The following is a 56473-nucleotide window of genomic DNA, read 5'->3' as shown; positions in this document are numbered from 1 at the left end:
GACCGCTTCGGCGACACCGAGTTCTTCGGCGCCACCGGGGTGCTCGGCGGCGTGTGGTGGCTGTTCGCGTTCGCGCTCGGCACCGCGGCAGGCGGTGTGCTGCGCAGGACGCTACCCGCGTTCGCGGTGACGATCGCGGTGTTCGTCCTCGCGATGATGGGGCTGTTCGCCGTCCGTCAGGACTACGCCGAGCCCGCGCGGATCGTCGTCGAGGGCGCCGACACTCTGCCCACCTCGTTCATCACCGGCTCGGCATATCTGTCACCGGCCGGGGTCGAGTCGGAGGTGGTGCCGGAATGCGCCGCCGTGGACGGCGAGGCGTACCTGTCGTGCATCCGCGACTCGGACTACCGGACCGTCCTGTTCTACCACCCCACCGACCGGTACTGGCAGTTCCAGTGGACGGAGACCGGGATCCTCGTGGTCGCGTCGTTGCTGCTGGCCGGTCCGGTGGTGTACCGGGTGGCGCGGCGGCCGGTCTGATGCTCCCGTGAGCCGGTCAGCCGCGTTCGAGCGGCGCGCTGTGCCACGTCCATTCGGTCCGTTGTGGACGATCGGGGAGCGTGGCGCGGCCGGTGGCCCACAGCAGGGACTGCCAGGGGTCGCCTGCCGGCCCGACCTCGGGGAACAAGCGGGTCAGCACCCGTGCGCACAGGTGGGCGGGCGGGTGCCACGGCAGCCCGAGACCATCCGCCACGTCGGCGGTGTGGACGAGAACTTCCACCACGCCCATGGCGGCGAAGCCTTCCGCGTCGGCGGTGCCGAACACGTGGTGGCCGCGTGCCTCCGGTGCCGCCGTCCGCACGGCGGCGGTGAGCAGCCCGCCGCACGCGTCGACCATGTCCAGCAACCCGGCGGGCCCGGCCTCGTCGTCAGCGAACATCGCCACCTCGGGCCCGCCCTCGCGGCGTGCGGCCATCCGGAACGGCGTCCACCCGTCGGTCGCGCTCCTGGTCAGCTGGGTCGCGTAGAAGAGAAGGTCGTCGGCGATGTGCTCGGTGGTCTCCCAGCAGGTCCACGTGAGGTCGCCCGCCGGCTTGTCCCACCCGGTCGTCGCCGTGGCGAGCGTGTCCGTGGCGAGGCGGACGGACTGGGCGACGTCATCAGCGGAGACTGGCATGATCGCGACCGTATCAAGCGGGCGTGACCAGGCCGGACTCGTACGCCTTGATCACCAGCTGCGCCCGGTCCCGCGCGTTGAGCTTGCTCAGCAACCGGCCGATGTGCGTCTTCACCGTGGCCAAACCCACGTACAGCTGCGCGGCGATCTCCGTGTTGGACATGCCGCGGGCGATCAGCAGCAGCACCTCCCGTTCCCGCTCGGTGATCCCGTCGAGGTCGGCCGCTTTGGCCGCCGGTTCCGGGCGCCGGGCGAACTCGGCGATCAGCCTGCGGGTCACCGTGGGCGCGAGCAGTGCCTCACCGGCGGCCACCACGCTGATCGCGTTCAGCAGGTCGGCGGGCGGGGTGTCCTTCAACAGGAAGCCGCTCGCACCGGCACGCAACGCCGCGTACACGTAGTCGTCCAGGTCGAACGTGGTCAGGATCAGGACCCGCACACCCGAGGTGGCCGGATCGGCGCAGATCCGCCTCGTGGCCTCGATGCCGTCCATCCTCGGCATCCGCACGTCCATGAGCACCACGTCCGGCCGGAGCCTGCCCGCCAGCTCGACCGCGGCCACGCCGTCCTCGGCCTCGCCGACGGCGCTGAACCCGGGAGCGGTCTCCACCAGCACACGGAAACTGCCGCGCACCAGCGCCTGGTCGTCGGCCACCAGGACACTCGTCATCGCGGCAGCACCGCCACGACGCGCCAGCCGCCGTCCGGCCGTGGCCCCGCCTCGAACGTGCCGCCGTACACCGCCACCCGCTCCCGCATCCCGATCAGCCCGTGCCCGCCCGGCCCCCGCACGACCCGGGGACCGTCGTTGGTCACCTCGACCCGCACAGTCTCCTCCGCCACCGTCACCGTGATCACGCACCGGGTGGGCGCGGCGTGGCGGACCACGTTGGTGAGCGCCTCCTGCACGATCCGGTACGCCGACAGGCCGATGCCCTCGGCCAGGTCGTCGGTGCCGTCCAGATCCAGCGACACGCTGACCCCGGCCGTGCGTGCCCGGTCGACGAGCGCCGGGATGCCACCCGGGCCCGGCGCCGGCGCCAGGCCCGGACTGTCCACTTCGGAGCGCAAGACCCCGAGCAGGTGCCGCATCTCGGTCAGCGAACTCCGGCTCGTCGCCTCGATGACCCGCAGCGCCTCGCGCGCCTCGGCGGGCCGTGCTTCGGCGACGTGGTTGCCGATGCCCGCCTTCACCGCGATGAGGCTCATGCTGTGGGCCACGATGTCGTGGAGTTCGCGCGCGATCCGCAGCCGTTCCTCCGCCACCGCATGCTCGGTGCGGCGGGTCGCCTCGTCCTCCGCGTGCCTGCGCCGCTCGCGGGCGGCGAACCCGAGTGTCCACCCGGTGACGAGCACGAGCCACCCGAACGTGACTCCGAGCAGGCTGTCCGTCCACGGTTCGACGAGCCGGCCGGTCAATCGGTCGTGCAGCATCACCGCGACCGTCGCCGCGAGTCCGGCGCCGAGCGCGGGCACCGACCGCCGCCACGACGCCTCGGCCGCGACCAGGTACAGCACGACGGCGACCGCGGTGATCGGTGCGCCGATGGCGACGGCGGGGACGACTCCGGACACCATCGCGGCCACCACCGCCGCGAGGCTCACCGCGTACGCACGCAGCGGTGCCGCCCGCCGCACGACGACCGGTCCCACGATCAACGCGGTGGCGAGCACCGACACCCAGAGCGGTTCGTCGATCCGGTGCTCGACGTCGGCTTCGACCGCCGCGTAGCCGACGACGGCACCGAGCACTCCGCCCACGACCACGTCGAGGGCGAAGAGGTACCGGGAACGGAGGAATTCGAGCACAACGCGACGGTATCCGGCGGACGCCGCGGGCCGCGTCCCACCACGGGTGGACTTTTCGATCGCGGGTCGGACCTGGGTCCGACCCGCGATTCCGGCCCACGGTCCGATGTGGCCGGCCGCGGATTCGGGGATCGTCGACGCCGTGCAGAAACGACCAGCGGCACGTGCCCGCTCACTCACGAAGGTATACGGCGAAGGGGATTCGCGCGTCGTCGCGCTCGCCGGCGTCGACGTCGACTTCCACAGTGGACGGTTCACGGCGATCATGGGCCCGTCCGGCTCCGGCAAGTCCACGCTCATGCACTGCGTCGCGGGGCTCGACGAGCCGACGAGCGGCGAGGTGTTCCTCGGCGACGCCGCGCTGTCCGGCATGGCGGACAACGAGCTGACCGCGCTGCGCCGGGACCGGGTGGGGTTCGTGTTCCAGGCGTTCAACCTGCTGCCGACGCTGACCGCGTGGGAGAACATCACGCTGCCGCTGGACCTCGCGGGCCGCGCTCCCGACGAGGAGCTGGCGGCGGCCATCGTCGCCGCCGTCGGGCTGCGCGACCGCCTGCACCACCGGCCCGCCCAGCTGTCCGGTGGTCAGCAGCAGCGCGTGGCGTGCGCGCGTGCGCTGATCACGAATCCGGACGTGGTGTTCGCCGACGAGCCGACCGGCGCGCTGGACTCGAAGTCGTCGGCCGACCTGCTCGAGCTGTTGCGCGCCAGCGTCGACGAGTTCGGCCGCACCGTCGTGATGGTCACGCACGAGCCCGCCGCCGCCGCGTACGCGGACCGGGTGCTGTTCCTCGCCGACGGCAGGCTCGTCGACGAGCTCACCGCACCGACCGCGGACGGTGTGCTCGACCGCATGAAGCACCTCGAACGGGCGGGTGTCTGATGCTGCGGGCGATGCTGCGCGACCTGCGCGCACACAAGGGCCGGATCGCGATGACCCTCGTGGCGATCGTCCTCGGGGTGGCGTTCGTGGTCGCCACGTGGGTGATCGCCGACTCGACCGCCGCGTCGTCCACCGCGACCGCCACGCGGTCCGATGTGGACGTGGCGGTCCGCGGCCCGGCGGCTCACCCGGCGCTGACGACCGCGGACGCACGCCGCCTGGCGGAGCTCCCTGGCGTGGACGAGGTCACCGCGGTGCACGCCGCCCCGGCGTCGCTCGTCGGTGAGCACGGCAAGATCATCCCCGGTGGCCACGCCCGCGCCGGCACGGGCTGGGACGACACCGGCCGCTTCACCCTGACCGAGGGCCGGGCGCCCGCCGCGGGCGAGGTGGCGCTGTCAGTGGCGGCGGCGGCCGAGTCCGGTCTTGCCCCGGGGGAGGAGGCGAGGGTCATCCTGGCCGACGGCCGGGAGGCCCGCGCCGAGGTCGCGGGCATCTTCGAATACCGGACCCTGGGGGTGGAGTCCGTCCCGGCGGTGGCCTTCGCGGCGGCCGACGCGACCGCGCTGCTGGGCGACGCCTACGACCGACTGGAACTGCGGACGACGGCGGGGGCGTCCGGCGCGTCGGTCGTCGAGGCGGTGCGCCGCGCGATGACCGCGCCGGACCTGACCGTGCACACCGGCGAGGAACTGGTGGCCGAACACCGCGACGACGCCGACGAGGCGGCGCGGTCGACGCGCGAGTCACTGCTGGCGTTCGCGGCGGTGGCGTTGCTGGTGGGCACGTTCGTCATCGCGAACACGTTCACGATGCTGGTCACGCAACGGGTGCGGCAGTTCGCGCTGCTGCGGGCCGTGGGCGCGAGCCGACGACAGGTCCGCCGCACGGTGCTGCTGGAGGCGGCGACGCTCGGGTTCGTCGGCGCCACGGTGGGGGTGGCGGCGGGTGTGGCACTCGGCCTGCTGGGCATGTGGGCGTTCACGCCGGCGGACGAGTCCGTCACCTACTCGGTCACCCCGCCGGCGATCGCGATCGGCTACCTGGCCGGCATCGGAGTCACGGCGACCGCCGCGTGGGCCTCGGCCCGGCGTGCGGCGGCGGTCGCACCGGTCGCCGCCCTCCGCACCGACTCGGGCGGGCAGGCACGTCCGCACCCGGCCCGTCGCCGGACCGTGGCCGGGACCGCGCTGCTCGTCACCGGTGTGCTCGCGGTGGCGTTCATCTCGGGTGACGGCCTGAGCAACGCCGAACGCGTGCTGTGCCTGACCGCCGGGGTGGTTGCCTGGCTGGGCGTGCTGCTGCTCGCGCCGGTGCTCGCCACCGCGGCGCTGCGGCCGGTGGCGCGGATCGCCGGGCGACGTGGTGGGCCCGTCGTGCGCCTGGCGACCCGCAACGCCGTCCGCGATCCGCGGCGCACGGCCGCGACGTCGTCGGCGCTGCTGGTCGGGCTCGCGCTGGTGTGCGCGTTCGCGACCCTCGGCGAGACGATGGTGTCGATGCTCGGGGCCGCGGTCCGGACCACCGTGCCCGCCAACGCCACCATCCTGCGCTCGGCCTCCGGCGCCGACCCGCTCGGCTCCGACGTGCTCGACCGGGCCCGGGCGGCACCGGGTGTCGAACGCGTGGCCGCCGACCGGTACGCGCTGGTCGGCGTCACCTACGCGGGCGGCACCAGCCGCACCTCGGTGTCGGCGATCGAACCGGCCGGGTTCGGTGCCGTGCTCACCCCGAAGATCGTCGAGGGCAGCGGTGACCTGCGGCGCGGGGTCGTGGTGGGCACCAACCAGGCCGCGATGCTCGGCATCGGCGTCGGCGACGAGGTCGCGCTCGAGTTCCCCGGCGCGCCGCCGGTGCGGCAACGGATCGTCGGGCTGATCGAGACCGTCGAGGGACAACCGCTGTTCTACCTCGACGTCAGCCGGGCACCCGACTGGTTACGGGACCGGGTCACGACCGTGTACGCGATCGGCGAGGCACGCGCAGCGCTCGAGGCGACGTTCGCGGACCGGCCGGACGTGACGGTGACCGACCGGGAGGGCGTGCTGGCCGAGGACGTCGAGGACTTCCAGCTGCTGCTGTCGGTGATGTACGCGATGTTCGGCGCCGCGATCGTGATCGCCGTGTTCGGGGTGATCAACACGCTGGCGCTGTCGGTCATCGAACGGACCCGGGAGATCGGCGTGCTGCGCGCGGTCGGCGCGGCCCGACGCCTGGTGCGCCGAACCGTGCGCTTCGAGAGCCTCGTGATCTGCGCCTACGGAGGTGTGCTGGGCATCGTGGTGGGCCTGCTGTTCGGCGCCGTCATGCAGCACGTGATGCTCGGCAACCCGCTCTTCGACATCGGAGTGCCCTACGTGGTCATCCTGATCTCGCTGGCCGGGATGGTGCTGGTCGGAGTGCTGTCGGCACTGTGGCCCGCGCGCCGAGCCGCACGAACCGACGTGCTCGACGCGATCAAGACGGAATGACCGAGGGCGGCATCCTCATGTCGGAGGCCGTGGTTGGTCGCTCGGCGGCGGGGGTGCCGTGGTTCCGTCAGGCCGCCGGAAGAATGCGGCGGGGTAGGCCGTGCGGGCGCTTCCTGGGCTGCCACTCCCTCGGGTAGCCCAGGGACACCTCCTCGAACGGCACCCCGTCGTACACCGTGCTCCTCGGGATGTGCAGGTGTCCGTACACCATCGCGGCGGTGTTGAACCGGGTGTGCCAGTCGGCGGTCAGCTCGGTGCCGCACCACTGCGCGAACTCCGGGTACCGCAGCACCCGCGTCGGTTCGCGGACCAGCGGGTAGTGGTTGACCATGACCAGCGGCACCGCCGGGTCGCACTCCTTGAGCCGCTGCTCGGTCTCGGCCACCCGGGCGCGGCACCAGTCGTCGCGGGTGGGGTACGGGTCCGGGTGCAGCATGTACTCGTCGGTGCACACGATGCCGGTCTGGTGGGCGTACGCGAGCCCGGCCTCCTTGGTGTGGCAGCCGTCCGGGCGCCACGTGTAGTCGTAGCCGAGGAACAGCGGCGCCACCGTCACCGGGCCGTCCGGGCCGTGCCACGTCGGGTACGGGTCCTCGGGGGTGACCACACCGAGCCCGCGGCACATCTCGACCAGCGCCTCGTACCGCTCGACGCCGCGGATGGTGACCGGGTCGTCGGGCATGGTCCACAGTTCGTGGTTGCCCGGGACCCACACGACCTGCGCGAAGCGTTCCTTGAGCACCGACAGCGCCCACTCGACATCGGTGATGCGTTCTCCCACGTCACCGGCCACGAGCAGCCAGTCCCGCGGCGTCTCGGGCCGCAGCAGGTCGACGACCTCGCGGTTCTCCTTGTAGGACACGTGCAGGTCGGAGGCGGCCACGAGGTTGCTCACGTGATCCACCCTAACGGTCCCGTTATGCGAGCTGCCCTAGCGTGCAGACGTTGGTGCCCGCTTCGCGGGATTCGCGCCGCGATCGGCGATCTTTGCTGAAGAATGGGCACCGACGACCGAACGAGAGGGGAGCTCGGGTGCGTGCACTGCCCGCATCGCTGGCCGGCATCGGGGCCGCGGTGCTGCTGACCACGACGCTCGTCGTGGCGCCTGCCTCCGCGCAGCCGACGACTGTCGCCGGGCTCCTCGCGCACTACTACGACCTCTCCGCGGAGGCCGAGCTCGTCAACGAGGAGCTGCTGGTCGTCCAGGAGGAGCTCGCCGCGCACAAGAAGGCGTCCGCCGCCGCCGCGGACACCGCAGCCGAGGCCAAGGCGGCCGCCGACGCGCTCCGCGACAAGGCCACCGCCGCGCAGGACCTCGACCGGGTCGCCGACGCGCTGTCCGCACGCCGCAACCTCGACGGGCTCACCGCGTTCGTCACCAGCACCAGCCCCGACGACCTCGTCGGCAAGCTCGAGGCGGTGACCATCGCCGCGCACCTCACCGGCGGCCCACGCCAGGGCGACACCGCGCTCCAGGCAGCCGAGGCGGCCGAGGACAAGGCGGTCGCCGCCGAGTCACACGCCCACGGTCTGGAGGCGAAGGTCGCGGGCACCGCCACCAAGGTCCGGCAGCGCCGCTCGGCGCTCGACGCCCAGATCGCCGAGGTCCGGGCCGCGCTCGACAACCTCACCCCCGAACAGCGCTCGCTGCTCGAGGGCATCGAGGACTACGGCGGCGACGTCGTCCTTCCCGGCGGCAACGCGGGCGAGATGCTGCAGTTCGCGCTCTCGCAGATGGGCAAGCCGTACCTGTGGGGCGCGGTCGGCCCCAGCTCCTACGACTGCTCCGGGCTCGTACAGACAGCGTTCCGGACCATCGGCATCGCCATGCCGAGGGTGTCCCGCCAGCAGGCGCTCGTCGGCAAGGCGGTCGCGCGGGCGAATGTGCGGGCCGGCGACCTCATCTTCTACGGCAACCCGGTCCACCACGTGGCCATCGCGGTCGACGGCGTCCGCGCGGTGCACGCGCCGAGCTTCGGCGAGAACGTCAAGATCGGCGGCATCGACGCCATCGGCACCATCGCGGTCATCCGCCGCGTCGTGGAGTGACAGCCACATGACAGCCGCATGACAAGGGGTGCGGCCCCTGAGGAGCCGCACCCCGGTCGGTCACTTGCGGCCGATGCGGAACCCGTGCCGGCGCAACTCGCCGACGTCGGTCGCCCGCAGGGCCTTCAACAGTTCGTTCTCCTTGACGATCAGCGGGTCGGTCCGCAGGTCCTTCCACAACGCCCAGCACAGCCCGACCATCACGAGCGCGAACGGTGCCGCCACGATGATCGTCAGGTGCTGCAGACCCTTCAACGCGTTCCCGGCGCCGTCACCCACGAGCAGCATCACGATCGCGACCGCGCCCATCAGCACGCCCCAGAAGATGACCACGGGTTTCCTCGGGTGCACCGAGCCGCCCTGGGACAGCGTGCCCATCACGACCGACGCCGCGTCCGCACCGGACACGAAGAAGATCGACACCAGCACGATCACGAGCACCGCGGCCAGTGTGGACAGTGGCAGGTGGGTGAGGAACGAGAACGTCATCGCCTCCGACGTCGCCGACGGGTCGTAGACCCACGTGCTCGCGTCGAAGAGGTCCTTGAGCGAGCCGCTAGCCAGGTCCTGTGACGAAAGTCCTTGCGCGGCAAGGGCTTCCCGTTGCTTCTGGATCGCGGCGCCGCCGAAGATGGCGAACCAGAACAGGCTCACCACACTCGGCACGAGGATCACGCCCGCCACGAACTGCCGGATCGACCGCCCGCGGCTGATCCGCGCGATGAACATGCCGACGAACGGCGTCCACGAGATCCACCACGCCCAGTAGAAGATCGTCCAGCTGCCGAGCCAGCCGCGCATCTCGTCGCCGCCGGTCGCGCCGGTTCGGCCGGACATCTGCGCGAACTCCCGCATGTAGTCGCCGATCGCGCCCGGCACGAGGTTCAGGATCAGCACGGTCGGGCCGACGATGAACACGAACGCGGCGAGCACGAACGCGAGCACCATGTTGATGTTCGACAGCCACTGGATGCCCTTGGCCACCCCCGACACGGCCGAGGCCACGAACGCCATCGTCAGCACCGCGATCACCGCGACCAGCAGCGCCGTGCCCGCCTCACCGACCCACCCGACGTAGGACATGCCGGAGCCGACCTGCAGCGCACCGAGCCCGAGCGACGCAGCGGAGCCGAACAGCGTGGCGAAGATAGCCATGATGTCGATCGCCCGCCCGAGCGGGCCCTCGCTGCGGCGCTTGCCGATCAGCGGCGTGAACACCGAGCTGAACAGCTGCGTGCGGCCGCGGCGGAACGTGCTGTACGCGATCGCGAGGCCGACCACCGCGTAGATGGCCCACGGGTGCACGGTCCAGTGGAACAACGTGGTCGCCATCGCCTGGTGCACGGCCTCGTCCGACGCGGGTCCGGCGGTCCCCGGCGGCGGTGACATGAAGTGTGTGAGCGGTTCGACGACCCCGAAGAACATCAGGCCGATGCCCATGCCCGCGCTGAACATCATGGCGATCCACGACACGGTGCGGAACTCCGGCTTCTCCTTGTCCGCGCCCAGCGGGATGCGTCCGAACCGGCTGATCGCGAGTCCGATGGCGAACAGGACGAATCCACTCGCCACGAGCACGAACGCCCAGCCGCCGTAGGGAATGACGCCGTCGTTCAGCACCGTGCTCGCGACCGTGATCATCGAGTCGGTGCCGAACACGCCCCAGCCGAGGAACGCAAGCGTCAACGCCGCGGAGATACCGAAGACCCACTTGTCGGTCCGAGGTGGCCGGTCGGCCGCCACCTCGATTCTTTCTCCATTGTCTGTCAGGACTTCCGTATCTTGCCGCGGACCTGTCTCCGCTAATTCTCGAGCGTCCGTATCCATATCAGCGGATGCTAACCGGTAGGTCAATTTGGACACGCATCACGGGACGTTGGTGAGCAACGGTTCGGTCTCGACTCGGCCGCCTCGGGTGCGCTCCGCCCAGCGTACTGCGGGTCCGAACATGGCGCTCGTCGTGACGAAAACGCCACCGAGGAGCAGCCAGCCCGTGGTGCCCCACCCGAGCACGACCGTGGTCACGAGCAGCGGACCGAGCATCCTCGCCACGGTGAAACCGGACCCGAAGAACCCCTGGCACTGGCCGTGCCTGCCCTCCGGCGCGAGGCTGAAGCCGAGTTCCCACGCGCCGCTCGCCTGCATCATCTCGGCGGCGGCCTGCAGGGCCGCGGCCACGACGAGCACGGCGACCGCGGCCCACGCCGGCGCACCGAGACCGGACAGCGCGAACACGACGCACGCCGCGAGAAGGGTCACACCGGCGAGCCGCATGAACCGTAAGGCGCTCGCAAGGTCGGTGACCTTGCCCGCCACCCGCACCTGGAACAGCACGACGGAAACCGTGTTGAGCACCAGCAGCAGCGATACCGTCCACCCTGGAGCGTTCGTCCGCTCGACGATCCACAGTGGAATGGCGAGCGTGATCATGGGAATGTGCAGTTGCAGGACCATGTTCAGCGCGGCGACGAGCGCGTAGGGACGGTCGCGCAGCACCGAGAGCACCGGTTCGCCGCCGTCGGCGGGCAGGCTCGGCGCGACGGCGGGCAGCCGCCGCAGCACGAGCGCCGAGACCGCGAGGCTGACGGCGTCGAACGCGAACACGGTGAGATAGGCCACCTCGGTGTCGATCTGCAGTGCGAGGCCACCCAGCCCGGCACCCACCGCGATGCCGCCGTTGGTCGCCGTCGCCAGCACGGCACGCGCCCTCGTCCGGCCGGCGGGCGGTACCAGCCCGGCGAGCAGGGCCTGCCGCGCCGCGGTGAGTCCACAGAGGGCACTCGAGTACAGGCACGCGACCATCACGAACGGCACGAAGTCGCGCACGAACAGGAACAGCAGGAGCGCGACGGCGGTGCACAGCGCCAGCAGCATCGCGATCCCGCGTGGCCCGCGCCGGTCCGCCAGGTGTCCGAGCGGCACGCCGGTGAGGAACCCGGCCGCCCAGCCGACCGTGAGACCGAATCCGACCTGCGTGGGCGACAGGCCGACGACGCGGGTGAAGTACAGGGCGGAGCACACGAGGTACCCGCCGAGCCCGATCGAGTCGGCCAGTTGCGCCACGGCGAGCGCGCGAGCCGGGGAGAACCGTGTCATGGTCCCAACGTAGGAAGGCGATTGGCCATCCAGAAGAGCCAATATCGACCAGTTCTGTTGGGCCAATGTAGGCTGGACCGGTGGAGTTCCACGTCAGCCTGGCCGGGCGCGGCGACCTGTCCGCCCGGATCTACCGGCAGCTGCACGAGGCGGTCGTCGACGGCCGTCTGCGCTCCGGCGAGAAGCTGCCCCCGACCAGGGAGCTCGCCCGTCGGCTGGCCGTTTCCCGCAACACCGTGGCGCTGGCCTACGAGCGGCTGACCGCGGAGGGATTCCTCGTCGGCCGGGTCGGCGCGGGCACGTTCGTGTGCGCCAACCCGCCCGCTCCCGCCCCGGCGACGGCGACCGGACCCGGCGCCGTGCCACCCAGGCCGGTGTGGCGGGGACTGGCCACTCCGCGGGCATCCACGCGGCGGCCACCGTACGACTTCGGCGTCGGCGTGCCCGACACGAGCCGGTTCCCGATGGCGGCGTGGCGCAGGCAGGTCGCACGCCAGCTCCGCGACGTCACCGCCGCCGACACGCTGTACGGCGATCCGGCCGGGCACCCCGGGCTGCGTGCCGAGATCGCCCGGCATGTCGGCCTGTCGCGATCCGTGCGGGTGTCCGCCGAGCAGGTGCTGGTCACCAACGGCACCCAGCAGGCGCTCGACCTCGTCGCGCGCGTGCTCCTCGCGCCGGGGGACCGGGTGGCCGTCGAGGAGCCCGGTTACCCACCTGCGCGCGAGCTGTTCGCGTCTCACGGCGCGCGGCTGGCCGGCGTGCCCGTCGACGCCGAAGGTGTTGTGGTGCAAGCACTCCCGGTCGACACGCGCCTGGTGTACACGACGCCGTCGCACCAGTTCCCGCTCGGCCCGCCGATGTCGCTCGACCGGCGGACCGCGCTGCTCGAGTGGGCCCGGGACGCGGGCGCCGTGATCGTCGAGGACGACTACGACAGCGAGTTCCGTTTCGCCGACCGGCCACTCGAACCACTGCACAGCCTCGATCGCGGCGACCGCGTGCTCTACGTCGGGTCGTTCTCCAAGACCATGCTGCCGATGCTGCGGCTCGGGTTCCTGGTCGCGCCGCCGTCGTTGCTCGACGCACTGCGCGCGGCGAAACGGTTGGCGGACCTCCAGTCCGAGACCACGAACCAGGGCGCCATGGCGGGGTTCATGGCCGACGGGCTGTTCGTGCGCCACCTGAGACGCGTGACCCGCGAGTACGCGGCGCGACGGACCATGATCCTGACCGTGCTGCGCCGGGACTTCGCCGATCGGCTCGAGGTGGTGCCGTCGACGGCCGGGCTGCACCTCGCGGCCTGGCCGACAGGTGACGTCGACGTGACGGCGCTCGTAGAGCGGGCCGCCGCGGCCGGCGTCGGCGTGGCCGACCTCGCCGAGTACCACGGGTTCGGTCCGGGCCGGCCCGGGATCGCGCTGGGCTACGGCCGGATCGACCTGGACCGGATCGAAGAAGGTTTGCGACTGCTGGATGAGGTGTGGTGAGAGTGTCGCTGGAAACCGTGCTGACCGGGGTGGCCGCCGCGCGAGCGCCGTTCGCCGCGACGTCGGCGGACCTGCGGGCGACGGCGCTGCGGCGCGTGGCCGACGTGCTGGACGCGGCCGCGGGTGAGCTGGTGGCGCTCGCGCACCGGGAGACGAACCTGCCCGAGAAACCCCGGCTGTACGCCGAGCTGGAACGGACCACCTTCCAGCTGCGGCTCTTCGCGGAGACGGTCGTCGAGGGCGGCTACCTGTCGGTCACCGTCGACTCGCCGGACACCTGCTGGCCTGCGGGCGGGCGTGCCGACCTGCGGCGGATGCTGGTCCCGGTCGGTCCGGTCGCGGTGTTCGCCGCGTCGAACTTCCCGTTCGCGTTCAGCGTCGCGGGCGGGGACACGGCCGCCGCGCTCGCCGTCGGCTGCCCGGTGGTGCTCAAGGCCAACCCCGGGCATCCGCTGTTGAGCGACCGGGTCGGGGAACTGGTGACCGGCGCGCTGTCGGCGGCGGGCCTGCCGGACGGCGTGTTCGGCGTCGTCCACGGGCTTGAGGAGGGGCGCGCGCTCGTGCTCGACGCCCGGATCAGGGCAGGCGCGTTCACGGGGTCGCTGCAGGGCGGCCGCGCCCTGTTCGACCTGGCCTGCTCACGGCCGGAGCCCATCCCGTTCCACGCCGAGATGAGCAGTGTGAACCCGGTGTTCGTGACCGCGTCGGCCGCGCGGGAGCGGGTCGAGGGGATCGCGGAGGGCTACGTCGCCTCCTACACACTCGGCGCGGGCCAGTTCTGCACGAAGCCGGGCCTGGTGTTCGTGCCGGCGTCCGCCGCGGCGGACTTCGAGGCCTACGCGCAGCAGGCACTGTCCGGGCGCGTCGCCGAGCCGCTGCTGAACGACGGCATCGCCGCCAGGTACTCCTCGACCCTCGACACGCTGCGGTCGCACCCAGCCGTGCGGGTCCTGGTGGCGGGGTCGGGCGTCGCGCCGACACTGCTCGGCTGTGACGCGGCGGACTTCCTCGCCGCACGGGACGAACTGCTCGTCGAGTGCTTCGGGCCGACCTCGATGGTGGTGCGGTACTCGTCGGCCGACGAGCTGGTGGCGTGCGCGCGGGCGTTCACCGGTGAGCTGGCCGCCGCCGTGCACGGCTCGCTCGACGACGAGGAGGTCGAGCCGCTGGTCGCGCTGCTGACCGAACGCGTCGGCCGCGTGCTGTGGAACGGCTGGCCGACGGGTGTGTCCGTGACGTACGCGATGCAGCACGGCGGCCCGTACCCGGCGACCACGATGCCGGGGCACACCTCGGTGGGCACCACGTCGCTGCGCCGGTTCCTGCGGCCGGTCGTCTACCAGAACATGCCGCAGGCGCTGCTGCCCGAGGTGCTGCGCGACGGCAACCCGCTCGGTGTGCCGCGCCGCGTCGACGGTGTCGTCAGCCGCTAACGCCCCACCGCGTAGCCCTGCATGCCGCGCGGGTTGGCGGCGGCGCGGAGCAGCCCCGTCTCGGTGTCCCGGGAGATCGCGGACATGCGCCCGAGCGACCAGCTGTCGACGATCTCGACGTGGTGGCCGCGTCGCCGCAACTCGTCGGCCGCGTCGGCGGCACGGGCCTCGAGCAGCAGCTGCGTGCCGGTCTGCCGCGGGTAGAACGACGACGCGAACGACGACGTGTGCCAGGTCGGTGAGTCGATCGCGGCCTGCAGGTCCATGCCGTGCACGGCGTGGTTGAGGAAGAACACCAGCTGCCACTGGTCCTGCTGGTCACCGCCCGGCGTGCCGAACGACAGCTGCACGCCGTCGCGCGTCGCGAACGACGGGGACAGGGTCGTGCGTGGCCGCTTGCCGGGCGCGAGCGTGGCGGACAGGCCGTCCTCCAGCCAGAACATCTGCGCGCGGGTGCCGAGACAGAAGCCCAGCTCGGGGATGGTCGGCGAGCTCTGGAGCCAGCCGCCGGACGGGGTCGCGGAGATGACGTTGCCCCACCGGTCGGCCACGTCGAGGTGGCAGGTGTCGCCGCGGGTCGTGCCCTGCGGGGAGACCGCGAGAGTCGGTTCGCCGATGCCGAGCCCGGCCGCTGCGACGGGTTCGGCGCCGTCGAGGACGTACCGGGGGAGCCGCCCGAGACCGTTGCGCCCGGCGGCCCCGGCTTCGTCGGTGACGAGCCGGGCCCGCTCGGCGAGGTACGCCGGGTCGAGCAGTGCGGTGAGGTCGGCGCCGTCGCCGAAGTGCGCGTCCCGGTCGGCGAAGGCGAGCTTCGCGACCTCGACGACGCGGTGGATCTCGTCGGCGGACGCCGCGCCGGGGTGCTCGCCGAGCGCCTCCAGCATCGCGAGCTGCTGCAACAGGACCGGACCCTGGCTCCAGGCGGCGACCTTGTGGACCTGCCAGCCGAACACGTCCTGGCTCACCGTCGGCTCGTAGCCCGGCCGCCACGCCGCGAGGTCGGCGCCCGTGAGCAGCCCGCTGTTGGGCCGCCCGGACTCGTCGACGACCGCGGTGCGGCAGAACGCGTCGATGGCCTCGGCGACGAACCCCTCGTACCACGCGGTGATGGCGGCGTCGAGCTGCCGTTCCCGGTCGCCTCCCGCGGCCTCGGCCTCGTCGACCAGCCGCCGGTAGGTGGCGGCGAGTGCCGGGTTGCGGATGAGCCCGCCCGCGGCGGGCACCGGCAGCCAGAGGTCGGCGGACGTGGGCCAGTGGGTGCGGAACAGCTGCTCGACGACGGTGATCACGTCGACGACCGCGGGTGCCACCGGGTGCCCGTGCTCGGCGTACCCGATGGCGTAGCCGAGGACGTCCCGCAGCGGCATGCTGCCGTGGTCGCGCAGCAGCGTCAGCCAGGCACCGACCGCACCGGGCACGGTGGCGGCGAGCAGCCCGGTGCCCGGCACGAGGTCCAATCCCAGCTCACGGAACCGCGCCGGGGTGGCCGCCCCCGGCGCGACCCCTTGTCCACAGAGGACTCGCGGGGTGGGGTCGGCCGCGGTGGCGAAGATCGCGGGCACCTCGCCGCCCGGCCCGTTCATGTGCGGTTCGCACACGTGCAACGTGAAGGCCGCGGCCGCGGCCGCGTCGAAGGCGTTGCCGCCACGCTCGAGGACCGCCATGCCCGAGGAGGACGCGAGCCAATGGGTGGAGGCAACCATGCCGAAGGTGCCGGCGAGCTCCGGCCGGGTGGTGAACACGTGGTCACGTTAGCCGGGAGGCATGGGCGAAAGGCAAGGACGTCCGAGCGCGATTCATGCCCCGCGCGGGACTCCGCCCACGTTAGGCTGACGACCGACGCATCGACGCCGGTACCCCCGGCGGGTATGCTGAGTGGTGGGGACCGGGAAACAGCGGGAAAGGGAACGTCGGATGCGGGGCTACACCAGCGACAAGGACGGCTACCTCAAGCGCCTCCGCCGCATCGAGGGCCAGATCCGCGGCCTGCAGCGTATGGTCGAGAACGACGAGTACTGCATCGACGTGCTGACCCAGATCTCGGCCGCCACGAAGGCCTTGCAGGCGGTGTCACTCGGGTTGATGGACGAACACCTCAAGCACTGCGTCGCCCAGGCGCTCGCCGACGGCGGCAAGGACGCTGACGAGAAGGTCCGCGAGGCCAGCGAGGCCATCGCTCGGCTGGTCCGGTCGTAGCGCGCTCCGGTCTCGAAGCCCCGACCGCGTCAGCCGACGCGGAAGGAACCGATCACGTCGAGCCCGCTGAGCACGCCGACCACCGACAGCGCCAGGCAGGCCGCAGCGGCCGACAGGACCCACGCCCGGCGGCGTGACGCGGCGACGAACACGAGGCCGAGCGCTGCCCAGAGCAGGCCTTCGGCCAGGAACCACGGCTCGTTCAGCAGGAGGTCCTGGAGGTCGGAGGCGTGCCGGTCGTAGGACCGCCACACGTCCGAGGGAAGGACCGTGGGGTGCACGCCGGTGAGGCTGAAGACCCGCAGTGTGATGTTGACCAGCGCGTGGGTGCAGCAGCCGACGGCCGCGAGCCAGCCGAGTGCCGGCAGTGCGCGGCGCAGCCGGGTACGCACGGCGACGGGCGGCAGGATCGCGGCGACGAGGATGATCGCCGCGCCGACGGCGTTGATGGCGCGGAACTCCGCATCGGACACCGGCTCGCCGAACATGCCGGCGGTACCGCCGAGCGCGTAGTAGGCCCGGTAGCTCGCGTAGATGAACGCCGACAGCGCGAGCACCCACGCGAGCCGGTGGCCGGTGCTCGTGTCCGCGCGCGGCGGATCCTGGTGACGCGCTGGTACCGGCACCGCGGCAGTCATGATCGTTCCGTTCTCGTGCGGGCACGGGCCAGATGCCCGCGCCGGTCCTCATCGGATGTCCGCCCGTGACGCTCGCACAACGCGACTGAGGGTTCGCTGAGACAAAGATCGCCACAGGTCGGGGTCAGGTGGTCGCTCGGTGGTAGCGGGCGGCCAGTTCTCTCAGGTGTGCCACGAGTTCCGGTGGGTCGGTCACCTCGAAGTCGACACCCAGTAGTCCGATGTGGACGGCCAGCGACGCGATGGTGTCGGCGCCGGTGTCCAGTGCGCACGTGGACTCGTCGATCGCGGTCACCACGCCCACCGCGGGGTTGATCCTCGCCACCACGTCCGGCGCCGGGGCGTGGACGGTCACGTGGGCTCGGTGGCGCCATGCCGCTGCCGACACCCGGCCCGCCACGTAGGCGGCCAGGTCCTCCCGCGGTAGCTCCCTCGGCGTGAACCGCGGACCGGTCGGTTGCCGTGGCGGCTCCATCCGGTCCACGCGGAAGGTGCGCCAGTCCGCCTTCTCCAGGTCGTAGGCGACCAGGTACCAGCGGCGGCCCCAGTTCGCCAGGCGGTAGGGCTCCACCTTCCTGCGGGCCGCGCCGCCACCGTGTGTCTCGTAGTCGAAGCGCAGGGTTTCGTGGTCCCGGCAGGCCAGGGCCAGCGCGGTCAGCGTGTCCGGGGACGCCGTCGGGGTGTTGTCGTAGCGGGGGACCGGCACCGTCTGGCTCTGCAGCGCGTGCACGCGCATGCGCAGCCGCGACGGCAGCACCTGCTCCAGCTTCGCCAACGCTCGTTGCGACGTCTCCGCCACGCCCTCGATCGCGCCGCTCGTGGCCGTGCGCAGGCTCATCGCCACCGCCACGGCTTCCTCGTCGTCGAGCAGCAGCGGCGGAAGCTGCGCGCCCGCGCCCAGGCGGTAGCCGCCCACGTTGCCGCGGGTGGCGTGGACCGGGTAGCCGAGGGTGCGGAGCCGTTCCACGTCGTTGCGGATCGTGCGCGGGCTGACGTCCAGCCGGTCCGCCAGTTCCGCACCCGTCCAGTCGCGGGGAGTCTGCAGCAGCGACAGCAGGCGGAGGAGTCTCGCCGAGGTTTCGAGCATGTCCCGAAGTCTGCCACCACATTAGGAACGAACCCTGCCTAATAGCCTCCTAACGTTCTTGTCATGACCAACAGCACCGAGATCCGCCCCTTCCGCGTCGACGTCCCGCAGGCCGACCTCGACGACCTCCGTGACCGGCTCGCCCGCACCCGCTGGACCGAGGAGCTGCCCGACGCCGGGTCGGACTACGGCGTCGGTGTCGACTACGTGCGGCGGCTCGCCGACCACTGGCTCAACACCTACGACTGGCGTGCCTGGGAGCGGAAGCTCAACGCCCACCCGCAGTTCACGACCGAGATCGACGGGCAGAACGTGCACTTCCTGCACGTCCGCTCGCCGGAGCCGGACGCGTTCCCGCTGGTCCTCACCCACGGCTGGCCGGGTTCGATCGTCGAGTACCTCGACGTCATCGGGCCGCTGACCGACCCGAGGGCCCACGGGCTCGACCCGGCGCTCGCGTTCGACGTCGTGATCCCGTCGGTCCCCGGATTCGGGTTCTCCGGCCCCACCAGGGACAGGGGCTGGAACGTCCAGCGCGTCGCCCGTGCGTGGGCCGAGCTGATGCGGCGGCTCGGCTACTCCCGCTACGGCGCGGTCGGCAACGACGGCGGCTCGATGATCTCCCCCGAGGTCGGCCGGGTGGACCCGACGCACGTGGTCGGCGTACACGTGACCCAGATCTTCTCCTTCCCCAGCGGTGATCCCGCCGAGTTCGAGGGCATGACGGAGGACGAGCAGGCCGCCATGGCGCACCTGCAGTGGTTCCACGAGAACATGGGCGCGTTCGGTCAGCTCCAGGGCCAGCAGCCGCAGACGCTCGCCCACGCGCTCGCTGACTCGCCGACCGGGCTGATCGGATGGAACGGTCAGCTGTTCGGCGACGCGGTCGACGTCGAGTTCGCGCTCACGAACATGGCGATCTACTGGTTCACAGGTACGTCGGCGTCATCGGCGCGGTTCTACTACGAGAACGCGCACGCGGACTCGCCGACCGAACCGACCACCGTGCCGCTCGCGCTCGCCTCCTTCGCGGGCGACTTCAAGTCCATCCGCCGGTTCGTCGACCGTGACCACAAGAACGTGGTGTCGTGGCACGAGTACACCGTCGGTGGGCACTACGCGGCGCACCAGGCGCCCGACGTGCTCGTCGCCGACCTGCGCGGGTTCTACGGTGACCTGCTCGCCGGGAACGAGTGACGGCTCAGCTGAACGTGGTTCCGGTACGCGGCAGTGCGTGCCGGAACCACGCGCGTGCGGTGGGACGCGTCCCACCCGCGCGTCAGCGGACGCCACGTGGCCGGAACTGGATGCTGATCCTCGGCCCCACCGGTTTCGCCGTCTTCGGCACCGCGTGTTCCCACGTGCGCTGGCACGAGCCGCCCATGACGATCAGGTCGCCGAGCCCGAGCGCGTAGCGGAGGGTCCTGCCGCCTCCGCGCGGCCGGAGTAACAGCGCCCGGGGCGCGCCGACGGAGACGATCGCGACCATCGTGTCCTCGGTGTTGCCCCGGCCGATCCGGTCCCCGTGCCAGGCGACGGAATCGCGGCCGTCGCGGTAGTAGCACAGCCCAGCGGTGCGGAACGGCTCGCCGAGCTCGTTCGCGTAGTGCCTGCTCAGCTCGTCCCGGGCCCTGGTCAGCACCGGGTCCGGCAGTGTCGCGTCCTCGTCGTAGAAGCAGAGCAGGCGTGGCACGTCGACGCGCCGGTCGTACATCCGGCGGCGTTCCGCCCGCCACGGCACACCCGCGGCCAGCCGGTCGAACAACGTGCCCGCACCGGTCAACCAGCCCGGCCGCACGTCCACCCACGCGCCGTCGGACAGGTCGGTGCGGCGGATCGGGGACAACGAACGGAGCCCGACCTCGTCGAGGTCGTCGAGCAGAGAGCCTTGCAGTGCGGACATGGCGACCACCGTACACCCATTTCGAACACGTGAGCGAGATGGTTAACCCGAAGGTGGCCGGGTAGCCGCGTGGTCGGGGAAGACTCACGGACGAAAGGGTGAGCGAGCATGCCCGCGATCGACGGCAAGAGGGTCGCCTTCCTGGCCACCGACGGGGTCGAGCAGGTGGAGCTGGACCGGCCATGGCAGGCGGTCACCGAGGCAGGTGGCAGGCCGGAGCTGGTGTCCCTCGCCGCGGGTGACATCCGGGCCTTCGACCACCTCGACAAGGGCGACACCAGGCACGTGGACAAGGTCGTCGACGACGCGAGTCCGGACGCCTACGACGCGCTGGTCCTGCCGGGTGGCGTCGCCAACGGCGACTTCGTGCGCGGTGACGAGCGGGCCGTCCGGTTCGTCCGCCAGTTCGTCGACGCGGGCAAGCCGATCGCGGTGATCTGCCACGGCGGCTGGGTGCTCGCCGAGGCGGACGCGGTGCGCGGCAGGACGATGACGTCGTGGCCGACGCTGAAGACCGACCTGCGCAACGCCGGCGCGACGTGGGTGGGCCAGGAGGTCGTCACGGACAACGGCCTGGTCTCCAGTCGCGGGCCCGACGACCTCGACGCGTTCTGCGCCAAGGCTGTCGAGGAGATCGCCGAAGGCGTGCACGTCTGATGACCCGCTTCGGCTACACCCTCATGACCGAGCAGGCTCCGCCTCGTGCGCTGGTGCGTCACGCGCACGAGGCGGAGCAGGCCGGGTTCGACTTCGAGGTCATGAGCGACCACTACTTCCCGTGGCTGGACGAACAGGGGCACGCCCCGAACGCGTGGGCGACGCTCGGCGCCGTCACCCAGTCGACGGAACGGGTCGAGCTCATGACCTACGTGACGTGTCCGATCATGCGGTACCACCCCGCTGTCGTCGCCCAGCAGGCAGCGACCGTGCAGTTGTTGTCGGAGGGGCGGTTCACGCTCGGGCTCGGAGCGGGGGAGAACCTCAACGAGCACGTCGTCGGCCGCGGCTGGCCGCCGGTGAACATCCGGCACGAGATGCTCACCGAGGCCGTCGAGATCATCTCGGCGCTCTTCGACGGCGGGTACGTCAGCTTCACGGGCGACCACTTCCGGGTGGACTCCGCGAAGCTGTGGGACCTGCCCGAGGTGCGCGTGCCGATCGCGGTCGCGGTCTCCGGCGACCAGTCGGTGCGGCGGTACGCTCCGCTCGCCGACGCGATGATCGCGGTCGAACCCGGTGCCGAGCTGTGCACGGAGTGGGACCGCACCGCCCGCGAGGGCACGCGCAAGATCGCCCAGCTGCCGATCTGCTGGGACGACGACCGCGACGCCGCGATCACCCGGGCCCACGAGCAGTTCCGCTGGTTCGCGGGTGGCTGGAAGGTCAACGCCGAGCTGCCCGGCCCCGCGGGGTTCGCCGCGGCCACCCAGTTCGTGACGAAGGACGACGTCGCGGAGAACATCCCGTGCGGCACCGACCCGGACGCGGTCGTCGCGGCCGTGAAGCCCTTCGTCGACGCCGGGTTCACCGACATCGCGCTGGTGCAGATCGGCGGCGAGCACCAGGACCCGTTCCTCGCCGCGGCGAAGGAACGGGTCCTGCCCGCGCTGCGCGCTTAGCGGGCGCGCGAACAGGGCATGGCGGCGCCACCGACCCTGTTCGCGCGCCCTCTCAAACGGACTCGGCGAACTCGATCCGGTCGGTGGTCCACACGCGGGAGCGCTCGCTCAGCGTGAGGCCGATGCCGGGCTGGTCCGGCACGAGCACCGTGCCGTTCTCGACGATCAGCTTCTCGTTGAACAGCGGCGCGACCCAGTCCACGTGCTCGACCCACGCGGTGCCCGGGTAGGCGGCGGCGAGGTGGACGTGCAGTTCGGTCGTGAAGTGCGGGGCGAGCGTCAGGTGGTACTGGTCGGCCAGCGCGGCGACGCGCAGGAACGGCGTGATGCCGCCGACCGCGGCCACGTCGGGCTGGAGCACGCCCGCCGCGTCGGCCGACATCAGCCGCCAGTGCTCGTCGACGCCGGTGAGCGCGGCACCCGCCGCGATCGGCGTGGCGAGCGCGGCCGCGAGTGCCGCGTGGCCGGTGGTGTCGCGCGGGTCGAGCGGGTCCGCGAGCCAGGTCAGGTCCAGCTCGTCGAGCAGGCGGCCGGTCCGCGCGGCCTGCGCGCGGGTCCAGTGGTGGTCGGCGCTCGCCATGAGCGGCACCTCGCCGTCGACCGCTTCGCGGACCGCGCGGATCTTCTCGAGGTCCTGTGCCCCGGTCGGCGCGCCGACCGCGACCTGGAGGCCGCCCACACCCTGCGCGAGTGCCCGTTTCGCGTTCTCGATGACCTCGTTGACCGACACCGAAAGGGTTCCGCCGGTCGTGGCATAGCACGGCACGGCGTCGCGGTGCGTGCCCAGCAGTTTGGCCAGCGAGAGGTTCGCGCGCTTGGCCTTCAGGTCCCAGAGGCCGACGTCGACGGCCCCGATCGCCTGCGCGGCGAGCCCGGTGCGCCCCACCGAGGCCCCGGCCGCCACGAGTTTCTCCCGCACCCGGCCGACGTCGTTGGGGTCCTCGCCGAGCAGCAGCGGCACGATCTCCTTGGCGTGCGCGTAAAGGCCGGGCCCACCGGCCCGGGTGGCGTAGCTGAAGCCGAGTCCCGCGTGCCCGTCGGTGGTGCCTAACTCCGCGAAGAGGAACGCCACCTCGGTCACCGGCCGGCGGCGGCCGGACGGCGCCTTCTCGTCGCTGATGGGCGACGACAGCGGCAGATACACCAGTGACAGCCGGACTCGATCAATTCGGTCTCCTGTGCGCACCCGGCTAAGCCTATCGTGGTGTACATTCGTACTAGTACAGATGTACATTACTGGGAGTAGCACCGATGCCGTATGTGTTCCTGCTCGCCGCGATCAGCTTCGAGGTCGTCGCGACGAGCCTGCTCAAGTCCACCGAGGGGTTCACGCGGCTCTGGCCGACCGTGGCCTGCCTGACCGGCTATGCGGCCTCGTTCGCGGCGCTGGCCTGGGCGGTCAGGCACGAGCTGCCGGTCGGCGTCGCATACGCCATGTGGTCCGGTCTCGGTACGGCGGCGATCGTCGCGATCGGCGCGGTGTTCCTGAACGAGCCGGTCACCGTGCAGAAGATCGCGGGCGTGCTGCTCGTCATCGGCGGCGTGGTGGTGCTCAACCTGGGAGGTGCGCATTGACCGCGCGACGCGACCCGGAGGCACGACGCCGTGCGATCGTGACCGCCGCCGTGCGGGCGATCGCGGACGTCGGCGTCGGCAACGTGACCCACCGCCGGATCGCCCAGCTGGCCGGGGTGCCGCTCGGGTCGACCACCTACTACTTCCCGACCCTGGACGACCTCGTCGCCGCCGCGCTGCGGGAGGCGATCGAGTACGCGCGGGCCGACCTCGAGGCGTGGGCCGAGGAGCTGACCGTGAGCGCGAACGTGGCGGACACGTTCGTCGACCTGGCCGCGCGCTACCTCCAGGACCGGGAGAGGGTGCTGGTCGAGTACGAGCTGTACCTCGCGGCGGCGCGGTCGCCGGAACTGCGACCGGTGGCCGAGCTGTGGATCGACGGGCTGCGCGGCATCTGCGCCCGTTTCGCGGGCAAGGACCGCGGGTTCGCGCTCGCCGCGCTCATCGACGGCCACCTCATGCAGGCGCTCGTGACCGAGAAACCGCTCGACGCCGACGCGTTGCGCGCCGGCGTCGAGCGGCTCGTCACCGGCTGAGCCGCCACAGGGTCACGGTCTCGTCGCGGGCGTTCCGTTGCCGTGGCGAGGTGTCCATCCGCCCGACGACCCGCAGTCCGGCCCGGTCGAGCAGCTCCGCGCGGGTGCGCAGCCCGAACCGTTCGGCGAGGTCGGACAGGATGAGCCAGCCCTCGCCGCCCGCCGTGAGGTGCGCGCCGAGCCCGTCGACGAAACCGGCGAGCATGCGTCTCCGCACGCTCCGGCGGGAACAGGTCGACATCGCGCGCCGCCAACGACGACGAGGCGAGGTTCTCCCGTGCGCACGCCACCGCCCGCGACGAGACGTCGCAGGCGATCACGTTCGGCACGCCACGGCGGGACAGCACCGCGGCGAGGACACCCGTTCACCCGCCACTCGTGGGCACTGACCATGCCGAGCAGCTCGACGCGACCGGACACGTCGAGCGGCACCAACGGCGCACCCGAGCACGCGTGCCTGGGTGCGCCGTTGGTGCCGGTAGCGGTAGAAGGACCGTGCCGGGTCGGCCGGTCGCCGGTCGAGGCGGCGCGGGCAGAAACACGTGTCGTGGCCTAGCCGCCGAACAGGGGCAGGATCGACTTGATTGTCTGGTACAGCGCGTAGACGATGGGGATCCCCACGACCAGCCAGGAGATCACCAGGCGTGGGGTCTGGGTCTGTGTCTCGGACATCGCGTCGTCCTTTCGCGTGTGGACGGTCACTTGTCGGCTTCCGCGAACGCGTCGGTGTGCTCGGCCTCGTGGAACCTCGCCGCCACCGGGCGCACCAGCAGGTTGGCGACGAAGCCGACCGCGAGCACGCCGATCATCGTGAACAGCGCGGGCCGGTAGTCGCTGTAGACGAGCTCGCCCGGCTTGCCCTGTGCGTCGAGGAAGCCGTTGATGATCAGCGGTCCCGCGATGCCGGCGGCCGACCACGCGGTCAACAGCCTGCCGTGGATGGCGCCGACCTGGTAGGTGCCGAACAGGTCGCGCAGGTAGGCCGGGACGGTGGCGAAACCGCCGCCGTAGAACGAGATGATGACACCGGCGAGCAGCACGAACACGGCGGTGGCGCTGTGCCCGGCCACGGCGAGCAGGAAGTACAGCACCATGCCGACGCCGAGGTACATCACGTACGTCGGCTTGCGACCGATGAAGTCCGATGTGGACGACCACGCGAACCGGCCGGCCATGTTGAAGATGGAGAGCAGGCCGACGAACGCGGTCGCGGCCGTGGTGGCCACCGCCGACGTGCCGCCCTCGCGGAAGAAGTCCTGGATCATCGGGCTCGCCTGCTCCAGGATGCCGATGCCCGCGGTCACGTTGCAGAACAGGACCGTCCACAGGAGCCAGAACTGCGGGGTCTTGATCGCGTTGGCCGCGGACACGTGCGAGGTGGTGACGAGCGGCTTCGACTTGAGCTTCGAGGGGTCGAAGCCCTCCGGCTGCCAGCCCGGGGCCGGGACGCGGACGTTGAAGACGCCGAACATCATCACGACGAAGTAGACGATGCCGAGCGTGAGGAACAGCATGGCGACCGAGCTGCCCGACGCCACCGACTGCGAGTTCGACGGGTCGTAGTCGCTGTCGTACAACGACATCAGCTGCCGCGACAGGGGCGACGCGACGAGCGCACCGCCGCCGAACCCCATGATCGCCATGCCGGTCGCGAGGCCGGGGCGGTCCGGGAACCACTTGATCAGCGTGGACACCGGCGAGATGTAGCCGATGCCGAGACCGATGCCGCCGATGAAGCCGTAACCGAGGTACACGAGCCACAGTTGCGTCGTGGCGATGCCGAGCGAGCCGATGAGGAAACCGGACGCCCAGAAGCACGCGGAGGTGAACATCGCCGCGCGCGGACCCACCCGTTCGACCCACGTGCCCATGACGGCCGCGGACACGCCGAGCATGACGATGGCGATCGAGAAGATGATCCCGATGGCGGTCAGGCTCGTGTCGAAGTGCGCGACGAGGGCGTTCTTGTAGACGCTGGTCGCGTACGCCTGGCCGATGCAGAGGTGGATCGCCAGCGCGGCCGGCGGGATCAGCCATCTGCTGTAGCCCGGCTTCGCAACCGTGTGTTCACGGTCGAGGAACGACAGGACAGCCAAGACGCACCTCCGTGTGCCGCCTGGATGATCGTGGCGAAACCTACTGAGGGAAGTGGTTGAAGGTCAAAGTAATTTGGTTGATGGGCCGATAATCACTGTCTATCGGACGTATCTGGTGAGAAGTTGGTCCAGTTTGTCCTGGAGGTCGACGCGACTGGTGGCGTCGAGCAGCGCACGGGCCAGCATCGGTTCCGGGTCGCGGTCCGCGAGCACGAGCCCGACCTGGGTGGTCATGTGTGGTCGGTCCAAGGGCACCACCTTCAGGCCCTCGGGTACCCCGAACAGGTGGAGCCACGCGTGCGCGATCACGCTCGACCACCGGCCGGTCGCCACGTGCCCGTAGATCGCGGAGACCGAGTCCGCCTCCACCGACGGGGTCACCGTGACCCCCGCCTCCGCGAAGTTGCGGTCGAGGATCCGCCGGTTCTGCATCACCGACGACAGCAGGCACAGCGGGGTGTCGACCAGTTCGCCCCACCCGACCGAGTCCCGCTCGGCGAACGGCCCGCCCGCGGGGGTGAGCAGCAGGTAGCGCTCGCGGTAGAGCGGCACGACCCGGACCGTGCCGAGCGGCTCACCGTCCACATAGGTCAACCCGATGTCGAGGTCGAACTCGGCGAGCCGGTGCACGATCTCCCGCGACGACAACGACTCGATCGACACGCGCACCTGCGGGTGATCGGAGAACATCGGCGTCGTGAGCAGCGACGCGATCGTCTGCGCGGTGGGGATGGCGCCGATGCGCAGCACGCCCGAAAGGCCGCCGCGCATGCTGGCCAGCTCGTGGCGCAGCGCGTCCTGCTCGGCGAGAATGCGGTGCGCCCACAGCAGGACCTGCTTGCCCTCCGGCGTGAACCCCTCGAACCGCTGGCCGCGCTGCACGATCCGGACGTCCAGCTCGGCCTCCAGCTTGCGGATGGCCGCCGACAACGCGGGCTGGGACACGTGGCACGCCTCGGCCGCCCGCCCGAAGTGCCCCTCGCGTGCGAGCGCGCTCAGGTACTCCAGCTGGCGCAGCAACATGGGCAGAGCCTAGCCGGGCCGCCGCGGGCTGTGGACGACTCGGTGACCGGTTTGGCGGTGGACAGGTCGTCGTCACACGGTCGAAGGTGGGGATGACCTTTCGTCTGTTTCGAGGAGGTTCATCCCATGTCGTCGTCCCTGCCGTCTCGTGGGATCCGGGTGGTGGTCACCGCCGTCGCCGCCGGTGTGGCCGTCGGGTTGTTCGGGGGTGCCGCCGGTGCGGCGCCGGCCGCGCCGGCCGCGCCCGCCGGGGGTTCCGTGATCCGGGACGTGGTGCTCGCCGTGCACGGCGGTGCCGGGTCCATCCCGCGCGGGAGCCTGTCCGCCGAGCGGGAAGCCGCCTACCGGGACGGGCTCACGCGGGCCCTGCGTGCCGGGTACGGGTTGCTCCAGGACGGCGCGTCCAGCCTCGACGCCGTCGAGGCCGCCGTCCGGGTGCTCGAGGACGACCCCAACTTCAACGCCGGTAAAGGCGCGGTGTTCAACACCGACGGGGAGCACGAGCTCGACGCGTCGATCATGAACGGGGCCGACCTGCGGTCCGGGGCGGTCGCGGGCGTGCACAACACGAAGAACCCGATCTCGTTGGCGCGCATGGTGATGGAACGGTCCCGGCACGTCATGATGGCGGGCCGCGGGGCGGACGTCTTCGCGCTCCAGAACGGCGTGCCCTACACGACCCAGGACTACTTCTTCACCCAGCGGCGCTGGGACGCGTTGATCGACGCCAAGGAGAACGCGAAGGTCGACAGCGGTGGCACGGTCGGAGCGGTCGCCGTGGACCGCGGGCGCGGGGTCGCCGCCGCCACCTCCACCGGTGGGCTCACCAACAAGCTCGTCGGCCGGGTGGGCGACTCGCCGGTCGTGGGTGCCGGTACCTACGCGAACAACCGGACCGTCGCGGTGTCCTGCACCGGTACCGGTGAGGTGTTCATCCGCGGGGTTGCGGCGCACGACATCTCCGCGATCATGGAGTACACGCGCGCGCCCGTCCAGCGGGCCGCCGCGACCGTGGTCAACGAGAAGATCCCGGCGCTCGGCGCGACCGGTGGCGTGATCGCATTGGACCCCAGGGGAAACCTCGCGACGCCGCACAGCACGGCCGGGCTGATCAACGGTTACGTCACCCGTGACGGACGGATCGTCACCCGGCTGTACAACGACGAAACCCCTATTGGGTGAGTCTGATCGGGTTCACGATGTCGGCGGTGACGGTCAGCAGCAACACCGCGCCGCCGATCAGCACCAGGACCATCGTGATCCCCGACAGTCTCGTGTAGTCGACCGGCGCGGCGGCGGTCTTGCCGCGCCGGTCGCGCAGCCGGTTGCGGACGTGCTCGTACCAGGTCACCGCGATGTGCCCGCCGTCCAGTGGCAGCAGCGGCAGCAGGTTGAACACGCCCATGAAGAAGTTCAGGCCCGCCAGCAGGAGCAGGAACACCTGCCACAGCCCGGCCTCGACCGCCTCACCGCCGATGCGGCTCGCGCCGACCACGCTGACCGGGGTGTCCGGGTCGCGTTCGCCGCCGAAGATCGCGTCCACGACCGCCGGGATGCGTTGCGGGAACTCGATCAGCTTCTGGAAGGTCTGGGCGAACATGTCACCGGCGAACGTGGCGGTGCCGCCGATCGCCGACCACGCGCCGTACTCGAACGACCGGGTCGCCATCACACCGGCGACCCCGACCTGTGCGACGGCGGCCTCACCGTCGGAGTTCGTGACGGGCCGGTCGACGCGGGGGACGTCGACGGTCAGCCGCACCGTCTCGTCGCCGCGTTGCACCACGAACGGCGTCGGGCCGTCCGCGCGCTGGATCTCCTCGACCATCGCCGTCCACGTCGGCGTCGACACACCGCCGACGGACAGCACCTCGTCGCCCGGCCGCAGCCCCGCCGCCTGCGCCGGACCGGCTTCGCCGGGGGCGCACGTCGGGTTCGCCAGCTGCTCGTTGGTCGTCGCGTCGTGCACGCAGGCCGACACCTGTGAGACGACCGGCTTCTCGGCGAGGTTGGGCAGGCCGAACGTGACGGCCATGACGTACAGCACGACGAAGCCGAGCAGGAAGTGGGTGAACGGGCCGGTCGCCATCACGACCGTGCGCTTCCACGTCTTCTGCCGCCACATGGCCCTCGGCTCGTCCTCGGGGTCGACCTCGTCGAGGGCGGTCATCCCGGCGATCTCGCAGAACCCGCCGACGGGGATGGCCTTGAGCCCGTACTCGGTCTCGCCGCGCCGGAACGACCAGACGCGAGGGCCCATCCCGACGAAGTACCGGCGCACCTTCATGCCGAACGCCTTCGCCGTCAGCAGGTGCCCGGCCTCGTGCAGGGCCAGCGAGACTCCGATGCACAACGCGAAGAGCACCACGCCGATGAGGTACGCGAGCACACCAGCCCCTCTCACCTGTCGTCCCGGCGAGCCTACGCAGGACAGGTAAAGGGACTGTTCAGGCCGGTCACGCCGCGTCGGCCCGGGCGCTCGGTCACTCGGCGAGCGTGTCCAGGACCTGCTGGCCGAACTTCGCGAGCTTGTTCTCGCCGACGCCGCTGATCCCGCCCAGCTCCGCGAGCGTGCTGGGGCCTTCGGTGGCGATCTGGCGCAGCGTGGCGTCGTGGAAGATCACGTAGGCGGGGACGCCCTGTTCCTTCGCGGTGGCCGCGCGCCACGCACGGAGCTTCTCGAAGACCGGTTGCGTCTCCGGGGACAGTTCCTGTTGCGGTGCCTTGGCCTTCGCGGTCCTCGCCGGCTTCGCCGCGCGCTTGGGCTCCTGCCGCAGCCGGACCTCGCGCCTGCGGGCCAGCACCTCCCCGCTCGCCTCCGTGAGCACGAGCGTGCCGTGGTCGCCCTCCACGGTCAGCAGGCCCTGGGCCAGCAGCTGGCGGATCACGCCGCGCCACACCGGCTCGGGGAGGTCGGTGCCGACGCCGAACACGGTGAGCGAGTCGTGGCCGAACTGCTGGATCTTCGCCGTCTGCTTGCCGAGCAGGATGTCGACGATGTGGCCGACGCCGAACTTCTGGCGGCGTTCGCGGTCCAGCCGGAAGACGGCGGAGAGCACCTTCTGCGCCGGGATCGTGCCGTCCCACGCCTCCGGCGGGCTCAGGCACGTGTCGCAGTTGCCGCACGCCTGCGCTTCCTGACCGAAGTAGTTCAACAGCTGCACCCGGCGGCACTCGACCGTCTCGCACAGTGCCAGCATCGCGTCGAGGTGGGTGCCGAGGCGGCGGCGGTGCGCGTCGTCGCCCTCCGACGTCTGGATCATCTTGCGTTGCTGCACCACGTCCTGCAGGCCGTACGCGAGCCACGCCGTCGACGGCAGGCCGTCGCGGCCCGCGCGACCGGTCTCCTGGTAGTAGCCCTCGACCGACTTCGGCAGGTCGAGGTGCGCGACGAACCGCACGTCGGGCTTGTCGATGCCCATGCCGAACGCGATGGTCGCGACCACCACGAGACCGTCCTCCCGCAGGAACCGCGCCTGGTTGCGCGCGCGGGTGCCGGCGTCCAGGCCCGCGTGGTAGGGCAGCGCCTCGATCCCGTTGTCGGACAGGAACCCCGCCGTGCGTTCCGTCGAAGCCCGGGACAGGCAGTAGACGATGCCCGCGTCGCCCTTGTGCTCGGTGGTGAGCAGCTCCAGCAGCTGCAGCTCGGGGCGGTTCTTCGCCACGATCCGGTACTGGATGTTGGGGCGGTCGAAGCTCGACACGAAGTGGCGCGCGTCGTCCAGGTTCAGCCGGTGCGCGATCTCCTTGCGGGTCGCGGCCGTCGCGGTCGCGGTCAGCGCGATCCTCGGCACCGCCGGCCACCGCTCGTGCAGCCGCGACAGCTCCAGGTAGTCCGGGCGGAAGTCGTGGCCCCACTGCGCGACACAGTGCGCCTCGTCGATGGCGAACAGGGAGATCTTCCCGCGGTCCAGCAGCCGCAGCGTGGACTCGACCTTCAGCCGTTCCGGCGCCAGGTACAGCAGGTCGAGGTCGCCTGCCAGGAACGCCTCCTCGACCTCGTGCCGCTGGCCGAAGTCCTGCGTCGAGTTGAGGAAACCGGCGCGCACACCGAGCGCCCTGAGCGCGTCGACCTGGTCCTGCATCAGCGCGATCAGCGGGGAGACCACGATGCCGACGCCGGGCCGCACCAGGGCCGGGATCTGGTAGCACAGCGACTTGCCGCCGCCGGTCGGCATCAGCACGAGCGCGTCCCCGCCGCCGACGACGTGTTCGATGATGTCCTGCTGGTTTCCCCGGAACGCGTCGTAGCCGAACACGCGGCGCAGCGTGTCCAGCGCGGGCTGGGTGGCGGTCTCGGGGAGAGTCACGCGGCGATTCTAGGGGCGACGGCCGACAACGCCGGGGAGTTGTCCACAGGCCAGGCGTGTCCACCTACCGTGACCTCGCCGATGTGCGGTTCCGGCGTGGCGCCGAGGATCTTCCCGACCCGCTCGGCCTGCTCGTTGAGTTCCGCGCGCCGGGCCCTGGTCATGCGGATGAACGGCGCCACCGTCAGCGCCACGCGCCTGCCTGACCGCTTCCAGTGCCCAGGACCCCCGGCGGGAAACCCGAGCCGCCCCGACACTCAATTAGGACAGGATCGGTCCCATATGCTCACGGTATGAGCGCCGCCCGTCTCCTCGCGTTGCTGTCCCTCCTGCAGACCCCGAGGGAGTGGCCGGGCAGCGAGCTGGCCCGGCGGCTGGAGGTCAGCCCGCGGACGGTCCGGCGCGACGTGGAGCGGCTCCGCGAACTCGGCTACCCGGTCGAGGCGACCATGGGTGCCGAGGGTGGCTACCGGCTCGTCGCGGGTGCGGCGATGCCGCCGCTCCTGCTCGACGACGAGGAGGCGGTCGCCATGGCCGTGGGTCTGCGTGCCGCCGCCGGTCAGGCCGTCCAGGGCATCGAGGAGGCGGCCGTCCGCGCGCTCACCAAGCTCGAACGGATCCTGCCGTCGCGGCTGCGGTACCGGGTCGGCGCGCTCTCCTCGGCGACCGTCCCGCTCGTCACCGGTGCGCAGGATCCTGTGGATCCAAGTCAACTGACCGGGATCGCGGGCGCGGTGACGAACACGGAGCGGCTGCGGTTCCGCTACCGCGACAACGACGGCGCGGAGACCACGCGGCACGTCGAGCCGTACCGCCTCGTCGCGGCAGGCAGGCGGTGGTACCTCGCCGCGTTCGATCTCGACCGGGACGACTGGCGACTGTTCCGGGTCGACCGTATTGCGAACGCCCGGGGGACCGGTGCCCGGTTCCGGCTCCGGGAGCTGCCGGAAGGCGACCCGGCGTCGTTCACCACCAGCAGGCTCTACTCGCTCGCGCCCACCTACGAGGCCGTGGTCGTCGTCGACCTGCCCGCGGACCGGGTGCCGCCGCACCTCGGGGTGGTCGAGCCGGTCGACGACCACCGCAGCCGCGTGCGCGCCGGTGCCGACACCCTCGGATGGCACGCGTTCCGGTTCGCCGCCGCGGGATGCGAGTTCACCGTCGAGGAACCGCGGGAACTGATCGACTACCTGCGTGCGATGAACGGTCGAGTGGCACGGGCGACCGAATCGGGGTAAGCGTGTCGATCCCGGGGAGGCTCGTCCGACGTGTGGTCAGCGGCTAGGTTTCGGCGAGCCTGGGACGAGACGACGAAACGACGAGGGAAGGACGACAGGCATGCGCTTCATGCTCATACGCAAGGCCGACGAGGAGACCGAGGCCGGTGTCGCGCCGAGTCCCGAGCTCATCGAAGCCATGGGTCGCTACAACGAAGAACTCATCAAGGCGGGCGTCATGGTGTCCGGCGACGGGCTGACGGCCTCCAGCAAGGGGGCCAGGGTGCACTTCTCGGGCACCGGCAGGACGACGGTCGTCGACGGTCCTTTCGCCGAGGCGAAGGAGCTGATCGCGGGGTACACGATGATCGAGGTCGACTCGCTCGACGAAGCCCTCGAATGGGTGAAGAAGTGGCCGGTCGAGGACGGCCACGGCAACGTCGAGATCGAGATCCGCGAGGTCGCCGGGACGGACGACTTCGGCGACGCGATGACCGACGAGAACCGCGAGCACACCGAGCGCCTCCGCGAACTGACCGACAGCACATTCAAGGAGTGACGATGCGTTTCATGGTGATGGTCAAGACCGACGGGGCGTCGGAGCAGGACGCCTCGCCGTCGGCCGACGACATAGCTGAGATGGGCCGCTACAACGACGAGCTGATCAAGGCGGGCGTGCTGCTCGCCGGTGAGGGCCTGCTCCCGTCGGCCAAGGGGGCGCGGGTCAGGTTCACGAACGGCACGCCGACCGTCATCGACGGCCCGTTCACCGAGGCCAAGGAGCTGGTCGCCGGTTTCTGGCTGCTCGACGTCAAGTCGAAGGAGGAGGCGATCGAGTGGGTCAAGCGGGTCCCGTGCACCGAAGGGGTCGAGTCCCACATCGAGATCAGGCAGGTCCTCGAACCCGAGGACCTGATCCCGTCCGCGACGGCGGAGGCGTAGGCGTAGCTGCTTTGATAGGCGCATGCCGACGCTGGAGACCCACCGCGCGATAGACGCCGTATGGCGCATCGAGTCGGCCCGGCTCATCGCCGGGCTGACCAGGATGGTGCACGACGTCGGTCTCGCCGAGGAACTCGCGCAGGACGCGCTCGTCGCCGCGCTGGAACAGTGGCCCGAGTCGGGCGTCCCGGAGAACCCGGGCGCCTGGCTCATGGCCATCGCCAAGCGCCGTGCCATCGACATGTTCCGCCGCCGCGAGACGCTCGACCGCAAGGTCACCGAGATCGGCCGTGACCTGGAGACCCAGGAGCTGCCGACCGCGGAGCCGGACTTCGACGCGATCCACTCCACCATCTCCGACGACCTGCTGCGGCTGGTCTTCATCTCCTGCCACCCCGTCCTGTCCACCGAGGCCAGGGTGGCGCTCACGCTCCGGCTGCTCGGCGGGCTGACCACCGAGGAGATCGCCCGCGCGTTCCTCACGCCCGAGCCCACGATCGCGCAGCGGATCGTGCGGGCCAAGAAGACCCTCGCCCAGAAGAAGATCCCGTTCGAGGTGCCCGCGGCGAGTGAGCTGGGGGAGCGGCTCGCGTCCGTGCTGGAGGTCGTGTACCTGGTCTTCAACGAGGGCTACGCGGCCACCGGCGGCGACGACTGGATGCGCCCCGCGCTGTGCGAGGACGCGATGCGGCTCGGCCGGATCCTCGCCGAGCTGGTGCCGGGCGAGCCGGAGGCACACGGCCTGATCGCGCTGATGGAGATCCAGGCGTCCCGTTCCCGCGCGCGGACCGCGCCGGACGGTACACCTGTATTGCTGTACGACCAGGACCGCGGGAAGTGGGACCAGCTGCTGATCCGGCGCGGTCTCGCGGCGCTGGAGCGTGCGGCCCGCCTCGAGCAGCCGATGGGCCCCTACGTCCTCCAGGCCGAGATCGCCGCCTGTCACGCGCGCGCCCGCACCCCGGAGGACACCGACTGGGTGCGGATCGCGGCGCTGTACGCGCGGCTCGTGCAGCTCGTGCCGTCGCCGGTCGTCGAGCTGAACCGCGGGGTCGCCCTGTCGATGGCGTTCGGCCCCCAGGCCGGGCTCGACGTCGTCGACGAGCTGCTCGACGAGCCGTCACTGAAGAAGTACCACCTGCTCCCGAGCGTGCGCGGGGACCTGCTGGCCAAGCTCGGCCGCACCGAGGAGGCCCGCGCGGAGTTCGAGCGGGCCGCGGAGCTGACCCGCAACGAGCGGGAGCGGTCCCTGCTGCTGAAGCGGGCGGCGGAATGACCGACAGCACCCCCGGGATGAAGGACGTCGCCGCGGTCGCCGGCGTGTCCATCGGCACCGTGTCCAACGTGCTGAACCGTCCGCACCTGGTCAGCGAGGCGACCCGCCTGCGCGTACAGGCCGCGATCGTCGAGCTGGGGTTCGTCCGCAACGAGACCGCCCGCCAGCTGCGTGCCGGGCAGAGCAGGACCATCGCGTACGTGGTCATGGACGCGGCCAACCCGTTCTTCAACGACGTCGCCCGTGGCGTGGAGGAGGCGGCCCGCGCCGAGGGGATGGTCGTCTACCTGTGCAACTCCAACCAGGACGGCGGCCGCGAGCGCGAGTACCTGGAGCGGCTGCGTGAGCAGCGGGTGCAGGGCGTGCTGATCACCCCGATCGATCCGGGTGGCGAGCGGCTCGCGGAGATGCCTGGCCGCGGCATGCCGGTGGTGCTGGTCGACTGCCAGTCGGTCGACGAGCAGCAGTGCTCGGTCGCGGTCGACGACGTGCTCGGCGGTGAGCTGGCGATGACGCACCTGCTCGAGACCGGGCACGAGCGGATCGCGTTCGTCGGCGGCCCGGCGAGCGTGCAGCAGGTGCGCGACCGTTTCGAGGGCGCCCGGCAGGCCACGCTCGCCGCGGACCGGCCGATCGAGCTGGTGCGCATGGCGACCGAGGCGCTCACGGTGGCCGAGGGCAGGCGCGCGGGGGAGCGGCTCGTCGGCCTGCCCGCCTCGCGGCGCCCGACCGCCGCGTTCTGCGCCAACGACCTGCTCGCGCTCGGGTTGCTGCAGGCCATGGTGCGGCAGGGCCTGTCGGTGCCGGGCGATCTCGCGGTGGTCGGCTACGACGACATCGAGTTCGCCGAGGCCGCGGCCGTGCCGCTCACGTCGGTGCGCCAGCCGAGGGAGCTGCTCGGCCGCACGGCCGCGCGGCTGTTGCTGGAGGAGGCGTCGGGCGACGCGTCGCACCAGCACCAGCAGGTCCGGTTCCGGCCGGAGCTGGTCGTGCGGGCCTCGACACGGATCCAGCGCTGAGTCCTTGACACCTTTTCGTCGCTCCACCATGCTGAGGCACGATTGAAACGTTTAACTTCGATGGTTGAGGGCAGCATGACGGACCAGGTCGAGGCGTTGCTGCGACGGAGCAACCGGCTCGGAGCCGACCCCCGCAACACCAACTACGCGGGCGGCAACACGTCCGCCACGACCACCGCCACCGACCCGGTCACCGGCACCGACGTGGATCTCCTGTACGTCAAGGGTTCCGGCGGCGACCTCGGCACGCTGACCAGAGGCGGCCTCGCCGTGCTGCGGCTCGACCGGCTGCGCGCGCTGACCGGCGTCTACCCGGGTGTCGAGCGCGAGGACGAGATGGTCGCCGCGTTCGACTTCTGCCTGCACGGCAAGGGCGGGGCGGCGCCGTCGATCGACACCGCCATGCACGGCCTCGTCGAGCAGGCGCACGTCGACCACCTGCACCCGGACGCGGGCATCGCGTTCGCGACCGCCGTGGACGGGCCGGAGCTGACCCGCCGGTGCTTCGGCGACCGCGTGGTCTGGGTGCCGTGGCGGCGGCCGGGTTTCCAGCTGGGGCTGGACATCGCGGCGGTGCAGCGGGACAACCCACAGGCCATCGGCGTGGTCCTCGGCGGGCACGGCATCACCGCGTGGGGCGCCACGAGCGACGAGTGCGAGGCCAACTCGCTGGAGATCATCGCCACCGCGCAGCGCTACCTCGACGAGCACGGCAGGCCCGACCCGTTCGGCGCGGTAGTGGTCGAGCCGCTCGCACCCGCCGACCGCGCACTGCTCGCCGCCCGGATCGCCCCGGCGGTCCGCGGGCTCGCCTCGACCGACCACCCGCAGGTGGGGCACTTCACCGACTCGGCCGGCGTGCTGGACTTCCTGTCCCGCGAGCGGCTCGGTGAGCTGGCCGCGAAGGGCACCAGCTGCCCCGACCACTTCCTGCGCACGAAGGTCCGTCCGCTCGTGCTCGACGTGCCGCCCACCACGCCACTGGACCAGTTGCTCGCACGCCTGAAGGAACTCCACGAGGCCTACCGCGCCGACTACCGCGCCTACTACGAGCGCCACGCGGACGCGGACAGCCCGGCCATGCGCGGCGCCGACCCGGCGATCGTGCTGGTACCGGGCGTCGGCATGTTCAGCTTCGGCGCCGACAAGCAGACCGCGCGCGTGGCGGGCGAGTTCTACGTCAACGCCATCAACGTCATGCGTGGCGCCGAGTCGGTGTCGGTCTACGAGCCGATCGACGAACGCGAGAAGTTCCGCATCGAGTACTGGGCGCTCGAAGAGGCGAAGCTCAAGCGGCGCCCCAAACCCAAGCCTCTCGCCACCCGCGTCGCGTTCGTGACCGGCGGTGGTTCGGGCATCGGCCGTGCCACCGCGCTGCGGCTCGCCGCCGAGGGCGCGTGCGTGGTCGTCGCCGACCGCGACCCCGACACCGCCAAGCAGGTCGCGAGTGAGATCGGCGAGACGGGCATCGCGGTGACCGTCGACGTGACGGACGAGAACGCGGTCGCGGAGGCTTTCCGTACGGCTGTATTGGCTTTCGGCGGCGTCGACCTCGTGGTCAACAACGCGGGCCTGTCGGTGTCGAAACCGTTGCTGGAGACCACGGAGGCCGACTGGGACCGCCAGCACGACGTGATGGCGAAGGGCTCGTTCCTCGTCAGCCGTGAGGCGGCGCGGATCATGGTCGAGCAGGGCATCGGCGGCGACATCGTCTACATCTCCAGCAAGAACGCGGTGTTCGCCGGTCCCAACAACGTCGCCTACGGGGCGGCGAAGGCCGACCAGGCGCACCAGGTCCGGCTGCTCGCGGCCGAACTGGGAGAGCACGGGATCCGCGTCAACGGCATCAACCCCGACGGCGTGGTCCGCGGCTCCGGCATCTTCGCGGGCGGCTGGGGCGCGCAGCGCGCGGCCGTGTACGGGGTGCCGGAGGAGGAGCTGGGTGCCTTCTACGCCAGGCGCACGCTGCTGAAGCGCGAGGTGCTGCCGGAGCACGTGGCGGCGGCGGTCGTCGCGTTGTGCGCCGGTGACCTGTCGCTCACGACCGGGTCGCACGTCCCGGTGGACGCCGGGGTGGCCGCGGCCTTCCTGCGATGAGGGTCGCGGCCGCGGACCTCGGCGCCGCCAGCGGACGGGTGATCGTCGGCGCGGTCGGCCCGGACACCCTGGAACTGCGGGAGTGCCACCGGTTCCCCAACCGTCCTGTTCGGATCGCCGGGACACTGCACTGGGACATCCTCGCCCTGTACCAAGGAGTTCTCGACGGACTGCGAGCTGCCGGGCCCGTCGACGGGATCGGCATCGACTCCTGGGCGGTCGACTACGGCCTGCTCGACGCGGACGGCGCGCTGCTCGGCAACCCCGTGCACTACCGCGACGAGCGGACCGCGCACGCCCGCGACAACCTGGAACGCCTCGGCGCGGCGGAGTTGTACGCGACCACGGGCCTGCAGTTCCTGCCGTTCAACACGATCCACCAGCTGGCCGCCGAACCCCGGCTGCACCTCGCGCACCGCCTGCTGCTGATCCCGGACCTGCTCGCGTACTGGCTGACCGGAGAGATCGGCGCCGAGGTGACGAACGCGTCGACCACCCAGCTCCTGGACGTGCGCACCCGCACCTGGGCCACCGCGCTGATCGAGAAGGTCGCCGATCCGGCCCTCCTCCCGCCACTGCGTGAACCGGGCACGGTCGTCGGACGGCACGACGGCACGCCGGTCATCGCGGTCGGGTCGCACGACACCGCCTCGGCGGTCGCCGGGGTGCCCGCCGAGGACACGCGGTTCGCCTACATCTCGTGCGGCACGTGGTCGCTCGTCGGCGTGGAACTGGACGCGCCGGTGCTCACGGAAGCCGGCAGGGCAGCCAACTTCACCAACGAGCTGGGCATCGACGGGACGGTGCGCTACCTGCGCAACGTGATGGGGCTGTGGCTGCTGCAGGAGTGCGTGCGCGAGTGGGATGCCAACACAGCTGACTTGCTCGAGGCGGCCGCCCGCAGGCCGCGTCGCGCGGTGATCGACCCCGACGACCCGGTGTTCCTGCCGCCGGGCGACATGCCGGGCCGCATCGTGGCGGCGTGCGAGAGGGCGGGGCAGCCGGTTCCGGAGGACCGGCCCGCGATCGTGCGGTGCGTCGTGGACAGCCTGGCCGACGCGCACCGGCGGGCGGTGCAGGACGCGCAGTCGTTGTCCGGCAAGGAGATCGACGTCGTGCACATCGTCGGCGGCGGCGCGCGGAACGCGCTGCTGTGCCAGCTGACCGCGGACGCGTGCGGGCTGCCGGTGGTGGCGGGCCCGGTCGAGGCGACGGCCATCGGGAACGTGCTCGTGCAGGCGAGGGCGCTCGGCGCGCTGGACGGTGACCTGAACCGGCTGCGTGCGCTGGTCCGCGCCACGCAGCCGGTCACCCGCTATCAGCCGAGCGCGTAGACGCGTGCCCAGTCGACCTCGTAGATCGCGGGCTGCAGGTCGTCGCCGTAGAAGTTGTCCAGCTGGATGGTCTGGTGCATCGACGGCGCGCACTGGATGCAGTCCCGCACGTCGTTGGCGCCACCCGAGAAGCTGAACCACTCCACGCCGTCGACGAAGCCCTTCACGTGGTCGGGCGTCCACTCGATCGCGATGTTGTGCCACCCGGACAGGTCCACGCCGCACAGCTGGGCGTGTTCCTGCTGCACCGGCGCGTCCGCGTCGTGCGGGTAGTGGATGAACGCCTCCGCGCAGTCCTCGCCGGGAGCGCCGTTCTCGAGGTAGTCGTACTCGCCGTCCTCCGGCCACTGGTTCGAGTCCGGCCACAGGATCAGCAGGGGGTGGTACTGGCGTCCGTTGTTCTCGCCGGTGGCCTGCGACCGGACGCGGGCCTCCCACCGCCCGTACCGCTGCCCGACGTGGGACGCGAGCCAGCCGGAGTCGCCGTTCGCCTCACCGGTCTGGCGCAGCACACCGCCGACCACGCGCGTGTTCTCGTCGCAGCGCCGCCCGTTGTCCGAGTGGCCCGGCCAGCACTGGCCGACTCCGCCGCCCGCGAGTGACCACTTCTCCTGGTCCGGCACCGCGGGCTCGGCCTCCGAGCCGTAGTCGAACTCGTCCGACCCCGCCGCGATGGGCTCACCCCAGCCGTACCGCTCGGCCGCCGTGTCCGGTTCGGCGGCCGACGCGGGCAGCGCGAACACCGCCCCCGACAGCGACACCACGGCCCCGAGCGCGACAAGCCAGCGTCTGCGCATGTCCAGATCCTTTCCCCGACGAACAGTTGCGTGCCCAGCCTCGCCGCGGCCGCGGTCCCGGGTGCGCGCCGTGGCCGCTTCCTGCCGGATCTACCGCAGGCGCAGGCACACCCGAGGGAGGCCGAGATCGGCCAGCATCGCCTCGGACTCCGTCTCCGATGCCCGGGCCGCGTCCGCGTCCCCTGCCGCCTCCTGCGCACGGGCGAGGCGGGCCAGCAGCCGGGCCTCCTCCAGCGGGGCACGCAGCTGGTGCCATGTCTCCAGAGCCACCCGCAACGGCCCGAGGGCCGCGGCCGGATCGCCGTTCGCCATCGCCAGCTCCCCGAGCGTGCGGTGCGCCTCCGCGGACCCGTCCGCGTTGCCCAGCGCCGTGAACACCGGCAACGCCCGGTCGAGCCTGCGCCGGGCCGCGGCGAACCGGCCGCGTCGGACGTCCACGTCGGCCATCGTCTGCTCGACGTAGGCCGCGTGCAGCTCGTCGTCGATCGCCTCGGTCAGGCGACGTGCCTCGGCGAGCGCGGCCTCCGCGTCGTCGAGGCGGTCGGCGTCGATCAGCGCGTACGCGTAGATGATCAGGTTCATCGCCTGCAGGCGCCGGTTGCCCTGCGTGCGGCGGATCGCGAGCGCCTCCTCGACCAGCGGCAGCGCGCGGGCGGGCTCGCCGAGGTCGCGGTGCACCTCGGCGCGGTTGATCAGCAGCGACGGCAGCGCGGAGCCGGGCGCCGCCGGGTCGCACTCGCGGATGGCCTCGTCGAGCATCTCGGCGGCCTCACGCAGCCTGCCGAGCCGTCGCGCCGCGACGCCCGCGTGCAGCAGCGCGCGCATCGTCCGGTCGTGGTCGCCGAGCGTGGTGGCGAGTGTCAGCGCCTCTGCCGCCAGCGCGGGCATCTCCGCGCACCGGGCCCGTTGCGCGTACACCGCGAACAGCGCCTGCAGGATCTTCAGCAGCAGGTCGTCGGGGCCGGTCGTGCGCAACGCGTTCGCCGCCACCTCGAGTGCGTGTTCGCGTTCGTCGTCGTAGGCGCGCAACGCGAGGAACCCGGACATGCGCAGCGCGAGCAGGCCCGCCATCTCCGCGTGGCCCTGCGCGCTGGCCTGTTCCATCGCACCCGTCAGGTTCGCGCGCTCGACCTCCAGCCACGCCCGTGGCTGGTCGCGGGTCGCCCGTACCGCGACCTGTGGCGCGGCCACGGCCTCCAGCCCGCTGGAGTAGATCGTGTGGTGGTCGGCCCGCTGGTCGGCCTCGGTGGCGAGCGCGAGCCACGACGACAGGACTTTCCCGACCGCCTCCGCCCGCTCGTCGGCCGGGTCCTCGGCCTCGGCGCGTTCCGCCGCGAAGGCGTGGATCAGGTCGTGCAGCCGGTAGCGGTACTGGCCGACCGCGTCCCGGCCGAGCGGTTCGAGGAGGTGCGTCTCGACGAGCCGCTCCAGCATCCGCTCCACGCGTGCGGTCGACGGCTCCCCGACCAGTTCCTGCGCCACCCACGTCGGCCAGTCGGGGGTGAGGAGCAGCCCGAGTCTGCGCAGCAGCACCCGCAGCGGCTCGTCGAGCGCCTGGTAGCTCAGCTCGATGCTCGCGCGGACGTCGAGGTCGCCGACCGACAGCTCGTCGAGGCGGCCGACCTGGTCCGCGAGCCTGCCGCGGAACTCCTCGAGTGTCCACTCGGGATGGACGGCGAGCCGGGCGGCGGCCACGCACACCGCGAGCGGCAGCCGCCCGCACAGCTCGACGACCGCCTCCGCGGCCTCGGGCGCGCCGCCGACCCGCTGCTCGCCGATCACCGCCGCCAGCAACGCGACCGCGTCGCCGGGCGCGAGCACCGGCACCGACCACCGGGTCGCGCCCAGCAGCGCGTCGAGCCGCCGCCGTGAGGTGACGAGCGCCTGGCTGCCCGGTGTGGCGGGCAGCAGCGGGCGGACCTGCTCCTCGCCCGCCGCGTCGTCCAGCACGACGAGGACGCGCCTGCCCGCGAGGTGGCTGCGGTACAGCGCGATCCGCTCGTCCCGGTCGTCGGGCACCTCCGCGCCGCGCACGCCGAGTGTGCGCAGGAACCGGCCGACGACCGCGTGCGGGTCGGCGGGTGCGTTCTGGGCGCCGCGCAGGTCGGCGTACAGCTGCCCGTCGGGGAACGCGTGGTCGGCGCGACGCGCCGCGGCCAGCGCGAGTGACGTCTTGCCGACACCGCCGGGCCCGACGAGCACGCGGACCTGTCCGGCCGCCTGGTCGGCGCGGGCCAGGTCGGCGGCGATCTCGTCGATCAGCTCGTCGCGGCCGGTGAGGATCGGTGAGCTGGCGGGCAGCTGCCTCGGCACGGTCACCGGCCGGGGCGCGGGGGCGGGTGGCTCACCGCGCAGGATCCGCTGTTCGAGGTCGCGGAGCGCGGGTCCCGGCTCGACGCCGAGGTCGTCGGAGAACAGGCGGTACAGCTTGCGGTAGGCGGCGAGCGCGTCGGCGCGGCGACCGGACGCGGCGAGCGCCGCCATGCGGATCTCGTGCAGCCGTTCCCGGTACGGGTGGTCCGCGAGCACCGGCTCCAGCTCGTGCAGCACGTCGTCGTAACGGCCGAGCGCGACCTGCGCCTCCAGCCGCGCCTCCGCGGCGCTCACCCGTTCCTCGCCGAGCAGTGCCCTGGTGGTGGCGGCGAGGTCGTCGGCGACGTCGGCGAGTGCGGGGCCCCGCCACAGCGCGAGCGCGCCGGCGAACAGTTCGGCCGCGCGCCCGTGGTCGCCGCCGGAACCGGCCTGCCTGCCCTGCGCGACCAGGTCCCGGAACCGGACGAGGTCCAGCCCGTGCGTGCCGAGGTGCAGTTCGTAGCCCGCGGGGCGGGTGACGATCAGCTCGCCGTCGCCACCCGTCGCCGCGCGCAGCCTGCGGCGGATGTTGCTGATGACGTTGTGCAGCTGGGGGCGGGCGGTCGACGGCGGGTCGTCCCACAGCGCGTCGACGAGCCGGTCGGTGCTGGTGAGGCGGCCCGCGTTGAGCAGGAGGGCGGCGAGCACGAACCGCTGCCTGCCGCTGCCGATGGCGATCGGCCGCCCGTCGTCCCAGACCGCCACCGGACCCAGCACGCCGAACTCCACCCCGGGATTCTGGCAGAGTCCGGCGGCCCGGGGTGCGTCAGTGGTTGGCGTCCAACCTGGCGAACTCGTCGGCGGTCAGTTCCAGGTGGACCGCGGCGGCCGAGTCGCGGATGGTCGCGGGCCGCGACGAACCCGGGATGGGGATCACGACCGGCGACTTGGCGAGCAGCCACGCGAGGCACACCTGCTGCGGGCTCACGCCCCGGTCCTTCGCGACCTCGGCGAACACGTGGAAGGACGAGCCCAGCTCACCGGCCCGTGCGATGCCGCCGAGCGGGCTCCACGGCAGGAACGCGATGCCGAGTTCGTCGCACAGGTCCAGTTCCGGCTCGCTGGAGCGGAACCGGGGCGACAGCTCGTTCTGCACGCTCGCGAGACGGCCGCCGAGGATCTCGTTGGCGAGCCTGATCTGGTCGGGGTTCGCGTTGGAGATGCCCGCGTACCGGATCTTGCCCGCGTCGAGCAGGTCGCGGATCGCGCCGACCGAGTCGGCGTAGTCGACGCGCCGGTCCGGCCGGTGGAACTGGTACAGGCCGATGGCCTCGACGCCGAGCCGCTTGAGCGACGCCTCGCACGCCTGCTTGAGGTACTCGGGCCTGCCGTCGCGGCCCCAGCCGCCGCCCTCGGTGCGGGTGTGACCGCCCTTGGTCGCGATCAGCACGTCGGACGTGTCGCCGCCGTAGCTCGCGACCGCGCGGGCGATGAGCGACTCGTTGTGCCCGATATCCCGGTTGTCCAGCGAGTACGCGTCGGCGGTGTCGATCAGCGTGACGCCCGACTCGAGTGCGGCGTGGATCGTGTCGACGGACTGCTGCTCGTCCTCCGGCCTGCCCTCGACGGACATCGGCATGCCGCCGAGCCCGATGGCGCTGACCTGCGTGTCGCCGATGCGACGGGACTGCATCGTGCTGCCTCCTTGGTAGACCCTTGTGCGCTTCCAGCTTCCCGCCCTCTGATTAAGCTGTCCAACAGAAGTCTTCGATCGGGTTGATCGGTCAGGGTGATTAATCGTGGAGTTGCGGCAGCTGTCCTACTTCGTCGCGGTCGCGGAGGAGTGCCACTTCACGCGGGCCGCGAAACGGCTGCACGTGGCGCAGTCCGGGTTGTCGGCGTCCGTGCGGGCCCTCGAACGGGAGCTGGGGGCCGAACTGTTCGTGCGGAACACCCGCCAGGTGCGGCTGACGCCGGCCGGTGCCGCGTTGCTCGCCGAGGCCCGCCGGACCCTTGCCGCCTCGGACGCGTGCGCGGCCGCCGTCGCCGCCGTGCAGGGGCTGCTGCGGGGCACGCTGGCGATCGGGTCGCTGCAGTGCCTGCACGTCGTGCACATGCCCGCCGTGCTCGCGGGCTTCGTGTCGGCCCACCCCGGGCTCGACGTCGAGCTGCGGCAGGGCGGATCGGGCGAGCTGACCTCGTTGGTGGCGCAGGGAAAGCTCGACGTGGCGTTCGTGTCGCGGCCCGCCGCGTACCCCGAAGAGGTGGTGGTGACCTCGCTCGCCACCGAGCCGCTGGTGCTCGCGTGCGCGCCGGACCACGCGCTGGCGAGCGCCGATCGGGTGCCGGCGGCGGCGCTGGCCGGTGAGCGGTTCGTGGACTTCGCACCCGACTGGGGCACCCGTGACCTGGTGGACTCGGTCGTCGGCGCGCGGCACGTCGCGTTGGAGGTGACCGACGTGCACTCGTTGCTGGACCTCGTCGCGTGCGGACTCGGGGTGGCGCTGGTGCCGCAGTCGTTCTCGGTGAAGACCGACCGGGTGCGGTTCATCGGCCTCGCCGAACCGGTGCCCCGCTGGGAGACCGTCACGGTGACCGCGAACCCGCCGAGCGCGGCCGCGGTCGCACTGGTCGCGGACGTGCGCCGCGCGGCGGGCTTGACCTCCAGCTAGGTCGAGGTTGTTGGCTCGCTGACGTCGGAGTGTCGGGCGAGCGGGCCCTGCCGCGATCCTGGTCGTCGGCAGGGTCCGTGCCATCCCGTTGGTCCGAAGTGGACGTTCAGTCCCGCTTCGCGCCCGCCAGCTGTTCGAGTACCAGCAGCAGCGCCGAGTGGTCGAGGTCGCCGTGCCCCTGGGCGCGGGCCGCGGCCATCAGCTGTGCCACGACCGCGCCGAGGGGCAGCGGCACGCCCGCGTCCCTGGCCGAGTCGAGCACGATGCCGAGGTCCTTGTGGTGCAGGTCGACGCGGAAGCTCGGCGTGAAGTCGTGGGCCAGCATCGCGTCGGCCTTGCGGTCCAGCACGGTGCTGCCCGCGAGCCCGCCCGACAGGACCTCGACGGCGGGCGCGAGGTCGACGCCCTGCGTCCGCAGCATCGTCAGCGCCTCCGCGACCAGGCCGATGGTGCCCGCGACGATCAGCTGGTTGGCGGCCTTCACCGTCTGCCCGGCACCCGTCGGTCCGACGTGGACGATCGTCTTCCCGAGCACGTCGAGGACCGGCCGCGCCGCCTCGACGTCCTCCACCGCGCCACCGACCATGATCGACAGGGTGCCGTCGACCGCGCCCTTCTCGCCGCCGCTGACCGGCGCGTCGAGTGCGCGCAGCCCGGCCTCGTGCGCGCGTGCGGCGACGGTCCGCGCAGTCGCGGGCGCGATCGTGCTCATGTCGATCCACAGCGCACCGCCCGCGGTCAGCACGTCGTCCGCGACGGCCTCGACGTCCGGCGAGTCGGGCAGCATGGTGATCACCACCTCGGCGCCGTCGACCGCCGCTCTCGCGCTGTCGGCGGCGGTGCCGCCCTGCTCGGCGAACCGGGCCGTCTTGCCCGGGCTGCGGTTGAAGCCGGTGACGTCGTGCCCGGCACGGACGAGGTTGACGGCCATGGGCAAGCCCATGATCCCGAGCCCGATGAACGCGATCCTGGCCATGGCCCCGACCCTACCCACCCCGCGCGTGCACCCGGTCTCGTCAGGCCACGCCGAGACCGCCGACGATCTCCACCTCCTGGCTCGTGAACTCGCCCGTGAGCAGCGGCATGGTCTTCGCGATCGCGGCCTTCACCTCGGGTAACCGGAGGGACGCGTCGTGCGCCTCCTTGCTGACCCAGATCTCGTTCACCCACACGAGGTCCTTGTCGTCATCGGACACGCCCACGGCGTACAGGTCGCACCCCGCCGCCTTCAGGCCGTCCTGCCCGCTGACGAGCGTCGCCACCACCTCGTCCCGGTGGCCCGGCTTGACGCGCATGGTGCCGAAGTATCCGTACCGCACTGTTCCTCCTGGTCGATCGCTGACGGCCGCATACTCGCACGGACCACCGACAGTTCCATTGGACGAACGCGACAGGACGAACGCGACAGTCCGCCCGCGACCTGGCAGTCTCACGTTTCGTGGGGCCGGGACGTCTTCGTGGTGTGAGACCTTTCGAGCGGATCGTGGACGAGTACGGGGCCATGGTGCTGCGGGTGTGCCGCGCTGTCCTGGGACCCGTCGACGCCGAGGACGCGTGGTCGGAGACCTTCCTCGCCGCGCTGCGTGCGTATCCCGACCTGCCCGCCGACGCGAACGTCGAGGCCTGGCTCGTGACCATCGCGCACCGCAAGGCGCTCGACGGGTGGCGGGCCGGGCGGCGGCGGCCGGTCGCGGTGGCCGACGTGCCCGACCGGGGCACGACCGACCAGTGGCACGGCGACCTGTGGGCCGCGCTCGAACAGCTGCCGCACAAGCAGCGGCTGGCCGTCGCCTACCACCACCTCGCCGGGCTGCCGTACCGGGAGATCGCGGCGATCACCGGTGGCACCGAGGCCGCCGCCCGCCGTGCGGCCGCCGACGGCATGAAACGTCTCCGCGAGCTGTACACGGAGGAGGAGACCGCATGAACTTCGACGCGCTACCACAGGAAGCGCCCTCGGCGCGGCTGCGTGCCCGGCTCGTCGCCGACGCCGAACGGGACGGGCTGCTCGACGTCGCCTACCGCGTGGTCGACACGCCCGTCGGTGCGTTGCTGCTGGCCGCGACCCCGGTCGGGCTGGTGCGGGTGGTGTACGAGAACGTCGGCCACGACGCGGAGCTCGCCCGGCTCGCCGAGGCCGTCAGCCCCCGGGTCCTGCACGCACCCGCCCGGCTCGACGCCGTGGCGCGGCAGCTCGACGAGTACTTCGCCGGGCGCAGGGCCGCGTTCGACGTGCCGCTCGACCTGCGGCTCGCACGCGGGTTCCGGCGCGCCGTCATCGACCACCTGCCCGCGATCCAATACGGCCGTACCGAAACGTACGCGCAGGTCGCGGCCGCCGCCGGGAGCCCGAAGGCGGTCCGAGCGGTGGGCACGGCGTGCGCGACGAACCCGGTGCCGGTCGTCGTGCCCTGCCACCGGGTCGTGCGTTCGGACGGGTCGTTCGGCGGGTACGCGGGCGGTCCGGACGCGAAGCGGACCCTGCTGACGATGGAGGCGGCGTGAAGATCGACTGGACGGCCGTCGCCGAGGAGGTCGACGAGTACGGCTGCGCGCTCCTGCCGCGCCTGCTGACGAAACAGGAGTGCGCCGACGTCGCCGCGCTCTACGACGAACGGGACCGGTTCCGCGCCACCATCGACATGGCGCGGCACCGGTTCGGCCGCGGCCAGTACCGCTACTTCCGCGCACCGTTCCCCGAGCCCGTGGCCCGGCTGCGGCGGGACCTGTACCCGCGTCTCCTGCCGATCGCCCGCGACTGGGCGGCACGGCTGGGCCGCGACGAACGCTGGCCGGACACGCTCGACGAGTGGCTGGCGGAGTGCCACGCCGCGGGCCAGACCCGGCCGACGCCGATCCTCCTGCGCTACGACGAGGGAGACTGGAACGCACTGCACCGGGACCTGTACGGCGAGAAGGTGTTCCCCCTGCAGGTGGTGATCAACCTGAACGAGCCGGGCGTCGACCACACCGGTGGCGAGTTCCTGCTGGTCGAGCAGCGGCCACGCGCCCAGTCCCGCGGGACCGCCACGCTGCTGCCGCAGGGGCACGGCCTGGTGTTCACCACGCGGGACCGCCCGGTCCGGTCGGCACGGGGCTGGAGCGCCTCGCCGGTGCGGCACGGGGTGTCGGTGATCAGATCCGGACGACGGCACACTTTGGGCTTGGTGTTCCACGACGCGGCATGAGGCTGTGTGATTAAGTCGCATCCATGGTGCGTGCAGCGGTGCTGACCAAGCAGGGTGGCCGACTCGAGGTCATGGACATCTCCCTGGGGGACCCGGGTCCGGGACAGGTGAAGGTGCGGGTCGCGGCCGCCGGTGTCTGCCACTCCGACCTGTCGCTCGCCAACGGCACGCTCAGCCAGGAGGTCCCCGCGGTGCTCGGGCACGAGGGCGCGGGCGTGGTCATCGCGGTCGGCGAGGGCGTCGACCGGGTCGCCGCCGGTGACCACGTGATCCTCAACTGGGCGCCCGCGTGCCGCGAGTGCTGGTTCTGCCTGCAGGGCGAGCCGTGGCTGTGCGTGCACGCCGAGGAGACCGCCCGCGCGCCGTACGCGTTCCTCGACGACGGCAGCCCGGTCTACCCGGGCCTGGGCACGGCGGCGTTCGCGGAGGAGACGATCGTGCCGGCCGCCGGGGTCGTGAAGGTGCCGGACACGGTGCCGATGGAGCAGGCCGCGGTGCTGGGCTGCGCGGTGCAGACCGGCGCGGGCGCCGTGCTCAACACCGCCCGGGTGCAGCCGGGTGAGTCCGTGGTGGTCGTCGGGCTCGGCGGGGTCGGCCTCTCGGCGCTGCAGGCGGCACGCGCGGTCGGCGCCGGACCGATCATCGGGGTGGACGTGAGCGAGGCCAAGGCCGACCTCGCGGCGCGGCACGGCGCGACGGACTTCCTCGTCGCCGACGAGACCGTGACCAAGGCGATCCGGAAGCTGACCGGCGGGCGCGGCGCCGACCACGCCTTCGACTGCGTCGGGCTGCCCGCGACCATCCGCACGGCGTGGTCGGCGAGCCGCCGCGGCGGGGCCGTGACGGTCGTCGGTGTCGGCAGCAAGGCCAACATCGTCGAGTTCAACGCGCTGGAGCTGTACTGGTTCGGCCGCACGCTGCACGGTTGCGTGTTCGGGTCGAGCGACCCGGACGTCGAGATCCCCCGCCTGCTCGGCCTCGTCGAGGAGGGCAAGCTGGACCTCGCCGCCCTGGCCACGTCGACCACCGACCTCGACGGCGTGAACGACGCGTTCGAGCAGCTCGGCCAGGGCGCGCGGACGATCGTCACCTTCGGGTAGGAACGCCAGGGCCAGGACAACGGCGGCGCCCGCGCGCAGACTGGTGGCGTGGAGTCGTGGGAGTTCGGCCGGACGGTGCGGCGGTGGCGTGACCGTGTCACGCCCGAGGCGGTCGGGGTGCCGGTGGGCAGGCGCCGCCGGGCCGCGGGGCTGCGCCGCGAGGAGCTGGCCGGTCTCGCCGGCATCTCCGCCGACTACCTGACGCGGTTGGAGCAGGGGCGGGCGGTCTCGCCCTCGGCGCAGGTCGTGGCGGCGCTCGCCCGTGCGCTGCGGCTGTCCGACGACGAACGTGACCTGCTCCACCGGCTGGCCGGGCACGCCGCGCCCGGCCACGACGTGGTCCCGACCGCCCTCCCGGCGAGCGTGCAGCGGCTGCTCGACCGGCTCGCGCACACGCCCGTCGTCGTGTACGACGCCACCTGGACCCTCCTCGTGGCCAACGCGCCCTACGACGCGCTCATGGGTGAGACCTCCGGCCTGCGTGGCCTCGAACGCAACGCCATCTGGCGCCATCTCGCCGGTCCCGGCTCCCGCGTCGTGCACACGCCGGAGGAACGCGCCGTCCTGGAGGCCGGGCTGGTCGCCGACCTGCGGTCGACCGCCGCCCGCTATCCCGCGGACCAGGCGCTACGACGGCTCGTCGCCGACCTGAGCGCGCGGAGCCCGCGGTTCGCCGAGCTGTGGGAGTCCGGCGGCGCGGCGCCGCGCCGGGAACCGGGACGGCACAAGGTGATCGACCACCCGGCGGTCGGCCGCGTCGCGCTCGACTGCGACACGCTCATCGTGGCCGCCGCCGACCTGCGGATCATGGTCTACACGGCCGAGCCCGGCACCGAGGACGCCGAGCGGCTCGCGCTCGCGGTCGTCCTCGGCACCCAGGCCCTCACCAGCTGACCGGGAGGCTGTGCAGCCCGTAGACCGTGGCGTCGTCCTTGAACGACAGCTCCGCGACCGGTGCGGCGACCCGCAGCGTCGGCACCCGCGTGAAGAGCGTGTCGAACACGATCCGCAGCTCCACCCGCGCGAGGTTCTGGCCGAGGCACTGGTGGGCGCCGTAGCCGAACGCGATGTGGTTGCGGGCGCCGCGCGTGACGTCGAGGCGGTCCGGGTCCGCGAAGACGGCCGGGTCGTGGTTGGCCGCGTTGCCGAGCGTCAGCACGCCCTCGCCCGCCCGGACGGTCACACCGCCGACCTCGGTGTCGGCGACCGCCACCCGCGAGGTCACGAACTCGGCGATCGTGAACTGCCGCAGCAGTTCCTCGACGGCGTCCGGGGTCCTGGCCGGGTCCGCCCTGACGAGCGCGAGCTGGTCGGGGTGCGCCAGGAGCGCGACCGTGCCGAGGGAGATCATGTTCGCGGTCGTCTCGTGGCCCGCGATCAGCAGCAGCACGGCGAGGCTCACGAGCGCGTCGTGGTCGTAGGTGCCCTCCGCGCGGTGCTTGGCGATCTGCCTGCCGATGAGGTCGTCGGTCGGCACGGGTTCCTTCTCGCTGACCAGCTTGTCCATGTAGGCACGCAGCTCGTCGGCCGCCGTGCGGATCTCGTCGACGGCCGCGGACCGGGACAGCAGCGTGCGCGACCGGGACTGGAAGAACTCGTGGTCGTCGTAGGGCACGCCGAGCTGCTCACAGATCACGAGCGACGGCACCGGCTGCGCGAGCGCCTCGACGAGGTCGGCGGTGCGGGACTCGGTCGCGAGCATCGCGTCGATGTGCTCGTCGACGATCTGCTGGATGCGCGGCCCCAGCGCGGCGAGGCGCTTGACGGTGAACTCGCCGAGCACCGCGCGGCGGGCCGGACCGTGCTCCGGCGGGTCGAGGGTGATCAGCGACGGCTTCAGCGAGCCGTCCTGCTGCACGCGGCGGCCGGTCGGGTTCGGGAAGTGCGGGTTGGCGCGGTCGGCGGAGAAGGCCGGGTCGGTGAGCACGGCGCGGATGTCGGCGTGCCGGGACGCGGCCCACACCTCCTGCCCGCTGCGCGGGAGCGTCACCTTCGTCATCGGCCCCGGCGAGGTGGTCGAGGCGTCGCCGTGGAACGGGCACTCGCGGGGCGGGAAGGCGTCGGACATCGATCGAACCCCCAAGATCCGGAAGAAAGTCGTCCAGTTGTCATCGACCGTAGCCAAGCGGACGCGCTCCGTCCACCTTCGGGTGGATGTGATAATTCGCTGGTGACGAAAGCCCTGCGTGCGGACGCGCGCCGCAACCGCGACCAGATCCTGGTGGCGGCGCGGGAGATCTTCGCCGAGCGCGGTGCCGACGTGCCGATGGAGGAGATCGCGCGCCGGGCCTCGGTCGGCGTCGGCACCCTCTACCGGCGCTTCGTCGACCGTGACGCGCTGATCCGCGCGGTCTTCCGCGACACCTTCCAGGCGGTCGCCGACGAGACCAGGGCCGCGCTCGCCGAGGAACCGACCGCGTGGGCGGCGCTGACGCGCATCATGCGGCAGTCGGCGTGGCTGCACGTGAGCGTGCAGGCCAAGTCGCCGCGGGTCACGGCGGTCGTACGGGCCGACGAGGAAACCTCCCGTGTCCGCGACGAACTGCTCGACGTGCTCGACGAGGTGGTGCGCCGCGCGCAGGACGAGGGCACGCTGCGCCGCGACGTCGGTGTCGGCGACCTCGCGATGCTGTTCGTCTCGGTCGTGCACCAGGCGCACTCGGTCACCGCGGACGTCGCGGGGCTCGTGCCCGGCCGGGTACTGGCGATCATGATGGACGGCCTGCGCGCCCCGGCGCCCGGCCAACTGCCCGGCCGCCCGCTGATCCGCACGGACCTCGCGTTCGACTGACGCGTCCTCAGTGGATGGTCCCCACGCTCGGCGGCGTGGTCGCGGACGGCGGGACACACTCCGGCGATCCCTGACAGTGCTCGCCGGTGCGGTTACCCTGGATTGGTTGCGCGGTGGCCGAACTGCCCAGCGGTCACCGGATTCCAGAGCGGAGTTGTGGGATGCCGGACGGCACAGGGGCAGCGAGACCCAAGCGTTCGGCCGTCGGTGCGTCGCTCGCCGGGCTGCGCCTCGACGAGCTGCTGAACGAGCTGCAGGACCGGCTGACCGAGATCGGCAAGACCCGCGACCGCCTCCAGGGACTCCTGGACGCGGTCGTCGCGGTCGGCGCCGGTCTGGAGCTGGCAGGCACGCTGCAGCGGATCGTCGAGACCGCCGTCGAGCTGGTCGACGCCCGCTACGGCGCGCTCGGCGTGCTGGGCGACGAGGGGCTCTCGGAGTTCGTGTACGTCGGCATCGACCCGGACACCCGCGCGACCATGGGGCACCTGCCGGAGGGCAAGGGACTGCTCGGGCACCTGATCGAGCACCCGTACCCGATCCGGTTGCCGGATCTCACCGGCCACCCGTCGTCGGTCGGCTTCCCGGCCAACCACCCGCCGATGCGCAGCTTCCTCGGCACGCCGGTCCGGGTGCGGGACGAGGTGTTCGGCAACATCTACCTGACCGAGAAGCGGGGCGAGACCGAGTTCAGCGACGACGACGTGGTCGTCCTCGAAGCGCTGGCCGCCGCGGCCGGTGTGGCCGTGGAGAACGCCCGCCTGTTCGAGCAGGCGCGGCTGCGTGAGCGCTGGCAGCACGCGTCCGCCGAGGTCAACGGGCTGCTGCTCGGTGGCGGGTCGAGTGCGGAGGCGCTGCGGCTGATCGCGCTGCGCACGCGTGAGCTGTCCGGGTCGGACTCCGCACTGATCCTGCTGGCCGACGAGGAGGGCGAGACGCTCACCGTGGAGGCGGGCGCGGGCACCCGGGGCGAGGAGATGATCGGCCACCGCCTGTCGACCGCGACACCGGCGATCGCGACGGTCATCAACGACGGCGAGCCGACCGTCTACGCGGACTTCGCGCTGACACTCGGTTCGGAAGCCGACCTCTTCGGCGAGTTCGGTCCGGCCGACGCGGTGCCGTTCGGCTCGGCGACGGGCCTCAGCGGCCTGCTGCTGGCACTGCGCGACAAGGGGGACGCCCAGTTCGGCCACGACGAGCTGCCGATGCTCGCGTCGTTCGCCGCGCAGGCCGCGCTGGCACTCGAACTCGCCGACAAGCAACGACAGCAACGGATGCTGGACGTGCTGGCCGACCGCGACCGCATCGCGGGCGACCTGCACGACCACGTGATCCAGCGGTTGTTCGCCGCGGGCATGAGCCTGCAGGCCATCGTCGGGCGCATCACCGACGGTGAGGCCCGGGCCCGCGTGACCCGGGTCGTCGGTCAGCTGGACGAGACGATGCGGGAGATCCGCACGTCGATCTTCGACCTCCACACGGCGGGCGAGGAGAGCCCGGCCAGCCTCCGCAGGCGCATGCTCGACCTGGTCGCCGAGGCCAGCGCGAACACCGACATGTCGCCCGCCGTGCGGATTTCCGGTGCCGTGGACACGCTGGTGCCCCAACAGGTGGCGGAGCACGCGCTGGCGGCGTTGCGGGAGGGCGTCAGCAACGCGGTCCGGCACGCACACGCGTCGGACATCGTCGTGACGGTCGAAGCCGGAGCCGATCTCGTCGTCGGGGTGACGGACAACGGGGTGGGCATGCCGCCGGACGTCGCGCGGAGCGGGTTGCTCCACCTCGAGCGGCGGGCACGGGAGTGCGGGGGAGCGGTGACGGTGTGCCCCAACCCGGACGGCGGCACACGACTCGTGTGGCGGGTTCCCCTCAACCCGGTGTGACCGGGCCGACGGGAAGCTCAGCTCTCCTGCCTACGGGACCGAAGCTCGGCCGCCAGCACGGCGGCCTGGGTCCGCCGCTGCATCCCGAGCTTGTTCAACAGGTGCGAGACGTAGTTCTTGATCGTCTTCTCGGCGAGGAAGAGCTGCTCACCGATCTGCCGGTTGGTGAGCCCTTCCCCGATGAGGTCGAACACGGCCCGCTCCTGCTCGGTGAGGGCGTCGAGCGGGTTCGGCGCCGCCCGCTCCCGGCGGATCCGGTTCATGAGCGCGGTGGTCGTCTTCGGGTCGAGCAACGACTCGCCCGCGCCCACGGTGCGGATCGCGTCCAGCAGGTCCAGGCCCAGCACCTGTTTCAGCACGAACCCCGACGCCCCGGCCATGATCGCGTCGAACAGCGCTTCGTCGTCGGCGTAGGACGTCAGCATCAGGCAGATCAGGCCGGGTAGCCGCGACCTCAGCTCACGGCACAGCTCGATCCCGTTGCCGTCGGGCATGCGGACGTCCAGCACCGCCACGTCCGGGTTCACCTGCGGCGTCCTCGCCAACGCCTCCTCGACGCCCGCGGCCTCGCCGACGACCTCCAGGTCGTCGGCCGTCCCGATGAGGTCCGCGAGGCCGCGCCGCACGATCTCGTGGTCGTCCACCAGCATGACCCGGATGGCCACGACGCCTCCTCGGCTCGTTCGTCGCGGGACAACCGTATGCCCGAGGACAAGGCCTGGGGAACCGAGTCCCTGTCAGACCACAGAACGGACCTGACGGGCGATCTCCACGTCCTCGCGGGCGGTGAGCACGAACGTGCGCACGGCGGCACCCGGTGCGGTGATCTCCGAGTCGCCGTTAACCTCCGTGCCCGCGTCCACGGCCACACCGAGGAACGCCAGTCCCGCCGCGGCCTCCGCGCGCACCACGGGCTGGTGCTCGCCGACACCGCCGGTGAACACGAGCACGTCGAGGCCGTTCATCGCCGCCGCCATCGCCGCGACCTCCCCGCGCAGCCGGTGCAGGTACACGTCCAGCGCGGGACGCAGCCGTGGTTCGCCGACGATGTCCCGCAGGTCGCCGCTGCCCCCGGTCAACCCGGCCAGCCCGCTGTGGTGCTCCAGCAGGTCCGACAGTTCGTCGGGCGACACACCGCCGTGGTGCAGCAGCCACAGCACCAGCCCGGGGTCGACGTCACCGGACCGGGTCGCCATCACCAGACCGGCGAGCGGCGTGAACCCCATCGTCGTGTCGACCGAACGGGTGCCTGCGATCGCCGCGAGTGACGCGCCAGCCCCCAGGTGACAGCTCACGATCCGGCGGTCCGGACCCGCGAGCTCCGCCACCCGCCGCGCCACGTGTGCGTGTGAGAGACCGTGGAAGCCGTAGCGCCGCAACGCCCAGCGCTCGTTCCACCGCCGGGGCAGCGCGTACGTCCTGGCCGCCTCGGGCATCGCGTGGTGGAACGCCGTGTCGAAACACGCCACCGCGGGCACGCCGGGCAGCACCGCGCCCACCGCGTCGATGCCCGCGACGCCGCGTGGCTGGTGCAGCGGCGCCAGCTCGGTCAGGCCCGCGATGCGGTCGCGGACGTCGGCGTCGAGCCGCACCGGGTCGGTCAGGTGGGGGCCGCCGTGCACGATCCGGTGTCCGACCGCGTCGACGCCGGGCAGGCCCTCGACGAACTCCTCGATGTCGTCGGTCTCGTCACCGCCCGACCAGCGTTCGACGGTGGTGGCGCCGACGACCTCGTCGGCGTCGTCGAGCAGCGCGAGCTTCAGGCTCGACGAGCCCGCGTTGACCACCAGCACGGCGGTCATCAGTACGGCCACACCCAGTCGCGGACCTCGGGCAGGTCCTCGCCGTGTTCGCGGGTCCACTCGTGGTGGCGGGCCCGCAGGTCGGCCATGCGCTGGCGGACCAGCGCGGTGCTGGTGCCGAGGCCGGGGACGCGGTCGAGCACGTCGATGACGAGGCGGAACCGGTCGAGGTCGTTGAGCACGAGCATGTCGAACGGTGTGGTGGTGGTGCCTTCCTCCTTGTAGCCGCGGACGTGGATGTTCACGTGGTTGGTGCGCCGGTACGTGAGGCGGTGGATCAGCCACGGGTAGCCGTGGTAGGCGAAGATGACCGGTTTGTCGGTGGTGAACATGGCGTCGAACTCGGGGTCGGTCATGCCGTGGGGGTGTTCGGTGCGGGGTTGCAGGCGCATCAGGTCGACCACGTTGACCACCCGCACCTTCAGGTCCGGCAGGTGCTCGCGGAGGATCGCGGTCGCGGCCATCACCTCCAGCGTGGGTGCGTCACCGGCGCAGGCGAGCACGACGTCCGGCTCCTCCCCACCCTCGTTGCCTGCCCAGTCCCAGATGCCCGCACCCCTCGTGGCGTGCAGGACGGCCTCGTCCATGGGCAGCCAGTCCGGCGTCTCGTTCTTGCCGGCGACCATGACGTTGACGTAGTCGCGGCTGCGCAGGCAGTGGTCCGCCACCGACAGCAAGGTGTTGGTGTCCGCGGGCAGGTACACCCGGATGACCTCGGCCTTCTTG

General features: G+C 71.8%; 54 protein-coding genes (2 of these 54 cut by a window edge). 28 read left to right on the top strand and 26 right to left on the bottom strand.

Annotated features, from left to right (window positions below):
• On the top strand, window positions 1–483 hold the 3' portion of the coding sequence (locus tag ACIBVP_RS08610) for an ABC transporter permease (RefSeq protein WP_396105403.1). Its footprint begins 390 nt before the window's first position; the window shows 483 of its 873 coding nt (coding positions 391–873); its start codon lies off the left edge, out of view; it ends in the stop codon at window positions 481–483.
• Between the two features lie 16 nt (window positions 484–499).
• Here ACIBVP_RS08610 and ACIBVP_RS08605 read toward each other — a convergent pair whose 3' ends face one another.
• From ACIBVP_RS08605 to ACIBVP_RS08595, 3 genes are read right to left on the bottom strand one after another with little or no spacing between them, the layout of a single operon-like run.
• Window positions 500–1120 carry a hypothetical protein gene (locus tag ACIBVP_RS08605; RefSeq protein ID WP_396105402.1) on the bottom strand — a complete coding sequence of 207 codons (621 nt, stop codon included), beginning with the start codon at window positions 1118–1120 and terminating at the stop codon, window positions 500–502.
• 13 nt (window positions 1121–1133) lie between these two features.
• Complete coding sequence (locus ACIBVP_RS08600) at window positions 1134–1790, bottom strand: response regulator (RefSeq protein WP_396105401.1); 657 nt, start codon at window positions 1788–1790, stop codon at window positions 1134–1136.
• A complete protein-coding gene (locus ACIBVP_RS08595; protein ID WP_396105400.1) occupies window positions 1787–2929 on the bottom strand; it encodes a sensor histidine kinase in 1143 nt (380 codons plus the stop codon). The genes ACIBVP_RS08600 and ACIBVP_RS08595 overlap by 4 nt, the downstream gene beginning before the upstream one ends.
• A gap of 106 nt (window positions 2930–3035) precedes the next feature.
• Between ACIBVP_RS08595 and ACIBVP_RS08590 the strand changes: the two genes are divergently transcribed.
• Both ACIBVP_RS08590 and ACIBVP_RS08585 read left to right on the top strand, forming a co-directional pair.
• On the top strand, window positions 3036–3812 hold the full coding sequence (locus ACIBVP_RS08590; RefSeq protein WP_396105399.1) for an ABC transporter ATP-binding protein: 777 nt from the start codon (window positions 3036–3038) through the stop codon (window positions 3810–3812).
• Window positions 3812–6283 (top strand): FtsX-like permease family protein, encoded by a 2472-nt coding sequence (locus ACIBVP_RS08585; RefSeq protein WP_396105398.1) that lies wholly within the window; start codon window positions 3812–3814, stop codon window positions 6281–6283. Before ACIBVP_RS08590 ends, ACIBVP_RS08585 begins: the two co-directional genes overlap by 1 nt.
• A 67-nt stretch (window positions 6284–6350) precedes the next feature.
• On the opposite strand, the gene ACIBVP_RS08580 is transcribed toward ACIBVP_RS08585, so the two are convergent.
• A complete protein-coding gene (locus ACIBVP_RS08580) occupies window positions 6351–7187 on the bottom strand; it encodes a metallophosphoesterase family protein (protein WP_396105397.1) in 837 nt (278 codons plus the stop codon).
• Between the two features lie 128 nt (window positions 7188–7315).
• Here ACIBVP_RS08580 and ACIBVP_RS08575 point away from each other — a divergent pair, with 128 nt between their 5' ends.
• Window positions 7316–8332, top strand: coding sequence for a C40 family peptidase (locus ACIBVP_RS08575; RefSeq protein WP_396105396.1), 1017 nt, complete (start codon window positions 7316–7318; stop codon window positions 8330–8332).
• 60 nt (window positions 8333–8392) lie between these two features.
• Here ACIBVP_RS08575 and ACIBVP_RS08570 read toward each other — a convergent pair whose 3' ends face one another.
• Window positions 8393–10159, bottom strand: coding sequence for a BCCT family transporter (locus tag ACIBVP_RS08570; protein ID WP_396105395.1), 1767 nt, complete (start codon window positions 10157–10159; stop codon window positions 8393–8395).
• Between the two features lie 39 nt (window positions 10160–10198).
• On the bottom strand, window positions 10199–11428 hold the full coding sequence (locus ACIBVP_RS08565; protein ID WP_396105394.1) for an MFS transporter: 1230 nt from the start codon (window positions 11426–11428) through the stop codon (window positions 10199–10201).
• An 80-nt stretch (window positions 11429–11508) separates the two neighbouring features.
• On the opposite strand from ACIBVP_RS08565, the gene ACIBVP_RS08560 reads away from it, so the two are divergent.
• Window positions 11509–12918: a PLP-dependent aminotransferase family protein gene (locus tag ACIBVP_RS08560; RefSeq protein ID WP_396105393.1), complete on the top strand. Its 1410-nt coding sequence runs from the start codon at window positions 11509–11511 to the stop codon at window positions 12916–12918.
• Between the two features lie 2 nt (window positions 12919–12920).
• Window positions 12921–14351 (top strand): aldehyde dehydrogenase (NADP(+)), encoded by a 1431-nt coding sequence (locus ACIBVP_RS08555; protein WP_396105392.1) that lies wholly within the window; start codon window positions 12921–12923, stop codon window positions 14349–14351.
• On the opposite strand, the gene ACIBVP_RS08550 is transcribed toward ACIBVP_RS08555, so the two are convergent.
• Complete coding sequence (locus ACIBVP_RS08550) at window positions 14348–16093, bottom strand: gamma-glutamyltransferase family protein (RefSeq protein ID WP_396105391.1); 1746 nt, start codon at window positions 16091–16093, stop codon at window positions 14348–14350. The genes ACIBVP_RS08555 and ACIBVP_RS08550 overlap by 4 nt on opposite strands.
• A gap of 172 nt (window positions 16094–16265) precedes the next feature.
• On the opposite strand from ACIBVP_RS08550, the gene ACIBVP_RS08545 reads away from it, so the two are divergent.
• Entirely contained in the window at window positions 16266–16547 is a 282-nt protein-coding gene (locus ACIBVP_RS08545) for a metal-sensitive transcriptional regulator (RefSeq protein WP_396105390.1), read from the top strand.
• Between the two features lie 29 nt (window positions 16548–16576).
• On the opposite strand, the gene ACIBVP_RS08540 is transcribed toward ACIBVP_RS08545, so the two are convergent.
• Complete coding sequence (locus ACIBVP_RS08540) at window positions 16577–17185, bottom strand: hypothetical protein (protein WP_396105389.1); 609 nt, start codon at window positions 17183–17185, stop codon at window positions 16577–16579.
• A gap of 124 nt (window positions 17186–17309) precedes the next feature.
• Entirely contained in the window at window positions 17310–18272 is a 963-nt protein-coding gene (locus tag ACIBVP_RS08535; protein WP_396105388.1) for a helix-turn-helix transcriptional regulator, read from the bottom strand.
• A gap of 63 nt (window positions 18273–18335) precedes the next feature.
• Between ACIBVP_RS08535 and ACIBVP_RS08530 the strand changes: the two genes are divergently transcribed.
• On the top strand, window positions 18336–19469 hold the full coding sequence (locus ACIBVP_RS08530) for an epoxide hydrolase family protein (protein WP_396105387.1): 1134 nt from the start codon (window positions 18336–18338) through the stop codon (window positions 19467–19469).
• 82 nt (window positions 19470–19551) lie between these two features.
• Here ACIBVP_RS08530 and ACIBVP_RS08525 read toward each other — a convergent pair whose 3' ends face one another.
• Complete coding sequence (locus tag ACIBVP_RS08525) at window positions 19552–20175, bottom strand: alpha-ketoglutarate-dependent dioxygenase AlkB (protein WP_396105386.1); 624 nt, start codon at window positions 20173–20175, stop codon at window positions 19552–19554.
• A 108-nt stretch (window positions 20176–20283) separates the two neighbouring features.
• Between ACIBVP_RS08525 and ACIBVP_RS08520 the strand changes: the two genes are divergently transcribed.
• On the top strand, window positions 20284–20832 hold the full coding sequence (locus tag ACIBVP_RS08520) for a type 1 glutamine amidotransferase domain-containing protein (protein ID WP_396105385.1): 549 nt from the start codon (window positions 20284–20286) through the stop codon (window positions 20830–20832).
• Entirely contained in the window at window positions 20832–21794 is a 963-nt protein-coding gene (locus ACIBVP_RS08515; RefSeq protein ID WP_396105384.1) for a TIGR03557 family F420-dependent LLM class oxidoreductase, read from the top strand. The genes ACIBVP_RS08520 and ACIBVP_RS08515 overlap by 1 nt, the downstream gene beginning before the upstream one ends.
• A gap of 52 nt (window positions 21795–21846) precedes the next feature.
• On the opposite strand, the gene ACIBVP_RS08510 is transcribed toward ACIBVP_RS08515, so the two are convergent.
• Entirely contained in the window at window positions 21847–22980 is a 1134-nt protein-coding gene (locus tag ACIBVP_RS08510; RefSeq protein WP_396105383.1) for a mandelate racemase/muconate lactonizing enzyme family protein, read from the bottom strand.
• Between the two features lie 65 nt (window positions 22981–23045).
• On the opposite strand from ACIBVP_RS08510, the gene ACIBVP_RS08505 reads away from it, so the two are divergent.
• Together ACIBVP_RS08505 and ACIBVP_RS08500 are read left to right on the top strand one after the other, a co-directional pair.
• Window positions 23046–23369, top strand: a complete 324-nt coding sequence (locus tag ACIBVP_RS08505; RefSeq protein WP_396105382.1) for a DMT family transporter — start codon at window positions 23046–23048, stop codon at window positions 23367–23369.
• On the top strand, window positions 23366–23905 hold the full coding sequence (locus ACIBVP_RS08500; protein WP_396105381.1) for a TetR/AcrR family transcriptional regulator: 540 nt from the start codon (window positions 23366–23368) through the stop codon (window positions 23903–23905). The genes ACIBVP_RS08505 and ACIBVP_RS08500 overlap by 4 nt, the downstream gene beginning before the upstream one ends.
• On the opposite strand, the gene ACIBVP_RS08495 is transcribed toward ACIBVP_RS08500, so the two are convergent.
• The 3 genes from ACIBVP_RS08495 to ACIBVP_RS08485 all read right to left on the bottom strand — a co-directional run bounded on the left by ACIBVP_RS08495 (window position 23895) and on the right by ACIBVP_RS08485 (window position 27024).
• Window positions 23895–24110 carry a hypothetical protein gene (locus ACIBVP_RS08495; RefSeq protein ID WP_396105380.1) on the bottom strand — a complete coding sequence of 72 codons (216 nt, stop codon included), beginning with the start codon at window positions 24108–24110 and terminating at the stop codon, window positions 23895–23897. The genes ACIBVP_RS08500 and ACIBVP_RS08495 overlap by 11 nt on opposite strands.
• Before the next feature lie 493 nt (window positions 24111–24603).
• The gene (locus ACIBVP_RS08490) at window positions 24604–26001 is read right to left on the bottom strand and encodes an OFA family MFS transporter (RefSeq protein WP_396105378.1); all 1398 of its coding nucleotides are present in this window, start codon (window positions 25999–26001) and stop codon (window positions 24604–24606) included.
• A 99-nt stretch (window positions 26002–26100) separates the two neighbouring features.
• Complete coding sequence (locus ACIBVP_RS08485) at window positions 26101–27024, bottom strand: LysR family transcriptional regulator (RefSeq protein WP_396105377.1); 924 nt, start codon at window positions 27022–27024, stop codon at window positions 26101–26103.
• A gap of 126 nt (window positions 27025–27150) precedes the next feature.
• Here ACIBVP_RS08485 and ACIBVP_RS08480 point away from each other — a divergent pair, with 126 nt between their 5' ends.
• Window positions 27151–28206: an isoaspartyl peptidase/L-asparaginase family protein gene (locus ACIBVP_RS08480; RefSeq protein ID WP_396105376.1), complete on the top strand. Its 1056-nt coding sequence runs from the start codon at window positions 27151–27153 to the stop codon at window positions 28204–28206.
• On the opposite strand, the gene ACIBVP_RS08475 is transcribed toward ACIBVP_RS08480, so the two are convergent.
• From ACIBVP_RS08475 to ACIBVP_RS08465, 3 genes are all read right to left on the bottom strand, one after another.
• On the bottom strand, window positions 28196–29413 hold the full coding sequence (locus tag ACIBVP_RS08475) for a M50 family metallopeptidase (RefSeq protein ID WP_396105375.1): 1218 nt from the start codon (window positions 29411–29413) through the stop codon (window positions 28196–28198). The genes ACIBVP_RS08480 and ACIBVP_RS08475 overlap by 11 nt on opposite strands.
• A gap of 94 nt (window positions 29414–29507) precedes the next feature.
• The gene (gene recQ, locus ACIBVP_RS08470) at window positions 29508–31334 is read right to left on the bottom strand and encodes a DNA helicase RecQ (RefSeq protein ID WP_396105374.1); all 1827 of its coding nucleotides are present in this window, start codon (window positions 31332–31334) and stop codon (window positions 29508–29510) included.
• Complete coding sequence (locus tag ACIBVP_RS08465; protein WP_396105373.1) at window positions 31331–31528, bottom strand: hypothetical protein; 198 nt, start codon at window positions 31526–31528, stop codon at window positions 31331–31333. The genes recQ and ACIBVP_RS08465 overlap by 4 nt, the downstream gene beginning before the upstream one ends.
• 99 nt (window positions 31529–31627) lie before the next feature.
• On the opposite strand from ACIBVP_RS08465, the gene ACIBVP_RS08460 reads away from it, so the two are divergent.
• From ACIBVP_RS08460 to ACIBVP_RS08430, 7 genes are all read left to right on the top strand, one after another.
• A complete protein-coding gene (locus ACIBVP_RS08460) occupies window positions 31628–32572 on the top strand; it encodes a helix-turn-helix transcriptional regulator (protein WP_396105372.1) in 945 nt (314 codons plus the stop codon).
• Window positions 32573–32672: 100 nt separating this feature from the next.
• Window positions 32673–33110, top strand: coding sequence for a YciI family protein (locus tag ACIBVP_RS08455; protein ID WP_396105371.1), 438 nt, complete (start codon window positions 32673–32675; stop codon window positions 33108–33110).
• A gap of 2 nt (window positions 33111–33112) precedes the next feature.
• A complete protein-coding gene (locus tag ACIBVP_RS08450; RefSeq protein ID WP_396105370.1) occupies window positions 33113–33493 on the top strand; it encodes a YciI family protein in 381 nt (126 codons plus the stop codon).
• 22 nt (window positions 33494–33515) lie between these two features.
• On the top strand, window positions 33516–34769 hold the full coding sequence (locus tag ACIBVP_RS08445; protein WP_396105369.1) for an RNA polymerase sigma factor: 1254 nt from the start codon (window positions 33516–33518) through the stop codon (window positions 34767–34769).
• Window positions 34766–35788, top strand: coding sequence for a LacI family DNA-binding transcriptional regulator (locus tag ACIBVP_RS08440; RefSeq protein WP_396105368.1), 1023 nt, complete (start codon window positions 34766–34768; stop codon window positions 35786–35788). Before ACIBVP_RS08445 ends, ACIBVP_RS08440 begins: the two co-directional genes overlap by 4 nt.
• A gap of 75 nt (window positions 35789–35863) precedes the next feature.
• Window positions 35864–37885, top strand: a complete 2022-nt coding sequence (locus tag ACIBVP_RS08435; RefSeq protein ID WP_396105367.1) for a bifunctional aldolase/short-chain dehydrogenase — start codon at window positions 35864–35866, stop codon at window positions 37883–37885.
• Entirely contained in the window at window positions 37882–39219 is a 1338-nt protein-coding gene (locus tag ACIBVP_RS08430; protein WP_396105365.1) for a rhamnulokinase family protein, read from the top strand. The genes ACIBVP_RS08435 and ACIBVP_RS08430 overlap by 4 nt, the downstream gene beginning before the upstream one ends.
• Here the strand turns inward: ACIBVP_RS08430 and ACIBVP_RS08425 are convergent.
• From ACIBVP_RS08425 to ACIBVP_RS08415, 3 genes are all read right to left on the bottom strand, one after another.
• On the bottom strand, window positions 39204–40016 hold the full coding sequence (locus ACIBVP_RS08425; RefSeq protein ID WP_396105364.1) for a glycoside hydrolase family 16 protein: 813 nt from the start codon (window positions 40014–40016) through the stop codon (window positions 39204–39206). The two genes, ACIBVP_RS08430 and ACIBVP_RS08425, sit on opposite strands and share 16 nt — an antisense overlap.
• Window positions 40017–40106: 90 nt before the next feature.
• The gene (locus ACIBVP_RS08420) at window positions 40107–43097 is read right to left on the bottom strand and encodes a BTAD domain-containing putative transcriptional regulator (protein ID WP_396105363.1); all 2991 of its coding nucleotides are present in this window, start codon (window positions 43095–43097) and stop codon (window positions 40107–40109) included.
• A 37-nt stretch (window positions 43098–43134) separates the two neighbouring features.
• Entirely contained in the window at window positions 43135–44001 is an 867-nt protein-coding gene (locus tag ACIBVP_RS08415) for an aldo/keto reductase (RefSeq protein WP_396105362.1), read from the bottom strand.
• 106 nt (window positions 44002–44107) lie between these two features.
• Here ACIBVP_RS08415 and ACIBVP_RS08410 point away from each other — a divergent pair, with 106 nt between their 5' ends.
• Entirely contained in the window at window positions 44108–44980 is an 873-nt protein-coding gene (locus tag ACIBVP_RS08410) for a LysR family transcriptional regulator (RefSeq protein WP_396105361.1), read from the top strand.
• Between the two features lie 106 nt (window positions 44981–45086).
• On the opposite strand, the gene ACIBVP_RS08405 is transcribed toward ACIBVP_RS08410, so the two are convergent.
• Complete coding sequence (locus tag ACIBVP_RS08405) at window positions 45087–45956, bottom strand: NAD(P)-dependent oxidoreductase (protein WP_396105360.1); 870 nt, start codon at window positions 45954–45956, stop codon at window positions 45087–45089.
• Window positions 45957–45996: 40 nt separating this feature from the next.
• Window positions 45997–46299, bottom strand: a complete 303-nt coding sequence (locus ACIBVP_RS08400) for a putative quinol monooxygenase (RefSeq protein ID WP_396105359.1) — start codon at window positions 46297–46299, stop codon at window positions 45997–45999.
• Between the two features lie 143 nt (window positions 46300–46442).
• On the opposite strand from ACIBVP_RS08400, the gene ACIBVP_RS08395 reads away from it, so the two are divergent.
• Genes ACIBVP_RS08395 through ACIBVP_RS08375 form a run of 5 tightly spaced genes read left to right on the top strand, consistent with a single transcriptional unit; the run spans window position 46443 to window position 50162 of the window.
• A complete protein-coding gene (locus ACIBVP_RS08395; protein ID WP_396105358.1) occupies window positions 46443–46907 on the top strand; it encodes an RNA polymerase sigma factor in 465 nt (154 codons plus the stop codon).
• On the top strand, window positions 46904–47485 hold the full coding sequence (locus ACIBVP_RS08390) for a methylated-DNA--[protein]-cysteine S-methyltransferase (RefSeq protein ID WP_396105357.1): 582 nt from the start codon (window positions 46904–46906) through the stop codon (window positions 47483–47485). Before ACIBVP_RS08395 ends, ACIBVP_RS08390 begins: the two co-directional genes overlap by 4 nt.
• On the top strand, window positions 47482–48168 hold the full coding sequence (locus tag ACIBVP_RS08385; RefSeq protein WP_396105356.1) for a 2OG-Fe(II) oxygenase: 687 nt from the start codon (window positions 47482–47484) through the stop codon (window positions 48166–48168). The genes ACIBVP_RS08390 and ACIBVP_RS08385 overlap by 4 nt, the downstream gene beginning before the upstream one ends.
• Window positions 48169–48191: 23 nt before the next feature.
• Window positions 48192–49268 (top strand): zinc-binding dehydrogenase, encoded by a 1077-nt coding sequence (locus ACIBVP_RS08380; protein ID WP_396105355.1) that lies wholly within the window; start codon window positions 48192–48194, stop codon window positions 49266–49268.
• A gap of 48 nt (window positions 49269–49316) precedes the next feature.
• Window positions 49317–50162, top strand: coding sequence for a helix-turn-helix transcriptional regulator (locus ACIBVP_RS08375; protein ID WP_396105354.1), 846 nt, complete (start codon window positions 49317–49319; stop codon window positions 50160–50162).
• On the opposite strand, the gene ACIBVP_RS08370 is transcribed toward ACIBVP_RS08375, so the two are convergent.
• Window positions 50152–51336, bottom strand: a complete 1185-nt coding sequence (locus ACIBVP_RS08370) for a cytochrome P450 (protein ID WP_396105353.1) — start codon at window positions 51334–51336, stop codon at window positions 50152–50154. The two genes, ACIBVP_RS08375 and ACIBVP_RS08370, sit on opposite strands and share 11 nt — an antisense overlap.
• A gap of 102 nt (window positions 51337–51438) precedes the next feature.
• On the opposite strand from ACIBVP_RS08370, the gene ACIBVP_RS08365 reads away from it, so the two are divergent.
• Together ACIBVP_RS08365 and ACIBVP_RS08360 are read left to right on the top strand one after the other, a co-directional pair.
• Window positions 51439–52059, top strand: a complete 621-nt coding sequence (locus tag ACIBVP_RS08365; RefSeq protein ID WP_396105352.1) for a TetR/AcrR family transcriptional regulator — start codon at window positions 51439–51441, stop codon at window positions 52057–52059.
• A 161-nt stretch (window positions 52060–52220) separates the two neighbouring features.
• A complete protein-coding gene (locus ACIBVP_RS08360) occupies window positions 52221–53945 on the top strand; it encodes a GAF domain-containing sensor histidine kinase (RefSeq protein ID WP_396105350.1) in 1725 nt (574 codons plus the stop codon).
• Window positions 53946–53962: 17 nt separating this feature from the next.
• On the opposite strand, the gene ACIBVP_RS08355 is transcribed toward ACIBVP_RS08360, so the two are convergent.
• From ACIBVP_RS08355 to ACIBVP_RS08345, 3 genes are all read right to left on the bottom strand, one after another.
• Entirely contained in the window at window positions 53963–54610 is a 648-nt protein-coding gene (locus ACIBVP_RS08355) for a response regulator (protein WP_396105349.1), read from the bottom strand.
• 72 nt (window positions 54611–54682) lie between these two features.
• Window positions 54683–55747: an acetate/propionate family kinase gene (locus tag ACIBVP_RS08350; RefSeq protein WP_396105348.1), complete on the bottom strand. Its 1065-nt coding sequence runs from the start codon at window positions 55745–55747 to the stop codon at window positions 54683–54685.
• Window positions 55747–56473, bottom strand: the 3' portion of a protein-coding gene (locus ACIBVP_RS08345) for a phosphoketolase (protein ID WP_396105347.1). The gene runs 1625 nt beyond the window's last position; the window shows 727 of its 2352 coding nt (coding positions 1626–2352); the start codon falls outside the window, past its right edge; the stop codon is at window positions 55747–55749. The genes ACIBVP_RS08350 and ACIBVP_RS08345 overlap by 1 nt, the downstream gene beginning before the upstream one ends.

Source organism: Actinophytocola sp. NPDC049390 (assembly GCF_044466355.1).
GTDB lineage: Bacteria > Actinomycetota > Actinomycetes > Mycobacteriales > Pseudonocardiaceae > Actinophytocola.
The sequence above is the reverse complement of the archived record's forward strand: the minus strand, read 5'-3'. Positions and strand labels throughout refer to the sequence as shown.

Bases quoted from the DNA above. Each gene is read 5' to 3' on its own strand.
- ACIBVP_RS08535 (WP_396105388.1), bottom strand. From the start codon at position 18,272: ATGCTCGAAACCTCGGCGAGACTCCTCCGCCTGCTGTCGCTGCTGCAG.
- ACIBVP_RS08605 (WP_396105402.1), bottom strand. From the start codon at position 1,120: ATGCCAGTCTCCGCTGATGACGTCGCCCAGTCCGTCCGCCTCGCCACG.
- ACIBVP_RS08485 (WP_396105377.1), bottom strand. From the start codon at position 27,024: ATGTTGCTGCGCCAGCTGGAGTACCTGAGCGCGCTCGCACGCGAGGGG.
- ACIBVP_RS08545 (WP_396105390.1), top strand. From the start codon at position 16,266: ATGCGGGGCTACACCAGCGACAAGGACGGCTACCTCAAGCGCCTCCGC.
- ACIBVP_RS08440 (WP_396105368.1), top strand. From the start codon at position 34,766: ATGACCGACAGCACCCCCGGGATGAAGGACGTCGCCGCGGTCGCCGGC.
- ACIBVP_RS08380 (WP_396105355.1), top strand. From the start codon at position 48,192: ATGGTGCGTGCAGCGGTGCTGACCAAGCAGGGTGGCCGACTCGAGGTC.
- ACIBVP_RS08415 (WP_396105362.1), bottom strand. From the start codon at position 44,001: ATGCAGTCCCGTCGCATCGGCGACACGCAGGTCAGCGCCATCGGGCTC.
- ACIBVP_RS08435 (WP_396105367.1), top strand. From the start codon at position 35,864: ATGACGGACCAGGTCGAGGCGTTGCTGCGACGGAGCAACCGGCTCGGA.
- ACIBVP_RS08430 (WP_396105365.1), top strand. From the start codon at position 37,882: ATGAGGGTCGCGGCCGCGGACCTCGGCGCCGCCAGCGGACGGGTGATC.
- ACIBVP_RS08600 (WP_396105401.1), bottom strand. From the start codon at position 1,790: ATGACGAGTGTCCTGGTGGCCGACGACCAGGCGCTGGTGCGCGGCAGT.
- ACIBVP_RS08525 (WP_396105386.1), bottom strand. From the start codon at position 20,175: ATGTCCGCACTGCAAGGCTCTCTGCTCGACGACCTCGACGAGGTCGGG.
- ACIBVP_RS08505 (WP_396105382.1), top strand. From the start codon at position 23,046: ATGCCGTATGTGTTCCTGCTCGCCGCGATCAGCTTCGAGGTCGTCGCG.
- ACIBVP_RS08530 (WP_396105387.1), top strand. From the start codon at position 18,336: ATGACCAACAGCACCGAGATCCGCCCCTTCCGCGTCGACGTCCCGCAG.
- ACIBVP_RS08480 (WP_396105376.1), top strand. From the start codon at position 27,151: ATGTCGTCGTCCCTGCCGTCTCGTGGGATCCGGGTGGTGGTCACCGCC.
- ACIBVP_RS08445 (WP_396105369.1), top strand. From the start codon at position 33,516: ATGCCGACGCTGGAGACCCACCGCGCGATAGACGCCGTATGGCGCATC.
- ACIBVP_RS08570 (WP_396105395.1), bottom strand. From the start codon at position 10,159: ATGGATACGGACGCTCGAGAATTAGCGGAGACAGGTCCGCGGCAAGAT.
- ACIBVP_RS08425 (WP_396105364.1), bottom strand. From the start codon at position 40,016: ATGCGCAGACGCTGGCTTGTCGCGCTCGGGGCCGTGGTGTCGCTGTCG.
- ACIBVP_RS08540 (WP_396105389.1), bottom strand. From the start codon at position 17,185: ATGACTGCCGCGGTGCCGGTACCAGCGCGTCACCAGGATCCGCCGCGC.
- ACIBVP_RS08405 (WP_396105360.1), bottom strand. From the start codon at position 45,956: ATGGCCAGGATCGCGTTCATCGGGCTCGGGATCATGGGCTTGCCCATG.
- ACIBVP_RS08515 (WP_396105384.1), top strand. From the start codon at position 20,832: ATGACCCGCTTCGGCTACACCCTCATGACCGAGCAGGCTCCGCCTCGT.
- ACIBVP_RS08585 (WP_396105398.1), top strand. From the start codon at position 3,812: ATGCTGCGGGCGATGCTGCGCGACCTGCGCGCACACAAGGGCCGGATC.
- ACIBVP_RS08450 (WP_396105370.1), top strand. From the start codon at position 33,113: ATGCGTTTCATGGTGATGGTCAAGACCGACGGGGCGTCGGAGCAGGAC.
- ACIBVP_RS08390 (WP_396105357.1), top strand. From the start codon at position 46,904: ATGAACTTCGACGCGCTACCACAGGAAGCGCCCTCGGCGCGGCTGCGT.
- ACIBVP_RS08360 (WP_396105350.1), top strand. From the start codon at position 52,221: ATGCCGGACGGCACAGGGGCAGCGAGACCCAAGCGTTCGGCCGTCGGT.
- ACIBVP_RS08520 (WP_396105385.1), top strand. From the start codon at position 20,284: ATGCCCGCGATCGACGGCAAGAGGGTCGCCTTCCTGGCCACCGACGGG.
- ACIBVP_RS08565 (WP_396105394.1), bottom strand. From the start codon at position 11,428: ATGACACGGTTCTCCCCGGCTCGCGCGCTCGCCGTGGCGCAACTGGCC.
- ACIBVP_RS08495 (WP_396105380.1), bottom strand. From the start codon at position 24,110: ATGCTCGCCGGTTTCGTCGACGGGCTCGGCGCGCACCTCACGGCGGGC.
- ACIBVP_RS08350 (WP_396105348.1), bottom strand. From the start codon at position 55,747: ATGACCGCCGTGCTGGTGGTCAACGCGGGCTCGTCGAGCCTGAAGCTC.
- ACIBVP_RS08460 (WP_396105372.1), top strand. From the start codon at position 31,628: ATGAGCGCCGCCCGTCTCCTCGCGTTGCTGTCCCTCCTGCAGACCCCG.
- ACIBVP_RS08455 (WP_396105371.1), top strand. From the start codon at position 32,673: ATGCGCTTCATGCTCATACGCAAGGCCGACGAGGAGACCGAGGCCGGT.
- ACIBVP_RS08590 (WP_396105399.1), top strand. From the start codon at position 3,036: ATGTGGCCGGCCGCGGATTCGGGGATCGTCGACGCCGTGCAGAAACGA.
- ACIBVP_RS08370 (WP_396105353.1), bottom strand. From the start codon at position 51,336: ATGTCCGACGCCTTCCCGCCCCGCGAGTGCCCGTTCCACGGCGACGCC.